Source organism: Paracoccus marinaquae (assembly GCF_018860165.1).
Classification (GTDB): Bacteria; Pseudomonadota; Alphaproteobacteria; order Rhodobacterales; family Rhodobacteraceae; genus Paracoccus; species Paracoccus marinaquae.
Genome location: NZ_JAHKNG010000001.1, coordinates 221,005 through 275,337, shown reverse-complemented (window position 1 = coordinate 275,337; position 54,333 = coordinate 221,005). Strand labels below are relative to the sequence as shown.

At 67.0% G+C, this 54,333-nt stretch carries 57 protein-coding genes and 1 tRNA gene (1 of these 58 only partly in view); 36 read left to right on the top strand and 22 right to left on the bottom strand.

Features of this window, described 5'->3' with window-relative positions; genetic code table 11:
- Nucleotides 1-135 precede the first annotated feature (135 nt).
- Both glmS and glmU read right to left on the bottom strand, forming a co-directional pair.
- Nucleotides 136-1,953, bottom strand: a complete 1,818-nt coding sequence (gene glmS, locus KNW02_RS01425) for a glutamine--fructose-6-phosphate transaminase (isomerizing) (protein WP_216031457.1) — start codon at nt 1,951-1,953, stop codon at nt 136-138.
- On the bottom strand, nt 1,953-3,296 hold the full coding sequence (gene glmU / locus KNW02_RS01420) for a bifunctional UDP-N-acetylglucosamine diphosphorylase/glucosamine-1-phosphate N-acetyltransferase GlmU (protein ID WP_216031456.1): 1,344 nt from the start codon (nt 3,294-3,296) through the stop codon (nt 1,953-1,955). Before glmU ends, glmS begins: the two co-directional genes overlap by 1 nt.
- Before the next feature lie 115 nt (nt 3,297-3,411).
- Here glmU and KNW02_RS01415 point away from each other — a divergent pair, with 115 nt between their 5' ends.
- A complete protein-coding gene (locus tag KNW02_RS01415; RefSeq protein ID WP_216031455.1) occupies nt 3,412-4,086 on the top strand; it encodes an HAD-IA family hydrolase in 675 nt (224 codons plus the stop codon).
- A gap of 184 nt (nt 4,087-4,270) precedes the next feature.
- Here KNW02_RS01415 and bfr read toward each other — a convergent pair whose 3' ends face one another.
- Complete coding sequence (gene bfr, locus KNW02_RS01410; protein WP_216031454.1) at nt 4,271-4,756, bottom strand: bacterioferritin; 486 nt, start codon at nt 4,754-4,756, stop codon at nt 4,271-4,273.
- The gene (locus tag KNW02_RS01405; RefSeq protein WP_216031453.1) at nt 4,704-4,997 is read right to left on the bottom strand and encodes a (2Fe-2S)-binding protein; all 294 of its coding nucleotides are present in this window, start codon (nt 4,995-4,997) and stop codon (nt 4,704-4,706) included. The genes bfr and KNW02_RS01405 overlap by 53 nt, the downstream gene beginning before the upstream one ends.
- Before the next feature lie 127 nt (nt 4,998-5,124).
- Between KNW02_RS01405 and queA the strand changes: the two genes are divergently transcribed.
- From queA to KNW02_RS01385, 4 genes are all read left to right on the top strand, one after another.
- Nucleotides 5,125-6,171, top strand: coding sequence for a tRNA preQ1(34) S-adenosylmethionine ribosyltransferase-isomerase QueA (gene queA / locus KNW02_RS01400; RefSeq protein WP_216031452.1), 1,047 nt, complete (start codon nt 5,125-5,127; stop codon nt 6,169-6,171).
- Between the two features lie 90 nt (nt 6,172-6,261).
- Nucleotides 6,262-7,524, top strand: a complete 1,263-nt coding sequence (locus KNW02_RS01395; protein ID WP_216031451.1) for an MFS transporter — start codon at nt 6,262-6,264, stop codon at nt 7,522-7,524.
- Nucleotides 7,525-7,605: 81 nt separating this feature from the next.
- Nucleotides 7,606-8,997 carry a dihydrolipoyl dehydrogenase gene (gene lpdA, locus KNW02_RS01390; RefSeq protein ID WP_216031450.1) on the top strand — a complete coding sequence of 464 codons (1,392 nt, stop codon included), beginning with the start codon at nt 7,606-7,608 and terminating at the stop codon, nt 8,995-8,997.
- 200 nt (nt 8,998-9,197) lie between these two features.
- Nucleotides 9,198-9,614 (top strand): site-specific integrase, encoded by a 417-nt coding sequence (locus KNW02_RS01385; protein WP_216031449.1) that lies wholly within the window; start codon nt 9,198-9,200, stop codon nt 9,612-9,614.
- Nucleotides 9,615-9,698: 84 nt separating this feature from the next.
- Here KNW02_RS01385 and KNW02_RS01380 read toward each other — a convergent pair.
- Together KNW02_RS01380 and KNW02_RS01375 are read right to left on the bottom strand one after the other, a co-directional pair.
- Nucleotides 9,699-9,773 (bottom strand) — tRNA-Glu (locus tag KNW02_RS01380).
- Between the two features lie 124 nt (nt 9,774-9,897).
- Entirely contained in the window at nt 9,898-10,845 is a 948-nt protein-coding gene (locus tag KNW02_RS01375) for an AEC family transporter (protein ID WP_216031448.1), read from the bottom strand.
- 79 nt (nt 10,846-10,924) lie between these two features.
- On the opposite strand from KNW02_RS01375, the gene gatC reads away from it, so the two are divergent.
- The 4 genes from gatC to KNW02_RS01355 are packed head-to-tail and all read left to right on the top strand — an operon-like array spanning nt 10,925 to nt 14,028.
- On the top strand, nt 10,925-11,212 hold the full coding sequence (gatC, locus tag KNW02_RS01370; protein ID WP_216031447.1) for an Asp-tRNA(Asn)/Glu-tRNA(Gln) amidotransferase subunit GatC: 288 nt from the start codon (nt 10,925-10,927) through the stop codon (nt 11,210-11,212).
- The gene (gene gatA, locus KNW02_RS01365; protein ID WP_216031446.1) at nt 11,209-12,693 is read left to right on the top strand and encodes an Asp-tRNA(Asn)/Glu-tRNA(Gln) amidotransferase subunit GatA; all 1,485 of its coding nucleotides are present in this window, start codon (nt 11,209-11,211) and stop codon (nt 12,691-12,693) included. Before gatC ends, gatA begins: the two co-directional genes overlap by 4 nt.
- Before the next feature lie 34 nt (nt 12,694-12,727).
- Nucleotides 12,728-13,354 (top strand): hypothetical protein, encoded by a 627-nt coding sequence (locus tag KNW02_RS01360; RefSeq protein WP_216031445.1) that lies wholly within the window; start codon nt 12,728-12,730, stop codon nt 13,352-13,354.
- A complete protein-coding gene (locus KNW02_RS01355) occupies nt 13,354-14,028 on the top strand; it encodes an N-acetylmuramoyl-L-alanine amidase (RefSeq protein ID WP_348524663.1) in 675 nt (224 codons plus the stop codon). The genes KNW02_RS01360 and KNW02_RS01355 overlap by 1 nt, the downstream gene beginning before the upstream one ends.
- A 37-nt stretch (nt 14,029-14,065) precedes the next feature.
- On the opposite strand, the gene KNW02_RS01350 is transcribed toward KNW02_RS01355, so the two are convergent.
- Genes KNW02_RS01350 through KNW02_RS01335 form a run of 4 tightly spaced genes read right to left on the bottom strand, consistent with a single transcriptional unit; the run spans nt 14,066 to nt 16,875 of the window.
- Complete coding sequence (locus KNW02_RS01350) at nt 14,066-14,485, bottom strand: c-type cytochrome (RefSeq protein ID WP_252733328.1); 420 nt, start codon at nt 14,483-14,485, stop codon at nt 14,066-14,068.
- 51 nt (nt 14,486-14,536) lie between these two features.
- Complete coding sequence (locus KNW02_RS01345; protein WP_216031444.1) at nt 14,537-15,208, bottom strand: ABC transporter ATP-binding protein; 672 nt, start codon at nt 15,206-15,208, stop codon at nt 14,537-14,539.
- Nucleotides 15,201-16,505: a lipoprotein-releasing ABC transporter permease subunit gene (locus KNW02_RS01340; RefSeq protein ID WP_431356726.1), complete on the bottom strand. Its 1,305-nt coding sequence runs from the start codon at nt 16,503-16,505 to the stop codon at nt 15,201-15,203. Before KNW02_RS01340 ends, KNW02_RS01345 begins: the two co-directional genes overlap by 8 nt.
- 31 nt (nt 16,506-16,536) lie before the next feature.
- Nucleotides 16,537-16,875: a Rap1a/Tai family immunity protein gene (locus KNW02_RS01335; RefSeq protein ID WP_216031442.1), complete on the bottom strand. Its 339-nt coding sequence runs from the start codon at nt 16,873-16,875 to the stop codon at nt 16,537-16,539.
- Between the two features lie 137 nt (nt 16,876-17,012).
- Here KNW02_RS01335 and radA point away from each other — a divergent pair, with 137 nt between their 5' ends.
- From radA to purF, 3 genes are all read left to right on the top strand, one after another.
- Nucleotides 17,013-18,389, top strand: coding sequence for a DNA repair protein RadA (gene radA, locus KNW02_RS01330; RefSeq protein ID WP_216031441.1), 1,377 nt, complete (start codon nt 17,013-17,015; stop codon nt 18,387-18,389).
- A gap of 40 nt (nt 18,390-18,429) precedes the next feature.
- A complete protein-coding gene (locus tag KNW02_RS01325; protein ID WP_216031440.1) occupies nt 18,430-19,026 on the top strand; it encodes a CvpA family protein in 597 nt (198 codons plus the stop codon).
- A 137-nt stretch (nt 19,027-19,163) separates the two neighbouring features.
- Entirely contained in the window at nt 19,164-20,654 is a 1,491-nt protein-coding gene (purF, locus tag KNW02_RS01320) for an amidophosphoribosyltransferase (protein ID WP_216031439.1), read from the top strand.
- Between the two features lie 76 nt (nt 20,655-20,730).
- Here the strand turns inward: purF and KNW02_RS01315 are convergent, their stop codons facing one another.
- The 5 genes from KNW02_RS01315 to KNW02_RS01295 are packed head-to-tail and all read right to left on the bottom strand — an operon-like array spanning nt 20,731 to nt 23,749.
- A complete protein-coding gene (locus KNW02_RS01315; protein WP_216031438.1) occupies nt 20,731-21,183 on the bottom strand; it encodes an NUDIX domain-containing protein in 453 nt (150 codons plus the stop codon).
- Nucleotides 21,180-22,226: a 5-(carboxyamino)imidazole ribonucleotide synthase gene (locus tag KNW02_RS01310; RefSeq protein ID WP_216031437.1), complete on the bottom strand. Its 1,047-nt coding sequence runs from the start codon at nt 22,224-22,226 to the stop codon at nt 21,180-21,182. The genes KNW02_RS01315 and KNW02_RS01310 overlap by 4 nt, the downstream gene beginning before the upstream one ends.
- On the bottom strand, nt 22,223-22,984 hold the full coding sequence (locus tag KNW02_RS01305) for an NAD(P)-binding domain-containing protein (RefSeq protein ID WP_216031436.1): 762 nt from the start codon (nt 22,982-22,984) through the stop codon (nt 22,223-22,225). Before KNW02_RS01305 ends, KNW02_RS01310 begins: the two co-directional genes overlap by 4 nt.
- A complete protein-coding gene (purE, locus tag KNW02_RS01300) occupies nt 22,981-23,472 on the bottom strand; it encodes a 5-(carboxyamino)imidazole ribonucleotide mutase (protein ID WP_216031435.1) in 492 nt (163 codons plus the stop codon). The genes KNW02_RS01305 and purE overlap by 4 nt, the downstream gene beginning before the upstream one ends.
- 58 nt (nt 23,473-23,530) lie before the next feature.
- Entirely contained in the window at nt 23,531-23,749 is a 219-nt protein-coding gene (locus KNW02_RS01295) for a YdcH family protein (protein ID WP_216031434.1), read from the bottom strand.
- A 173-nt stretch (nt 23,750-23,922) separates the two neighbouring features.
- Between KNW02_RS01295 and KNW02_RS01290 the strand changes: the two genes are divergently transcribed.
- The 3 genes from KNW02_RS01290 to KNW02_RS01280 all read left to right on the top strand — a co-directional run bounded on the left by KNW02_RS01290 (nt 23,923) and on the right by KNW02_RS01280 (nt 25,263).
- On the top strand, nt 23,923-24,501 hold the full coding sequence (locus tag KNW02_RS01290) for a hypothetical protein (protein ID WP_216031433.1): 579 nt from the start codon (nt 23,923-23,925) through the stop codon (nt 24,499-24,501).
- Between the two features lie 112 nt (nt 24,502-24,613).
- Nucleotides 24,614-25,024: an Hsp20 family protein gene (locus KNW02_RS01285; RefSeq protein ID WP_216031432.1), complete on the top strand. Its 411-nt coding sequence runs from the start codon at nt 24,614-24,616 to the stop codon at nt 25,022-25,024.
- Nucleotides 25,025-25,035: 11 nt separating this feature from the next.
- Nucleotides 25,036-25,263 (top strand): DUF1150 family protein, encoded by a 228-nt coding sequence (locus KNW02_RS01280; RefSeq protein WP_216031431.1) that lies wholly within the window; start codon nt 25,036-25,038, stop codon nt 25,261-25,263.
- Nucleotides 25,264-25,372: 109 nt separating this feature from the next.
- Here the strand turns inward: KNW02_RS01280 and KNW02_RS01275 are convergent, their stop codons facing one another.
- Together KNW02_RS01275 and trxB are read right to left on the bottom strand one after the other, a co-directional pair.
- Nucleotides 25,373-27,082 carry a bifunctional sulfate adenylyltransferase/adenylylsulfate kinase gene (locus KNW02_RS01275; protein ID WP_216031430.1) on the bottom strand — a complete coding sequence of 570 codons (1,710 nt, stop codon included), beginning with the start codon at nt 27,080-27,082 and terminating at the stop codon, nt 25,373-25,375.
- A 310-nt stretch (nt 27,083-27,392) separates the two neighbouring features.
- A complete protein-coding gene (gene trxB / locus KNW02_RS01270) occupies nt 27,393-28,382 on the bottom strand; it encodes a thioredoxin-disulfide reductase (RefSeq protein ID WP_216031429.1) in 990 nt (329 codons plus the stop codon).
- Nucleotides 28,383-28,540: 158 nt separating this feature from the next.
- On the opposite strand from trxB, the gene KNW02_RS01265 reads away from it, so the two are divergent.
- The gene (locus KNW02_RS01265; protein WP_216031428.1) at nt 28,541-29,041 is read left to right on the top strand and encodes an Lrp/AsnC family transcriptional regulator; all 501 of its coding nucleotides are present in this window, start codon (nt 28,541-28,543) and stop codon (nt 29,039-29,041) included.
- A 125-nt stretch (nt 29,042-29,166) separates the two neighbouring features.
- On the opposite strand, the gene KNW02_RS01260 is transcribed toward KNW02_RS01265, so the two are convergent.
- Nucleotides 29,167-31,293, bottom strand: a complete 2,127-nt coding sequence (locus KNW02_RS01260) for a malate synthase G (RefSeq protein ID WP_252733326.1) — start codon at nt 31,291-31,293, stop codon at nt 29,167-29,169.
- A gap of 429 nt (nt 31,294-31,722) precedes the next feature.
- Here KNW02_RS01260 and KNW02_RS01255 point away from each other — a divergent pair, with 429 nt between their 5' ends.
- The 12 genes from KNW02_RS01255 (at nt 31,723) to KNW02_RS01200 (ending at nt 41,230) form a co-directional block, all read left to right on the top strand.
- The gene (locus KNW02_RS01255; protein WP_216031426.1) at nt 31,723-32,235 is read left to right on the top strand and encodes an AmiS/UreI family transporter; all 513 of its coding nucleotides are present in this window, start codon (nt 31,723-31,725) and stop codon (nt 32,233-32,235) included.
- A gap of 125 nt (nt 32,236-32,360) precedes the next feature.
- The gene (locus KNW02_RS01250) at nt 32,361-34,331 is read left to right on the top strand and encodes a multiheme c-type cytochrome (protein WP_252733324.1); all 1,971 of its coding nucleotides are present in this window, start codon (nt 32,361-32,363) and stop codon (nt 34,329-34,331) included.
- Between the two features lie 101 nt (nt 34,332-34,432).
- Nucleotides 34,433-35,188: an SDR family NAD(P)-dependent oxidoreductase gene (locus KNW02_RS01245; RefSeq protein WP_216031425.1), complete on the top strand. Its 756-nt coding sequence runs from the start codon at nt 34,433-34,435 to the stop codon at nt 35,186-35,188.
- A 121-nt stretch (nt 35,189-35,309) separates the two neighbouring features.
- Nucleotides 35,310-36,224: a helix-turn-helix domain-containing protein gene (locus tag KNW02_RS01240; protein WP_216031424.1), complete on the top strand. Its 915-nt coding sequence runs from the start codon at nt 35,310-35,312 to the stop codon at nt 36,222-36,224.
- Between the two features lie 272 nt (nt 36,225-36,496).
- Nucleotides 36,497-37,633 (top strand): amine dehydrogenase large subunit, encoded by a 1,137-nt coding sequence (locus tag KNW02_RS01235; protein WP_216031423.1) that lies wholly within the window; start codon nt 36,497-36,499, stop codon nt 37,631-37,633.
- 1 nt (nt 37,634) lies between these two features.
- Nucleotides 37,635-38,168: a MauE/DoxX family redox-associated membrane protein gene (locus KNW02_RS01230; protein ID WP_216031422.1), complete on the top strand. Its 534-nt coding sequence runs from the start codon at nt 37,635-37,637 to the stop codon at nt 38,166-38,168.
- Between the two features lies 1 nt (nt 38,169).
- Nucleotides 38,170-38,763 (top strand): redoxin family protein, encoded by a 594-nt coding sequence (locus KNW02_RS01225; protein ID WP_216031421.1) that lies wholly within the window; start codon nt 38,170-38,172, stop codon nt 38,761-38,763.
- A 29-nt stretch (nt 38,764-38,792) separates the two neighbouring features.
- Entirely contained in the window at nt 38,793-39,317 is a 525-nt protein-coding gene (locus KNW02_RS01220; RefSeq protein WP_216031420.1) for a methylamine dehydrogenase light chain, read from the top strand.
- Complete coding sequence (locus tag KNW02_RS01215) at nt 39,314-39,751, top strand: c-type cytochrome (protein WP_216031419.1); 438 nt, start codon at nt 39,314-39,316, stop codon at nt 39,749-39,751. The genes KNW02_RS01220 and KNW02_RS01215 overlap by 4 nt, the downstream gene beginning before the upstream one ends.
- An 8-nt stretch (nt 39,752-39,759) precedes the next feature.
- A complete protein-coding gene (locus tag KNW02_RS01210) occupies nt 39,760-40,203 on the top strand; it encodes a c-type cytochrome (RefSeq protein WP_216031418.1) in 444 nt (147 codons plus the stop codon).
- The gene (locus KNW02_RS01205) at nt 40,200-40,862 is read left to right on the top strand and encodes a ferric reductase-like transmembrane domain-containing protein (RefSeq protein ID WP_216031417.1); all 663 of its coding nucleotides are present in this window, start codon (nt 40,200-40,202) and stop codon (nt 40,860-40,862) included. The genes KNW02_RS01210 and KNW02_RS01205 overlap by 4 nt, the downstream gene beginning before the upstream one ends.
- A gap of 5 nt (nt 40,863-40,867) precedes the next feature.
- Nucleotides 40,868-41,230 carry a cytochrome c3 family protein gene (locus KNW02_RS01200; protein ID WP_216031416.1) on the top strand — a complete coding sequence of 121 codons (363 nt, stop codon included), beginning with the start codon at nt 40,868-40,870 and terminating at the stop codon, nt 41,228-41,230.
- 27 nt (nt 41,231-41,257) lie between these two features.
- Here KNW02_RS01200 and KNW02_RS01195 read toward each other — a convergent pair whose 3' ends face one another.
- From KNW02_RS01195 to KNW02_RS01180, 4 genes are all read right to left on the bottom strand, one after another.
- Entirely contained in the window at nt 41,258-42,970 is a 1,713-nt protein-coding gene (locus tag KNW02_RS01195) for an AMP-binding protein (RefSeq protein ID WP_216031415.1), read from the bottom strand.
- Between the two features lie 92 nt (nt 42,971-43,062).
- The gene (locus tag KNW02_RS01190) at nt 43,063-44,466 is read right to left on the bottom strand and encodes an aldehyde dehydrogenase family protein (RefSeq protein WP_284438401.1); all 1,404 of its coding nucleotides are present in this window, start codon (nt 44,464-44,466) and stop codon (nt 43,063-43,065) included.
- A gap of 196 nt (nt 44,467-44,662) precedes the next feature.
- Nucleotides 44,663-46,957 (bottom strand): arginine/lysine/ornithine decarboxylase, encoded by a 2,295-nt coding sequence (locus KNW02_RS01185; protein ID WP_216031414.1) that lies wholly within the window; start codon nt 46,955-46,957, stop codon nt 44,663-44,665.
- A 34-nt stretch (nt 46,958-46,991) separates the two neighbouring features.
- On the bottom strand, nt 46,992-47,795 hold the full coding sequence (locus tag KNW02_RS01180; protein ID WP_216031413.1) for a CYTH domain-containing protein: 804 nt from the start codon (nt 47,793-47,795) through the stop codon (nt 46,992-46,994).
- Nucleotides 47,796-47,870: 75 nt separating this feature from the next.
- Here KNW02_RS01180 and KNW02_RS01175 point away from each other — a divergent pair, with 75 nt between their 5' ends.
- From KNW02_RS01175 to KNW02_RS01140, 8 genes are all read left to right on the top strand, one after another.
- Nucleotides 47,871-48,728 (top strand): putative selenate ABC transporter substrate-binding protein, encoded by an 858-nt coding sequence (locus tag KNW02_RS01175; protein WP_216031412.1) that lies wholly within the window; start codon nt 47,871-47,873, stop codon nt 48,726-48,728.
- Nucleotides 48,725-49,381, top strand: a complete 657-nt coding sequence (locus KNW02_RS01170) for an ATP-binding cassette domain-containing protein (RefSeq protein ID WP_216031411.1) — start codon at nt 48,725-48,727, stop codon at nt 49,379-49,381. The genes KNW02_RS01175 and KNW02_RS01170 overlap by 4 nt, the downstream gene beginning before the upstream one ends.
- Nucleotides 49,374-50,900 carry a PhnE/PtxC family ABC transporter permease gene (locus KNW02_RS01165; RefSeq protein WP_216031410.1) on the top strand — a complete coding sequence of 509 codons (1,527 nt, stop codon included), beginning with the start codon at nt 49,374-49,376 and terminating at the stop codon, nt 50,898-50,900. Before KNW02_RS01170 ends, KNW02_RS01165 begins: the two co-directional genes overlap by 8 nt.
- A 123-nt stretch (nt 50,901-51,023) precedes the next feature.
- Nucleotides 51,024-51,983, top strand: a complete 960-nt coding sequence (locus KNW02_RS01160; protein ID WP_216031409.1) for an AAA family ATPase — start codon at nt 51,024-51,026, stop codon at nt 51,981-51,983.
- On the top strand, nt 51,977-52,807 hold the full coding sequence (locus KNW02_RS01155) for a DUF58 domain-containing protein (protein ID WP_348524660.1): 831 nt from the start codon (nt 51,977-51,979) through the stop codon (nt 52,805-52,807). The genes KNW02_RS01160 and KNW02_RS01155 overlap by 7 nt, the downstream gene beginning before the upstream one ends.
- Nucleotides 52,804-53,142, top strand: coding sequence for a hypothetical protein (locus KNW02_RS01150; RefSeq protein WP_216031408.1), 339 nt, complete (start codon nt 52,804-52,806; stop codon nt 53,140-53,142). The genes KNW02_RS01155 and KNW02_RS01150 overlap by 4 nt, the downstream gene beginning before the upstream one ends.
- The gene (locus KNW02_RS01145; RefSeq protein ID WP_216031407.1) at nt 53,139-54,089 is read left to right on the top strand and encodes a VWA domain-containing protein; all 951 of its coding nucleotides are present in this window, start codon (nt 53,139-53,141) and stop codon (nt 54,087-54,089) included. Before KNW02_RS01150 ends, KNW02_RS01145 begins: the two co-directional genes overlap by 4 nt.
- Nucleotides 54,077-54,333 carry the 5' end (the start) of a VWA domain-containing protein gene (locus KNW02_RS01140; protein WP_216031406.1) on the top strand. The gene runs 646 nt beyond the window's last position, so only the first 257 of its 903 coding nucleotides appear in the window; it begins with the start codon at nt 54,077-54,079; its stop codon lies off the right edge, out of view. The genes KNW02_RS01145 and KNW02_RS01140 overlap by 13 nt, the downstream gene beginning before the upstream one ends.

Genomic DNA, 54,333 nt, shown 5'->3' with positions numbered 1-54,333 from the left:
ACCTGGAACACATGCTTCGCCAGATCGAGCCCGACCGTGATAATCTCCGACATGACCGTCCTCCCTTGTGGATAATCGCAGACCCTCCTTGGCACATCAATGCCGTCGGGGGGCGGTCACATCATCAGAGCCACCTTACTCCACCGTGACCGATTTTGCCAGGTTGCGGGGCTGGTCGACATCGGTGCCCTTCGCGACCGCTGTATGATAGGCCAGATACTGCATTGGCAAGGCGTAGAGGATCGGCTGGAACGCGCCGCCGCCCGAGGGCAGGCGCAGTGTCGCATGGGCGCCCTCGCCTGCCGCCTCGATCCCTGCGGTATCCGAGACCAGCAGGATCTGGCCGTGCCGCGCCATCACCTCCTGCATATTCGAGATGGTCTTTTCGAACAGCTGGTCATGCGGGGCCAGAACGACCACCGGCACGTCCCGGTCGATCAGCGCGATGGGGCCGTGCTTCAACTCGCCCGAGGCATAGCCCTCGGCATGGATATAGCTGAGTTCCTTCAGCTTCAGCGCCCCCTCGAGCGCCACCGGATAGAGCGCGCCGCGGCCCAGATACAGCACGTCCTGCGCCTGGCTGAGCCAGTCCGACAGCGCCCGGCAGTCATCCGACAGGTTCAGCGCCTGTTGCAGCAGCCCGGGAATGGCGCGCAGGTCGGCCAGATGCGCGGCCAGCGCGGCGTCGTCGATGCGGCCACGGTCCCGCGCGGCCTTCAGCGCCAGGATCGCCAGCACGGCCAACTGGCAGGTGAAGGCCTTGGACGAGGCGACGCTGACCTCGACTCCGGCCAGGGTCGGCAGGGCGATGTCGGCATCGCGGGCAATGGCCGAGGTGCCGACATTGACCAGACCGACCGTGCGGCTGACATGCGCCTTCGCGTAATACAGCGCGGCCAGCGTGTCGGCCGTCTCACCCGACTGGCTGATGGCGATGAACCAGCTTGCCGGCGACAAAGGCGGCTCGCGGTAGCGGAATTCCGAGGCCACGTCGATGTCGCAGGGCAGCCCGGCCAGTTGCTCGAACCAGTATTTCGCCACATGGCCGGCCAGATGCGCGGTGCCGCAGCCGACCAGTGCGATCCGATCGACGCCGGTGAAGTCCATCCCCTCGGGCAGCACGATCCGGTCGCCCTTGACGTAATGGTTCAGCACATCGCCGATCACCACCGGCTGCTCGGCGATCTCCTTGGCCATGAAATGGCGATAGCCGCCCTTGTCGATGGCCGTCGCGCCCACGTCGATGCGGGTCTGGGGACGCTGGGTCTGCCGGCCATCGGCGTCGAAGATCTGAACGCCCGAGCGGGTCAGCACCGCGTGATCGCCATCCTCGAGATAGGTGATCCGGTCGGTGAAGGGCGCCAGCGCCACCGCGTCCGAGCCGATGAACATCTCGCCCTCGCCATGGCCGATGGCCAGCGGGCTGCCCCGGCGCGCGGCGACCATCAGATCGCCCTCGCCCTCGAACAGGAAGGCCAGCGCGAAGGCGCCGCGCAGCCGGGCCAGCGCGGCGCGGGCGGCCTCGAGGGGGCTTCTGCCCTGTTCCATGAAGTCGCCGGCCAGAAGGGCGACCGTCTCGGTATCGGTCTGCGATTCCGGCTGGATGCCGCGGGCGATCAACTCGTCCCGCAATTCGCGGAAATTCTCGATGATGCCGTTATGGACGACGGCGACGCGGCGATGGCGATGGGGATGGGCATTCACCTCGGTCGCGGCGCCATGGGTGGCCCAACGGGTATGGCCGATGCCGGAATGGCCGCGCAGGGGATCGTGAACCAGCCGGTCTGACAGATTGACCAGCTTGCCGACCGCGCGGCGGCGATCCAGCCGGCCTTCGGCATCCACCGTGGCCACGCCGGCGCTGTCATAACCGCGATATTCCAGCCGGCGCAGCGCATCGACCAGTTGCGGCGAGACCTCGTGGCTGCCCAGAATCCCGATGATGCCGCACATCAGCCCTGCTCCTTCCTGAGCCGCAGGGCCTGCATCAGCCGGATCCCCAGCCCCGGCTTGTTGTCCTGCCGTGCCCGGCCGATGGCCAGCGCACCGTCCTCGACATCCCGGGTGATGACCGAGCCCGAGCCGGTGACCGCCTGCGCCCCCACCCGCACCGGCGCGACCAGCATGGTGTCGCTGCCGATGAAGGCGCGGGCGCCGATCTCGGTGCGGTGTTTCATCACGCCGTCATAGTTGCAGGTGACGGTGCCGGCGCCGATATTCGCATGTTCACCGACATGGGCATCGCCCAGATAGGTCAGGTGGCCGACCTTCACGCCCTCGTCCAGAACGGCGTTCTTGATCTCGACGAAATTGCCGACATGGACATCGCCGCCCAGTTCCGCGCCGGGACGCAGCCGGGCGAAGGGGCCGACGGTGGCCCCGGCCGAGACATGACAGCCTTCCAGATGGCAGAAGGGCAAAATCTCGGCGCCCGATTCGACCGTCACGCCGGGGCCGAAAACGACATTGGCGCCGATGATCGCGTCCCGGCCGATGAAGGTATCGAGCGAGAACCAGACCGTGCCCGGATCGGTCAGCGTGACGCCGTTTTCCAGCGCCGCGCGCCTTGCGCGAGCCTGGAAGGCGGCCTCGGCGGCGGCCAGTTCGGCGCGGGTGTTGATGCCCAGCGTTTCCTCCTCGTCGCAGGTCACGACATCGGTGCGGCAGCCCTCGGCCCGGGCCAGTTCGACCAGATCGGTCAGATAATACTCGCCCGCCGCATTCTCATTCGTCAGCCGCACGATCAACTGCCGCAGCAGCGCCGCATCCAGCGCCATGACGCCGGAATTGCACAGGGCGATACGGCGGATGGCGGCGTCGGCATCCTTGTATTCGACGATCCGCTCAAGCCCCTTGCCGCTGACCACCAGCCGGCCATAACGGCCTGGATCCTCGGCCTCGAAGCCCAGCACCACCAGATCGGCGGGGTGGCCGGACAAGGCCGACAGTGTTTCCTCGCCGATGAAGGGGGTGTCGCCATAAAGCACGATGACCTTGCCCTCGAACCCCTCGAGTCCCGGCAGGGCCTGACGGACCGCGTGGCCGGTGCCCAGTTGGTCCCGCTGCAGGACGATCCGGGCCTCGGGCTCCAGCTTGCGGACGGCCCTCTCGACGGCCTCGGCGCCGTGGCCGGCGACGACGATCACCTGTTCGGGTTCGAGGCTACGCGCGGCGGCCAGTGCATGCCCGACCAGCGGCACGCCGCCCAGCCGGTGCAGTACCTTGGGCATGTCCGACTGCATGCGGCTGCCCTGGCCGGCTGCCAGAACGACCACCGCCACCGAAGTTTCCGCCATGCCTGCCCCCATCGCCTGTTCAATTTCGTTGCGAAGCGTTCTAGTCGTGGCGGGCGGCGCTGGAAAGGCCCGGCGCGTTCACCTTTGTTTTCGGATCGTTTCGTTGGGGGCGGGCATGGCGGGCACGGTGGTCTTCGATCTGGACGGTACGCTGGCCGATACCTCGGCCGACCTGATCGCGGCGGCGAATGCCTGTTTCGAGGCGCGCGGGCTGGGCGCGCTGCTGGATCCGGTCGCAGATGCGCTGACCGCCTTTCACGGCGGCCGGGCGATGCTGCGCGCGGGCTATGCCCGGATCGGGTCCGACATCCTGCTGCCGCCGGGCGCCGAGGATCAGGATTACCCACGCCTGCTGGACCATTACGGACGGAACATCGCCCGCCATACCCGGCTTTATCCGGGCGCGGGCGCTGCACTGTCGGCCTTGTCGGCGGACGGGTTCCGGCTGGCGGTCTGCACCAACAAGCCCGAGGCCCTGGCCGAGATCCTGCTGCGCGAACTGGGCGTCCGCGACGCCTTTGCCGCGCTGGTCGGCGCCGATACCCTGCCGGTCCGCAAGCCCGACCCGCGCCCCTATCGGGCGGCGGTCGAGGCCGCAGGCGGTGAGGTGGCGGCCTCGTTCCTGCTGGGCGATACCGAGACCGATCGCAGGACGGCGACCGCCGCCGGTGTCCGGGTGGCGCTGGTCGGGTTCGGGCCTGAAGGTGAGGCGATCGCGCGGCTGGCGCCCGACGCGCTGATCGGCCATTTCGACGAACTGCCCGATCTCGCGCGGCGCTGGCTGCGATAGACGGACAGGGTCGGATTAACCGGAAAATTCGGGCTTCGCGGGCAGCGGCGTTAAGGCTTTGTTAACCGGATATGGTTAACAGGGTCCTTGCGGGGGCGATGAGGCAGCCCCTCGCCAACAAGCGGCGCGCCTTGCCGGTTTCCCAGCTGCCATCGGGAACGGGCGGGGCGCGCCGAAATGGTCATTATTCCGCTTCGCTGGCCGGTTTGGCGTTCAGCTGGCCGTATTTCTCGGCGCCGATCGCGTCATGCAGCCCGATCTGGGTTTCGAGGAAGTCGATATGACCTTCCTCATCCGAGAGCAGTTCCTCGAACAGGATCTTGCTGACGTAATCGCCGACCTTGTCGCAATGCTCGCGCGCCTCGATATAAAGCGTGCGGGCGTCCTGTTCGGCGGCCAGATCGGCCTCGAGTGTTTCCTTGAGGTTCTGTCCGATGCGCAGCGGGTCCAGCTTCTGCAGATTCGGATGACCTTCAAGAAAGATGATTCGCTGGATCAGGCGATCAGCGTGGTTCATTTCCTCGATCGATTCAGCGCGGGACTTGTCGGCGATATGGCCGTAGCCCCAGTCCTGTTGAAGCCGGTAATGCAGCCAGTATTGGCTGACGGCGGTCAGTTCAGACCGCAACGCGGCGTTGAGATACTCTATAACCTTGGCGTCGCCCTTCATCTGGATGGCCTTTCATGCTGTCTGTTTTTGCCCGCAAAATCGGCGGTGCTACTCCCAGACTAGCTGAATGGCGCATGGTGTCCAGAAAGAGCGGCATGCAGCCGCCACAATCGGCACGCTTGCCAAGCGCGTGATATATCTTGCCCGGCGTGATGATCGTGTCGGGATCGGCGGTGCGCATCCAGTCGATGGCCGCGTGAATTTCGTGATCCGAGATCTGGGTGCAGTGACAGACGATCATGCGGGACTCCTGTTGCGCGGAAACTAAGAGAATTTGTCAGAAAAGTAAAGGCGAGTTTTTCGCTTGGTCATCACCGCAGGGCGATGGCGCTTGACGGTGGGGGCGCGGGCGCGCAGAAGCCCGGCCCATGAAGCTGTCCGATTTCGATTTCGACCTGCCCGAGGCGCTGATTGCCACCCGGCCCGCGCGGCCACGCAGCTCGGCGCGCCTGCTGCTGGCCGAGGGCGGCGGGATCGCGGACCGCCGGGTCAGCGACCTGCCGGACATCCTGCGTCCGGGCGATCTGCTGGTACTGAACGACACCAGGGTCATTCCGGCGCGGCTGACCGGGACGCGGACGCGGCAGACCGCACAGGGTGCGGCGGTGGCGAAGATCGAGGTGACGCTGCTGGAGCCCGCGGCCGAAGGATGGACCGCGCTGGCCAAGCCCCTGCGCAAGCTTCGGGCGGGCGAGGTGATCCGCTTCGGCACACGCCTCTCGGCCGAGGTGGCCGAGATCGGCGATGGCGGGCTGCGGCTGGTCTTTGATGCGGCGGGCGAGGCTTTCGATACAGCACTGGCCGAGGTCGGCGCGATGCCGCTGCCGCCCTATATCGCCAGCCTGCGGGCGCCCGACGCGCGGGACCGCGAAGATTACCAGACCGTCTGGGCGAATCGGGCAGGCGCCGTCGCCGCGCCCACGGCCAGCCTGCATTTCGACGCGCCACTGCTGGCGGCGCTGGCGGCGCGCGGGGTCGCGTTCACCCATGTGACGCTGCATGTCGGTGCCGGAACCTTCCTGCCGGTAAAGGTCGAGGACGTGACCACCCACCGGATGCATGCCGAATGGGGCGAGGTAAGCCCCGAGGCCGCATACGCGATCAACCTAGCCAGGGCCGAGGGCCGGCGGGTCATCCCGGTTGGCACGACCGCGCTGCGACTGATCGAATCGGCGGCGACGCCCGACGGGGAAATGCGCCCCTTCGAGGGCACGACCGAGATTTTCATCTATCCCGGTCATCACTTCCGGGTGACCGACGGGCTGATGACCAATTTCCACCTGCCGAAATCGACCCTGCTGATGCTGGTCTCGGCCCTGATGGGCGCTGAAAAGATCAAGGAAATCTATGCCCATGCGGTCACCGAACGCTATCGCTTCTTCAGTTATGGCGACGCGTCGCTTCTGCTACCCTGAGGTCGGTTTCCGGCTGGCATCGCCGCGCGGTCGGGACTAGGGCAAGACTGCTGACCGATCGGTCAGGAACGACGATGAAAGAGGTTCGACATGGCTTCGGTGGTGCGCAGCACTTGGCCGCTGCTTCTGGGCATTCTGCTGCTGATGGTCGGCAACGGCATGCAGGGCACATTGCTGGGGATTCGCGGCGGCATCGAGGGTTTTCCGACCTTCCAGATGTCGGTCGTCATGGCCGCCTATTTCGGCGGCTTCCTGCTGGGCAGCCTGACCGTGCCGAGGATGATCCAGAGCGTGGGTCATGTCCGTGTCTTTGCCGCGCTCGGCTCGCTGATCTCGTCGGTGCTGATTCTCTATGCGGCAGCGCCTGACTGGGTGGTCTGGGCGGCGCTGCGCTTTGTCATCGGCTTTTCCTTCTGCGGCGTCTATATCACCGCCGAAAGCTGGCTGAACGCCAGTGCCACCAACGAGACCCGCGGCCGGGCGCTGTCGGCCTATATGATCGTGCAGATGCTGGGCATCATCGTGGCGCAGTTCCTGCTGAATACCGGCGATCCGGCGGGGTTCCTGCTGTTCATCATCCCCTCGGTGCTGGTGTCGCTGTCCTTCACCCCGATCCTGCTGTCGGCCCAGCCCGCCCCCGCCTTCGAGACCATCAAGCGGATGTCCTTCGGCCGGCTCTACCGCGCCTCGCCCTTGGGATGCATCGGCATCTTCCTGATGGGCGGCGTGTTCTCGGCCCTGTTCGGCATGTCCTCGGTCTGGGGGGCCGAGCGCGGGATGAGCGTCCGCGACATCTCGGTCTTCGTGGCCGCAATCTATATCGGCGGGCTGATGCTGCAATTCCCGATCGGCTGGTTGTCGGACCGGATGGACCGGCGCAAGCTGGTCCTGGCCCTGTCGGTCTTTGGCACGCTGGTCATCGTCGCCACCGTGGTGATGCAGCCGAATATCTGGTGGCTGACGGTGGTCGGCGCGCTGATCGGCGGGGTGGCGAACCCGGTCTATGGCCTGCTGCTGGCCTATACCAACGACTATCTGGACCAGTCCGACATGGCCGCGGCCTCGGCCGGGCTTCTGTTCATCAACGGACTCGGGTCAATGGCCGGCCCGCTGATCACCGGCTGGCTGATGGGGCTGATCGGGCCGGACGGGTTCTGGGTCTATATGGGCGTGCTTCTGGCCATGCTCAGCACCTATGCCGGCTGGCGGATGACGCGGCGCCGGGCACTGAGCGCGCAGGAACAGGGCAACTACGCCGTCGTGACCCCCAGTGCCACGCCGCTGGCGGTCGAGGCGGCGCTGGACGAGGCCCAGTCCGGCAGCGAAACCCCGCCCGCGCCCGCGCAAGGCTGATATGCATCGGGCGGCTTCCTGTTGCCGCCCCCCGGGAAATGGTTTAACGCTGAACTATCTTCAGCAAGCGGGGGGGGACCGATGGCCCAGAATTTCGACATGGTGGTGATCGGCGCGGGACCGGGCGGTTATGTGGCCGCGATCCGGGGCGCGCAACTGGGCCTTAAGGTGGCCTGCATCGAACGCGAGCATCTGGGCGGTATCTGCCTGAACTGGGGCTGCATCCCCACGAAGGCGCTGTTGCGCAGCGCCGAGGTGTTCCATCTGATGGAGCGGGCCAAGGATTTCGGCCTGTCGGCCGACAAGATCGGCTATGATCTGGGCAAGGTCGTCGACCGCTCGCGCGGGGTGGCCAAGCAGCTGTCGGGCGGCATCGGGCACCTGTTCAAGAAGAACAAGGTCACCGTCATCATGGGCGAGGCCAAGCTGACCGGCAAGGGCAAGATCACCGTCAAGACCGACAAGGGCAGCGAAGAGGTGACGGCCAAGAACATCGTCATCGCCACCGGCGCACGCGCCCGCGAACTGCCGGGGCTGGAGCCCGATGGCAAGCTGGTCTGGAACTACAAGCACGCGCTGAAGCCGCCGCATATGCCCAAGAAACTGCTGGTCATCGGCTCGGGCGCCATCGGCATCGAATTCGCCAGCTTCTTCAACACGCTGGGTGCCGATACGACCGTGGTCGAGGTGCTGGACCGGGTGCTTCCGGTCGAGGATGCCGAGATCTCGGCCTTCGCCAAGAAGGCCTTCGTCAAGCAGGGCATGAAGATCATGGAAAAGGCTTCGGTCAAGAAGCTGGACCGCAAGGGCGACAAGGTGACCGCCCATATCGAGGCCGGCGGCAAGACCGAGACGCAGGAATTCGACACCGTGATCTCGGCCGTCGGCATCGTCGGCAATGTCGAGGGGCTGGGTCTCGAAGAGATGGGCGTGAAGGTCGACCGCACCCATATCGTCACCGACGAATACTGCCGTACCGGCGTGGACGGGCTCTTTGCCATCGGCGACGTGGCCGGCGCACCCTGGCTTGCCCACAAGGCCAGCCATGAAGGCGTCATGGTGGCGGAACTGATCGCCGGCGGCCACCCGCATCCGGTCAAGCCGTCCTCGATCGCCGGCTGCACCTATTGCCAGCCGCAGGTCGCCTCGGTCGGCTTTACCGAGGCCAAGGCCAAGGAAGCCGGCTACGAGGTCAAGGTCGGCCGCTTCCCCTTCATCGGCAACGGCAAGGCCATCGCCCTGGGCGAGTCCGAGGGCATGATCAAGACCGTCTTCGACGCCAAGACCGGCGAATTGCTGGGGGCGCATATGGTCGGCGCGGAAGTCACCGAACTGATCCAGGGCTATATCGTCGGCCGCACGCTCGAGACGACCGAGGCGGAGCTGATGGAAACCGTCTTCCCGCACCCGACGCTTTCGGAAATGATGCACGAGGCGGTTCTGGACGCCTACGGCCGCGCGATCCATTTCTGAACAAGCAGGTCAGCAGGACATGGCAACCGGCCCCGGAAGGGCCGGTTGATTTTTTGGGGGCGCTGGCCGGGTATCGTCGAGCGGCACCCGATGCGCGGTAGGGAAACTGGAGCGCGCCAAGTCGAAAGGCTTCCCACCGCAGATACTGCGCAGATTGCCCCTGCACCGAGCACGGGGAGATCGGAACGGTTGAGCCGCTGGTGTTCGATCTGGCGCCCTGCACCGACGCGGCCCGCATCGATCGAGCACCCATCGGCAGGCACAATATTGGCTGTGCGTTGCTCACCTTCGAGAGGCAGAAAGCCGGGGTCATCTGCGACGTTCCACTGACTGCCAAACTGCGGACCGTGATCGCCCGGCCTTCGTTGAACATGCGCTGCAAGCCATACGCGCCCGAGGGCCTTGGCAGACTGTTCAGGAACGCCGCAGTCGCTGTCGGCATGAAGGCGAGGCTTCACGGGCTGCGCCAGGTCTTCTGCGCCTGCCGGGCGGAACAGGGCAAATCGGCGCATCAGGTTGCCGCATTGGCGGGGCACATGACGCTTGGAGAGGTCGAGCGACACACCCGCGCCGCAGACCATCAGCCGATCGTCGGGTTGGTCGTGAAGGGGGGCTGAATTGGGCCGCACCATACCGGTGACTGGAGCACGAACCTTCAACCGCCTGAAAGCGAACGAAAACTCTCGACGGAGATAAGGAAGTGGCAGCCCGTAGGGGAATCGAACCCCTCTTTCCAGGTTGAAAACCTGGCGTCCTAACCGATAGACGAACGGGCCACTCAATCAGCGCGGCCGGTCTGCCCGGCGGCGTGGAGCGGTGTTTAGGCAAAGCCGCTGGCGGGCGCAAGGGGAAAAATCCGGCCGCCGGCCGAAAAGATCCGGGCTTCGGGACCGGCAGCCATCAGCCGGCCAGCCATGCCGCAAGAAGCAGCCACAGAGGCAGGCTCAGCGCCGACAGCACGGTCTGCCAGGTGAAGATATCGGCGTAGAATTCGGCGTCTCCGCCCATCTGCCGGGCCAGAATATAACCGACCGAGGCGCCCGGCGCCGCCGTCGCCAGCAGACCCGAGGCAAGTTGTCCGCCGGACAGACCGAAAGGTATCGCAATGGCCAGAAACAGGGCCGGGCACAAGAGCAGCCGCATCACGACCCCGGCCCACATCGCCGGATCGCTTTGCCAGAGGCGGCGGATCTGGATGCCGGCGCCCACGCTCAGAAGTCCGATCGCCAGCGCCCCCTGCCCCAGCCAGTCCAAGGGCGCCAGCAGCCACGGAGCCAGTTCCATGCCCGAGAGGTTCAGCGCCAGCCCGGCGACGCAGCCCAGCACCAGCGGATTTCGCAGGATCTCGGCCGAGATGCGCCGCAGCGCCTGCCGACGGCTTGGCGGCAGCGCATTCGCATCCTCGGGCGGCAGCAATGTCAGCGCGATGATGGCCGAGATGTTGAAGGCCGGGATCAGGAAGGCAAAGGCCACCGCCAGATCGCTGAGCGCACGTGGCCCAAGCGCCTGTGCGGCCACGGCGAGAATCAGCAGCGAATTGAACCGCATCGCCGCCTGAAACAGCGAGGAGGTCCGCGCGTTGCCCAGCCGCAGCGGCCGTCGCATGGCCAGCGCCAGGGCTCCGGTTGCCGCGAAGGCCAGGGCCAGCGCGGCCAGATAGCGCCCCAAGGCGCCGATCGACAGTTCCGAGCGGTAGATCGACGTCAGCAGGATGGCCGGAAACAGGATCCGAAAGCCCAGCTGCTCGATCCCGGGCCAGTTCTCGGGCGCGATCAGCCGCCAGCGGCGGGCCAGATGACCAAAGGCCACAAGGGCGATGACGGGCAGGATCGACAGCAGCGGCTGCATCGGACCTCCTTGGCGGCGGCGGGCTTCTTGCAGCCTTGCCTGCGGGGTTGTAGACCCGCGCGGAACGAAAGGAAATGTCATGTCGATCACCGAAGACGAGGCCCGCAAGGTCGCCCATCTGGCACGCATCGCGGTCGATGACGCCCAGCTTCCCGCGTTGGCCCGCGAACTGAGCGGCATCCTGCATTTCATGGAACAGCTGAACGAGGTCGATATCGAGGGCGTCGAGCCGATGACCGGCGTGCAGCCGATGCGCCTGAAGCGGCGCGAGGATGTCGTGACTGCGGGCGGCATGCCCGACAAGATCCTGTCGAACGCGCCCGACGCGCGCGAGGGCTTCTTTGCGGTGCCGAAGGTGGTGGAATGAGCGATCTGAACAGACTGACCATCGCCGGGGCCCGCGACGCCCTGACCAGGGGCGAGGTGACCTCGGCCGAACTGACCGATGCCTGCCTGAGCGCCATCGAGGGCGCCTCGGCGCTGAACGCCTTTGTCCACAAGACCCCGGACATGGCGCGCGAGATGGCTGCCGCCGCCGACCGGCGCATCAGGGCGGGCGAAGCCGCGCCGATGACCGGGATCCCGGTCGGCATCAAGGACGTGTTCTGCGTCAGGGGCGTGCCCAGCCAGGCCGCCAGCCGCATCCTCGAAGGCTTCACGCCGGAATATGAATCGACCGTGACCCGGAACCTGTGGGATGCGGGCGCGGTCATGCTGGGCAAGCTGAACATGGACGAATTCGCCATGGGTTCGACCAACGAGGCCAGCTGCTATGGCCGTGCGGTCAACCCGTGGAAGGGCGCCGCCGGCGAGGAGCTGACGCCGGGCGGCTCGTCGGGCGGCTCGGCTGCGGCGGTGGCGGCCGATCTGTGCCTGGCGGCGACCGGCACGGATACCGGCGGCTCGATCCGTCAGCCCGCGGCCTTCACCGGTACGGTCGGCCTGCGTCCGACCTATGGACGGGTCAGCCGCTGGGGCGTGATCGCCTATGCCTCATCCCTGGATCAGGCCGGGCCGATGACCAAGACGGTGCGCGACGCGGCGATCATGCTGGGCGCCATGGCCTCGTGCGATCCGCAGGATTCGACCAGCGCCGACCATCCCGTGCCGGATTACGAATCGCTGCTGAGCGGCGATATCCGCGGCAAGAAGATCGGCATTCCGCGCGAATACCGCATCGACGGCCTGCCGGATGAAATCGCCGCCCTGTGGCAGATTGGCACCGACATGCTGCGCGAGGCCGGGGCCGAGATCGTCGATATCTCGCTGCCGCACACGAAATACGCGCTGCCCGCCTATTACGTCATCGCACCGGCCGAGGCCTCCTCGAACCTTGCCCGTTATGACGGGGTGCGTTACGGGCGCCGGGCGCGGCTCGGTCAGGGCGACGGCATCGTCGAGATGTATGAGAAGACCCGCGCCGAGGGCTTTGGCCCCGAGGTGCAGCGCCGGATCATGATCGGCACCTATGTGCTGTCGGCGGGCTTCTACGACGCCTATTACAACCGCGCACGCAAGGTCCGCGCCCTGATCAAGCGCGATTTCGACCGCGCCCATGCGGATGGCATCGACGCGATCCTGGCGCCGACCACGCCCTCGTCGGCCTTCCCGCTGGGGGCCATGGATCAGGCCGATCCGGTGCAGATGTATCTGCAGGATGTCTTCACGGTGACGTTGAACCTTGCCGGGCTGCCCGGGATTTCGGTTCCGGTCGGTCAGGATCGCAGCGGCCTGCCGCTGGGGCTGCAGCTGATCGGGCGGCCTTTCGAGGAGGGCGAACTGCTCAATCTGGCCTTTGTCCTTGAACGTGCTGCGGGATTTGTGGCCAAGCCGGATCACTGGTGGTAGGCTGCCGCAAAAGAGGTCTGATGACGGAGGCGGGATGCGCGGCTGGATGGTGATATCGGTGCTGGCAGTGGCCGGCTGTGGCGTGAACCAGGGAACGAACCCGAACTATCAGTTCGGTGCCGACCCTTATGGGCAATACCTCGTCGCGCGCGAGGCGGCATTGATGACCAACGCCGAGCCGCCCCGGACCGTGCCGGTCGTCCTGCCCGTCGAGGCGCCCACGCCCGGGCAGATCGCCGGTCGTGCGCCTGTGCCAGTTCCGCGGACCATGGGCGTGAATACCGGTCGTGCGGCCAAGACGGCCGCGGCCCCCGCTGCCGCGTCGACCGGTCAGGCGGCCGCTACGGGCGCCCCGATCGCCATCGTCTCCGACGACATGCTACCCAAGACCGATAGCGGTCCCTATCCGGGTTCGGTCTCGGTGCTGACGCGCTATGCCTATGCGGCCGATCACGACCCGGGAACGGCGATCTGGGGCCGTCCCAAGGCCTCTCCCGCACAGGCCGCGCGCCTCTGCGCCGGCTATCCCAACCCGGATGCGGCGCAGATCGCCTTCCTGTCGGCCGGCGGCCCGCGTCAGGATCCGCGTGGCCTCGACCCCGATGGCGATGGCTACGTCTGCGGCTGGACGCCCGAGCCCTTCCGCCAACCCGAATTGTGATCCGGCCCCATCCGAGCCCGAACCATGGTGATCGCCGCGGCCAGCGCCCGGAACTGATCGTGCTGCACTATACCGGGATGCGCGATGCCGCCTCGGCCCGTGCGCGGCTCTGCGATCCCGAAGCCGAAGTCAGCGCCCATTGGCTGATCGACGAGGACGGGACCGTCGAGGCATTGGTCCCCGAGGATCGCCGCGCCTGGCATGCCGGGGCTGGTGCGTGGCGCGGGCGCGACGACGTGAACTCGCGCAGCATCGGCATCGAACTGGTCAATCCCGGCGACCGCCCGTTCACCTGCCGCCAGATGGACGCCCTCAGCGGCCTTCTGGGCGGGATCATGGCCCGCTGGCGGATCGGCCCCGCCGATGTGATCGGGCATTCCGACATGGCGCCGGGCCGCAAGATCGATCCCGGCCCGCGCTTCGACTGGGAGCGTCTGGGCCGCGAGGGACTGGCCCTGTGGCCCTCTACCGGCACCGAGCATCCACTTGCCGAAAGCCTCGACGCCATCGGCTATCCGGCAGCCGAGCCTGACATCCGCCTCGCCGCCTTCCGCCTGCGCTTTCGCCCCTGGGGGTGCGGCCCGGAAGCCGCCGACGACCGCCGCCAGGCCGCCGCCGTTTCCGAACAGACCCGCCAGTCATTCCCTACCCCCACCGGCGCCCCGGCATCCTGAAGGAAGCGATCAGATCCCGGATCGAGAACTGACCGCACTATTCCGCCGCAGGCACCTGCAATTCCTCGACATATTCCATCAGCGCCACCAGCCGCCGGGGGGTCGGCGTCGGAATGCCATCACCCGAATCGTAAAGCACCGTCTCGCCGTCCAGCAGATCGCCGAACGAGGGCATCGGGGTTTCGCCGCGCCCCATGGTGAACCCGTCGATATGGCTCATGACCCGCGCCTTGGGAAAGACGCCGCCATTCTGCGTGGCAATCACGGTCACATCGACCGGGCGCGGGGTCAGGCCCGCGGCCAGAGGCCCGTCGCCCTTGCCCTGCGCACCATGGCAATCGACGCAAAGCGCCGCGAAATCATACTGCCCGGTCGCCGCCGGGGCCTCGGGCGCACAGGCCGCGACCAATGCCGCCATCGCCGCGCTGCCAAGACCCGCCCAAACCATCGCCCGCATGTCTGCCTCCTGCCGGATTTCTTTGCCGCGACTCTGCCCCGCCGGACAGCCTCAGGCAACCACTTCGTTCAGCCGGATCACCCGGTCCATCCGGGCCGCCAGATCGTGATTATGGGTCGCAATCAGCGCGCTCAGCCCGGTCTCGCGGACAAGCGTCATCAGCATGTCGAAGACCCGGTCCGAGGTTTCGGGGTCCAGATTGCCTGTCGGCTCATCGGCCAGCAGCAGCGCCGGCCGGTTGGCCAGCGCCCGGCAGAAGGCCACACGCTGCTGTTCGCCGCCCGACAGTTCGGCCGGGCGATGACCGGCACGCGGCGCGAGCCCGACCCGGCCCAGCAGGTCGGCGGCGCGGGCGGCGGCCTCGCGCTGCGGGACAGCATTGGCCAGTTGCGGCAGGATGATGTTCTCGGCTGCGGTGAATTCCGGCAGCAGGTGATGGAACTGATAGACAAAGCCCAGTTCGCGCCGCCGCGCCTCGGTGCGGGCGCGGTCCGACAGCCCGGCCATGTCGCGCCCCTGCAGCAGCACCCGGCCCGAATCCGGTGAATCCAGAAGCCCCGCGATATGCAGAAGCGTCGACTTGCCCGCCCCCGAGGGCGCGACCAGCGCCACCACCTCGCCGCGCGCGACCGTCAATTCGACCCCGCGCAGCACCTCGACCGGGGCCGGGCCGTCCTTCGCATAGGTCTTGGAGACGCCATCCAGCCGCAGCACCTCATTCATAGCGCAGCGCCTCCACCGGGTTCATCCGCGCGGCCCGGCGCGCGGGAAAGATGGTCACGATGAAGGACAGGGCCAGCGACAGCGCGACGGCGCGGAAGATGTCCCAGGCCCGCAACTCGGCCGGCAGGCGATAGATGCCCCGCACCTCGGGCTGCCACGCCCCGCCCCCGGTCAGTGCGTTCAGCCCGGCCATGATGCTGTCCACGTTCAGCGCCAGCAACACACCAAGGATCACGCCCGCAAGCGTGCCGATCACGCCGGTGAAGGCGCCGCAGAGGAAGAACACGCGCAGCACCGCGCCCTCGGTCAGTCCCATGGTACGCAGAATGCCGATATCGCGGCCCTTGTTCTTGACCAGCATGATCAGCCCCGAGGTGATGTTCATCGACGCGATCAGCACCAGCACCGACAGGATCACGAACATCACGTCATCCTCCATGTCCAGCGCGGCCAGAAAGCTGCCGGAACTGTCGCGCCAGTTCCAGACCTGCGCGCCCTCGCCCGCCGCCCGCAGCAGCGGCAGCGTCCAGTCATCGATCTGCTCGGGGTCGGTCACGTAGATCTCGACCTCGTCGGCGACGCCCTCGCGGTTGAAATAGCTCTGGGCCTCGGCCAGCGGCATGTAGATGCGGGTGCGGTCGATGTCATAGCGCCCGGCGCTGAAAATATAGGTGACTTCATAGGTATTGACGCGCGGCGTGGTCCCAAAGGGGGTGCGCGCCCCTTCCGGCGCGATCAGCCGCAACTTGTCGCCGATCTCGACCGCCAGTTCCCGCGCGATGCCCGAGCCGATGGCGATGCCGCGCCCGAAATCCTCGACATTGCCGGTCGAGGTCGCGGGATCGACGATCCGCGGCATCGCCTTCAGATCGGCCAGCGAGACGCCATAGACCTCGGCCACGTTCGAGCTGTCATTCGCCGTCGCCATCACCTGCCCGCGGATGATCGCGGCGGTTCGGGTGACGCCCGGCACCTCGGCCAGCCGCGCGGCCATGGCGTCATAGTCCTGAAACCGGCCCGGCACGACATAGACATCGTCGGTGAACTCGGTCTCGACCCGCTGCGGCATCATGTAGACGGTGCTGTGCGCATTGGCGCCAAGGATCGTGTCCACGAATTCCGCCCGGAACCCGGCCCGGACCGCCAGCGTGGCAATCAGCGCCATCACCCCAAGCGCGATGCCGATCAGGCTGATCCAGGTCATCACGCTGACCCCGCCCTCGGCCCGGCGGGCACGCAGATAGCGCCAGGCGATCATGAATTCGTATCGGGAAAAGGGCGCGGGGCTGGACATCAATTAGCTTTCAAAAAAATTGTACTGGGCAGTTTCATCGGCAGGGGAATGACGAAGCCATTGCCGTTCGAACAGCCTCGGCGGCGTTTCGCGCCTGCAATTGCGTTGACGATGTAATTTGTTGTTCCACAGCAGTCACGATATCTGTTCGGGTCGTATCCGAAGAGAAACAGATGTCGTCATCTACCGCTAGAGTATCGACTATCGCCTGTACGTAGCCGTTGCAGAAGCTTATCCAACTCTCGTTCAGTCGCGTACAGGCTTCCGAGAAACCTGCACCAGTCAGTTGCATCGACGCTTCTAGCGCCCGCAATGGGGATGAAAACGTCACGGCGACGATGGTGGCGATAACCATCTTTCCAACGGTGCCCATGTACTTAGTCTCCAAGTAAGAACGGTTGAAAAAGATCGCACCCACTACCGAGAATCAAGCCGACAATGGCGTGAGCGCGCCGCCACGCCAAAATACGCATGTTGCGGCACGGCGCATCAAATGCCACAAGATGTGGCATGACCAAAGCCCTGACCGCCTTCACCTGCACCGCCTGCGGAGCCGCCCACAAGAAATGGGCCGGGCGATGCGATGCCTGCGGCGCCTGGAACACCGTCATCGAGGAGGCGCCGCTGTCGCAAGGCCCGGGCCGCGGCCTCGGCGCCGCCAAGGGCCGCACGGTGCCTCTGTCCGGGCTGGCCACGGACGAGCCGCCGCCGCCGCGCAGCCGGTCCGGCATGGCCGAACTGGACCGGGTGCTGGGCGGCGGGCTGGTGCCCGGATCGGCGGTGCTGGTCGGCGGCGATCCGGGGATCGGCAAGTCCACCCTGCTGCTGCAGGGGGCGGCGGCCTTTGCCCGCAAGGGGCTGAACGCCGTCTATCTCAGCGGCGAAGAGGCCAGCGCGCAGGTGCGGATGCGGGCGCAGCGGCTGGGCCTCGCGGATGCGCCGGTACGGCTGGGGGCCGAGACCAACCTGCGCGACATCCTGACCACGCTGGATGGCGAACGTCCCGATCTGGCGGTGATCGATTCGGTCCAGACCCTGTGGTCGGACACGGTCGAGGCCGCGCCGGGCTCGGTGGCGCAGGTCCGCGCCGCCGCGCATGAACTGGTGACCTTCGCCAAGCGCCGTGGCGTCGCGGTGATCATCGTCGGTCATGTCACCAAGGAGGGTCAGATCGCCGGCCCCCGCGTCGTTGAACACATGGTCGACACCGTCCTCTATTTCGAGGGCGAGCGCGGCCACCAGTTCCGCATCCTGCGCAGCGTGAAGAACCGATTTGGCCCCGCCGACGAGATCGGCGTCTTCGAGATGACCGGTGCCGGGCTGGCCGAGGTCGCCAACCCCTCGGCCCTGTTCCTGTCGGAACGCGGCCAGCCGGTGCCCGGCAGCGCGGTCTTTGCCGGCATCGAGGGCACGCGGCCGGTGCTGACCGAGATTCAGGCGCTGGTGGCGCCCTCGACGCTGGCCAGCCCGCGCCGCACGGTGGTCGGGCTGGACAGCGGCCGGGTCAGCACCATCCTCGCCGTGCTGGAGGCCCGCTGCGCCATCCCCTTCGCCGGGCTCGACGTGTTCCTGAACGTCGCCGGGGGCATGCGGGTCAGCGAACCCGCCGCCGATCTGGCGATTGCGGGCGCATTGCTGTCGGCGCGCGAGGACAGCGCCCTGCCGCCCGAGGCCGTGCTTTTCGGCGAAATCAGCCTCTCCGGCGCTCTCCGTCCGGTTGCGCAGGCGGAAAACAGGTTGAAAGAGGCGCGGAAACTTGGTTTTTCACAGGCGATTTTGCCCGAAGGCCAGAAGGTCGAGGGCAGCAGCGGCAAAAAGGACGGCATGGACACGAGACGCGTCGCCGACCTGACAGGATTTGTGGGCGATATCTTCGGCGCCGGCTGAACCGCCTGAAACGAAACGATAAGCGGCGCAGGGACATATTATGGACGGTTTCACGATCATCGACGCGGTGGTGGCAGGCGTCATCATCCTTTCGGCGATACTGGCTTGGTCGCGCGGCTTCGTGCGCGAATCGCTGGCAATCCTCGGCTGGATCGCCGCCGCGATCCTCGCCTTCCTCTTCGCCGCGACGGTGCGCCCGATGATCGCGCAGTTGCCGGTTCTGGACCGGTTCCTGGCGGATAGCTGCGAACTGGCGACCATCGCGGGCTTCGCCGTGGTCTTCGCGCTGGCACTGGTCATCTTCTCGATCATCACGCCGCTGTTCTCCTCGGTGGTGCAGCGTTCGGCCCTTGGCGGCATCGACCAGGGCATGGGTTTCCTCTTCGGCGTGGCCCGCGGCATCCTGCTGGTTGCCGTTGCCTTCATCGTCTATGACCGGGTGATGACCAGCCAGCAGGTGGCGATGGTCGAAAACTCGCGCTCGGCCCAGGTGTTCGAGCGGATGCGCGGCCAGATGGACGAACAGATCCCCGACGACGCGCCAAGCTGGATCGTCGGCCGTTATGAGCAGATGGTGCGCGGCTGCACCGCCACCGAAACCGTGGCCCCCGAACAGACCCCGCCGGCCTCGAACTGAGCGCGGGACGCCCCCAGCGGGGCGAATGTGACCGCAGGGTGACGAAAATACGCCTCCGCGCTTGCGCGGGGGCGTGACTTTATGTTCCCCTGAGACTACATAGCGCCCGACAGCCCAACGCCATTCAGGACGCCGCGATGCAACCATTCCTGGCCCATCCGTTCGATTCGGACCGCCTGCATGAAGAATGCGGCATCTTCGGTGCCACCGGCCTGACCGATGCGGCCAATTTCGTGGCCCTGGGGCTGCATGCCCTGCAGCACCGCGGGCAGGAGGCCGGCGGCATTATCGCCCATGACCCCGAACACGGCTTCAACAGCGCCCATCGCTTTGGCTATGTGCGTGACAATTTCACCAAGACGGACGTGATGGCCACCCTGCCCGGCCCGCTGGCCATCGGCCATGTCCGCTATTCCACCGCCGGGACCAAGGCCAATACGGCGATCCGTGACGTGCAGCCCTTCTTCGGCGAGTTCTCGATGGGCGGCTGCGCCATCGCCCATAACGGCAATATCACCAATGCCGCCGCCCTGCGCCGCGAGTTGATCGAACGCGGCTCGATCTTCCAGTCGTCCTCGGACAGCGAATGCATCATCCACCTGATGGCGCGTTCGATCCAGCGCAACATCCCCGAGCGGATGAAGGACGCGCTGCGCCGGATCGAGGGCGCCTTCAGCGTCATCGCCATGACCCGGACCAAGCTGATCGGGGTGCGCGATCCGCTGGGCGTGCGACCGCTGGTCATGGGCCGCGTCGGCGATGACGGCTTCGTGCTGGCCTCGGAAACCTGCGCGCTGGACATCATCGGCGCCGAGTTCATCCGCGAGGTCGAGCCGGGCGAGATGGTGGTGATCTCGAAGGGCAAGGTCGAGACTTCGCGCCCCTTCGGCCCCTCGACCGGCCGCTTCTGCATCTTCGAGCATGTCTATTTCTCGCGCCCCGATTCGATCATCGGCGGCCGCTCGGTCTATGAGACGCGGCGCCAGATCGGGGTCGAACTGGCCCGCGAGGCGCCGATCGAGGCCGATCTGGTCTGCCCCGTCCCCGACAGCGGCACGCCGGCGGCGATCGGTTACGCGCAGGAATCGGGTATTCCCTACGGCATGGGGATCATCCGCAACCAGTATATGGGCCGCACCTTCATCGAGCCGACCGAGCAGATCCGCAACATGGGCGTGCGGCTGAAGCTGAACGTCAACCGCTCGCTGATCGCGGGCAAGCGCGTGGTGCTGGTGGACGATTCGGTGGTCCGCGGCACTACCAGCCGCAAGATCAAGGACATGATCCTCGACGCCGGCGCCGCCGAGGTGCATTTCCGCATCGCCTCGCCGCCCACGGCATGGCCCTGCTTCTACGGCGTCGACACACCCGAGCGCGAGAAACTGCTGGCCGCACAGATGTCGCCCGACGAGATGCGCGACTGGATCGGCGTCGATTCGCTGGCCTTCGTGTCGCTGGACGGGCTTTACCGCGCGGTGGGCGAGGCCAAGGGCCGGAACGCGAAATGCCCGCAATATTGCGACGCCTGTTTCTCGGGCGACTATCCGGTGGCGCCCTTCGACCAGCTGGAGCGCGGTTTCCGGATGAAGCCGGGATCGGAGACGGCGATGCACGAGGCGGCCGAGTAGCCGGCCGCGTCCCGCGATGGCCGGGGGCGCTGCCCCCGGACCCCCGAGGTATTTGGAAAGAGTGCGAGGGGCCGGCTCAGGGCACGATGATCTCGAGCGGGTCGTAGATTGCCGCCGCGTTGCCCCAGACGGCTTCGGCAAGGCCGTCGGGCTTGTGGCGGAGACCGGCGAGTTCGGCGCGCGAGACCCAGAGGAAGCGGTTCACCACCCCCTCGGGATCCATCAGGCTGACATCCCGGTCCGAGGCCAGCGCGGCGCGGAAGAACAGGTCGACCTGGTGGAAGCCGCTGTTCGGGTCGTGGAATTCGTTGATCATGATCGGCGCGCCGATCCGGATGGCGAGGCCGGTTTCCTCGGCCACCTCGCGGATCAGGTTCTCGGGCAGCGACTGGCCCGGCTCGACCCCGCCGCCCGGCAGGCACCAGAGATCGGAAAGCTGGCCCGGATAGGCATTGACGATGAGCAGCCGGTCCCGATGCAGGATCGCGGCGCGGACCGCCAGCCTTGGCCGGGCAAGCTTCATCTTCATGCGGTGATCCGGTTCACATGGCCCATCTTGCGGCCGGCACGGGCCTCGCCCTTGCCATAGAGATGGATCTGCGCGTTCGGGCTGGCCAGCAAGTCGGGCAGGCGGTCGAGATCCTCGCCGATCAGGTTTTCCATCGTGACATCGGCATAGCGCCGGCCGTCGCCAAGCGGCAGGCCGGCGACGGCGCGGATATGCTGTTCGAACTGATCGACCGCGCAGCCCGCCTGGGTCCAGTGGCCGGAATTATGGACCCGCGGCGCGATCTCGTTGACGATCAGGCCGCCGGGGGTGACGAACAGCTCGACCCCCATGACGCCGACATAATCCAGTGCCGCGGCGATCTTTGCGGCGATCAGGACGGCATCGGTGGTCACGCGCCCCGGCAGGCCGCAGGGCACGGTCGTCCTGTGCAGGATGCCGTCGCGATGGACGTTCAGCCCCGGATCGTAGGCCGCCACCTGCCCGTCGGCGCCACGCGCCACGATGACGCTGATCTCGGCGCTGAAATCGACGAAGCCCTCGAGCACCGAGGGCGCGCCGGTCCATTCGGCCGGGCCGTCGCCGATCCGGATCTGGCCCTTGCCGTCATAGCCCAGCCGCCGGGTCTTGAGGATCGAGGGGCGGCCGATCCGGTCGATGGCGCCGCCCAGATCCGCCTCGGCCGGCACATCGGCGAAGGGGGCGGTGGCCAGGCCGATCTCGTTCAGGAAGGTCTTTTCGGCCAGACGGTCCTGCGAGATGGCCAGCGCGCGGCGGTTCGGGCGGATCGGGCGCATCGATTCCAGCAGATCCAGCGACGATGTGGGCACATTCTCGAATTCATAGGTGATGACATCGACCGATTGCGCGAAGGCGCGCAGGGCCGCCTCGTCCTCATAGGGGGCGGTGGTCAGCGCATGGGCGACATCGGCGGCGGGGGCGGCGCCGGGCTCGAAGACATGGCAGCGCAGGCCGAGGCGGCTGGCCGCCACCGACAGCATCCGGCCCAGCTGACCGCCGCCCAGAATGCCGATGGTGGTGACGGGAGAAACGGGGGCGGTCATCGGGCTGCCTCCAGCCGGGCACCGATCGCCGACAGGGCCGCCAGCAGGGTTTCGTGCGCCCCGCCCTCGCGCAGGGCCGTGGTCATCTGCAGGCTCAGCGTGCCATCGGTCGCCAGCGCATCGCGTTCGGCGGCCAGCCTGCCGGCCCGGCCGCGGTCCATGGCACCAAGGAAGCCTGCCATCAACTGGCTGGTATAGAACTCGGCCGAATCCGCATCCCCGGTCTGCCGCGTCAGCCAGTCCGCGCCGCTGTTCATCAGGTCCAGAAGCCCGGGAACCATGGCGCAGATGGCGAAATGGGCGTTCAGCGCCGCCTCATGGGGCACCGGGACGACCGGGTTTTCCGGCCCGAACAGATCGGCCAGCAGCGCGGTGTTGCCGAAGGCGGCAAGCGGGCAGCCGCCGTGGCGCAGGAACCCCAGCGGGATGGTCTGAACCAGATCGCCAGCCGGCGCACAGAGCGACGAAAGCCGCGCGGCCGACACCCCGGCCATGACCGAGACGATCTTCTGGCCGGCGCGAAAGCGCAACGGCGCCAGAACCGGCTCGGCCATGTCGGGCCGCAGGCAGAGAAGCAGGATATCGGCCGCGTCGATCACCTGTTGCGGGTCGGCAATGGCGACGCCCAGTTCGGCCCGCAGCGCCGCGGCAATCCGGGCATTGCGCGCGCTGACGGTGATCCTGTGGCCCCTGGAGGCGAGGAAATGGACCATCGGCGCGGCGATATGGCCGGTTCCGATGACGCCGATGCGGCTCATGCAAGGGGCTCCTCGGGCGCCTCGGGGATGCTGTCGGACAGGGCCGCCCGCCAGGCATCCAGCCGTTCGGCAAGGGCCGGGTCCGAGACCGCCAGGATCGCCGCCGCCATCAGCCCGGCATTGGCCGCACCGGCCGCGCCGATGGCCATGGTGGCGACCGGGAAGCCCCTGGGCATCTGCACGATGGAATAGAGCGAATCGACACCCGACAGCGCCCGCGTCTGCACCGGCACGCCGATCACCGGCACCCGGGTCTTGGACGCCATCATGCCCGGCAGATGCGCAGCCCCCCCGGCCCCGGCGATGATGACCTTCAGCCCGCGCTGAACCGCGGTCCTGCCATAGTCCCACAGCCGGTCGGGGGTGCGGTGGGCGCTGACGATCCTGGCCTCGTAGCCCACGCCAAGTTCATCCAGAATGGTCGCCGCCTCGCGCATGGTCGGCCAGTCCGACTGGCTGCCCATGATGATTCCCACCGGTCTGTCCATGCGCCATTCCCTTCCTTCGCGTGGCGCAGGCCATAGCGCGCATGGCCCGCAGCCGCAATCAGGCGATGATGTCGGGGGTCAGTTCGTCCTCGAGCCGGGCAATGCGGTCCTTCAGCGCCAGCTTCTGCTTTTTCAGCCGCTGCAGGGTCAGGGACGAGGTCAGCTGCTGGCCCTGCAGCGCCGCGATTGCCTCGTCCAGATCGCGATGCTCGCAGCGCAGTGCGGTCAGCTTGGTGCGGACGATTTCCTCGTGGGACATTTCGGGGTGAATGTTCATCTTGCGATCTGCTGCTGGATGCCTGGAGGACGTTTGCCCCGCTTATAGCCCGTCAAAACGGCGCTGTTAACAGAATCATGACCCCGCGACGACCTGCCCCATCCGACAGTTGCTTTTGCGAACATCACCGATGAGCATGGACCCTGCAACATCACGGGACAGGGAGTGCAGGCATGGCTGGACGGACAGGATGGGCGGGACTACTGGGGCTGGCATTGATTTTGGGCACGGCACCCGCAAGCCCCGCCGCCGCGCAGATGAGCGAGGAAGAACTTCAGCGCTGCATCTGGCGCTGCCTCGCCGATTCGCCCGGCGCCGCCAGCAGCCAGTACGAGGCCTGTACCCGGCGGGAATGCTCGGGCGACGCCCCGGCGGCACAACCTACGGCGCGCAGCGGCTGGGGCAACACCGGCGGGACAAGTGGCGGGCAGATGGCTTCGGTCACGGTCGGCCTCAGCACGCTCAGCTATGTGTGCGAGCGCGGCAAGCCCGCCCTGCTGGCGATCAGCGGCCTGCCCGGCCCATCGAACGGCATCACCGTGCAGGTGGACAACCAGAGCTTCCAGCCGCCCTTCGCCAGCCGGGACGGCGTGCATTACACGGCCGCCAGGGCCGGATCGGCGCTGCTGAACGCCTTGCTGTCCGGCAATTCGGTGCAGATCCGCAATCCGGGCGGCAACAGCGTGTCAAGTTTCTCGCTGAAAGGTTCGGGCAAGGCGATCGGCACCGCCATGTCGCGTTGCGGTCTGTGACCCTGACCCGCGCCCTTGTTTTGCACTGACAGCATATACATATCCTGATCATGCGGGTTGCCGTTAAGGGACCCGCGCCGCGCAGTCGCTTCATCGTCAAAGGGCTGATGACATGACCAAGATATCGTTGGGGGCGCATCCCTATCTGCTGGGCTTCGACCAGTTGGAGCGCATGGCCGAGCGTGCCGCCAAGGGGGCCGATGGCTATCCTCCCTACAATATCGAGCATATCGCGCCGGACGGGTTTCGCATCACGCTGGCGGTGGCCGGTTTCGGCGAGGATGACCTGAGCGTGACCACCGAGGACCGGCAACTGGTCATTCGCGGTCGCATGGCCGAGACCGAGGATAATCGCGTGTTCCTGCATCGCGGCATCGCCGCCCGCGCCTTCCAGCGCAGCTTTGTGCTGGCCGATGGTGTCGAGGTCGAGGCGGCCGAGATCGAGAACGGCCTTCTGCATGTCAACCTGAAACGCCTGCAGCCACAACAGGTGGTACAGACCATTCCGATCAGCCGCAAGTAAAGGGGATCATCATGGATACCAAGTTCGATTTCGGCGAGGCCGAGACCCAGAAGATCGTCTATGTCCGGCGCGTCGCTACCAGCACCCTGCCGCAGGAAATCCGCGCCCAGGTGCCCGGCGTCGACGCCCTCTATGCCGTCCACGACGCCGAGGGCGAGCGTCTGGCGCTGGTGCAGGACCGCAGTCTGGCGTTTGTACTTGCCCGGCAGCACGAATTCTCGCCGGTCAGCGTCCACTGACCCGCCGCGGATGAAGGCGGCGGCGGGCTGTCTATGCCCGCCCGACGCGAAACGGAAACGGCCCCGGAAATCCGGGGCCGTTCGTCGTTTCAAGGCTGCTTGCGAGCGCTCAGTTCAGGCCGATCAGCCCCATGTTTTCCAGTGTCAGCAACACCTGATGGGCGCAGCTGTCCACGTCCACATCCTGCGTGTCGACGCGCAATTCGGGCTGCTTCGGCTCTTCGTAAGGGTCCGAGATGCCGGTGAATTCCTTGATCTTGCCCTCACGCGCCAGCTTGTAGAGGCCCTTGCGGTCGCGGCGTTCGCATTCCTCCAGCGCGGTCGCCACATGAACCTCGACGAAGGCGCCGTATTGTTCGACCATCTCGCGCACGGCGCGGCGGGTCGCGGTATAGGGCGCGATGGGCGCACAGATGGCGATGCCGCCGTTCTTGGTGATCTCGCTGGCGACATAGCCGATGCGCTTGATGTTGATGTCGCGGTGCTCCTTGCTGAAGCCCAGCTCGCTCGACAGGTGCTTGCGGACCACGTCGCCGTCAAGCAGCGTGACCGGCCGGCCGCCCATCTCCATCAGCTTGACCATCAGCGCGTTGGCAATGGTCGATTTGCCGCTGCCCGACAACCCGGTGAAGAACACCGTGAAGCCCTGCCGCGCGCGCGGCGGCGAGGTGCGGCGAAGCTGCGTCACGACTTCGGGGAAGCTGAACCATTCGGGGATCTCCAGCCCCTCGCGCAGGCGCCGGCGCAACTCGGTGCCGCTGATGTTCAGGACGGTCACACCCTCTTCGATCTCGTCGGCGGGCTCGTACTGGGCACGCTCCTGCACATAGACCATATGCTTGAAATCGACCAGTTCGACGCCGATCTCGGCCTCGTGCTTGCGGAACAGTTCCTGCGCGTCATAGGGGCCATAGAAATCCACGCCGGCGCTGTTCTTGCCGGGGCCGGCATGGTCGCGGCCGACGATGAAATGCGTGGCCCCGTGGTTCTTGCGGATCAGCCCGTGCCAGACGGCTTCGCGCGGGCCGCCCATGCGCATCGCCAGGTTCAGCAGCGACAGCGTGGTGGTGGCCGAAGGATATTTGTCCAGCACCGCCTCATAGCAGCGGACGCGGGTGAAATGGTCGACATCGCCCGGCTTGGTCATGCCGACGACCGGGTGGATCATCAGGTTGGCCTGCGCCTCGCGGGCGGCGCGGAAGGTCAGTTCCTGATGCGCGCGGTGCAGCGGGTTGCGGGTCTGGAACACCACGACGCGGGTCCAGCCCAGTTTCTTGAACTGCGCGCGCAATTCGTTCGGGGTGTTGCGGCGGCCACGGAAATCGTAATGCGTCGGTGCCTGCAGGCCCTTCACCGGACCGCCCAGATAGACCGGGCCGGCGGTGTTGTGCAGGTAGTTGACGGCCGGATGGGCCAGATCGTCGGCACCAAAGACCTTCTCGGCCTCATGCGACTTGTTCGGCACCCATTTGTCGGTGACCGACATGATCGCCAGGATCACCCCTTCGGCATCGCGCAGCGCGATATCGGTGCCCGGCTCCAGCCCTTCGGCGAATTTCTCGCTGACATCCAGCGTGATCGGCATCGGCCACAGCGCACCGGATTGCAGCCGCATCTCGTTGACGACGCCGTCATAGTCGGCTTCGGTCAGAAACCCTTTCAGCGGGTTGAAGCCGCCATTCATCAGCAGTTCCAGATCGCAAAGCTGGCGCGGGGTCAGATCCCAGCTGGGCATGTTGCCCGCCTCGTGCTTCAGCGCCGCGGCAGCGTCTTCGGAAACATAGAGTTCGGGGATCGGCGTCTGGTTGTGATGGGTCATGATCGAATGCTCGGTTGCTCAGGGAATCGGTCGGCGGCCTATGCCGGCTGGCGGCGCGTGTCGTCGGCCCGCCCATAGACCCGTGATTTGGGACATTCAACCGTGGCTCGGGGCGCAAAAGGCCGAATCCGGGGCGATCGGGCCGAAATGCCCGGCCCGGTCCGGGGAAATTATATGGCTTTCGCCGCGGCGCAGCGAACCCAGGTTCCCGCGCGGCCGGTTTTGCCCCGCCACCGTCCCGGCATTCGCCGTCCGCGCGACAATTCCAGACGTTTTTTTCATCCCGCCCCGGCGCGGCGCCACGATCCGCCTATTTGGCCGCGACCGCCTCGGCCAGATCGGCCGCCGCATCGGGCGCGGCCTCCTGTTCGGCCAGCCAGGCCTCTGCATCCAGCGCCGCCATGCAGCCCATGCCGGCGCTGGTCACCGCCTGCCGGTAGATGTGATCGGTCAGATCGCCCGCCGCGAAGACGCCCGGCACCGAGGTCCGGGTCGAGCCCGGCTCGACCTTCACATAGGCGCCGTGATGCAGTTCAAGCTGGTCCTTCACCAGTTCGCTGGCCGGCGCATGGCCGATCGCCACGAAGACGCCATCGGCGGCGATCTCGCGGGTGCTGCCATCCTTCACCGATTTCAGCACCGCCCCGGTCACGCCCAGCGGGCTGTCGGTGCCGGTCACCTGATCCAGCACATGGTTCCAGATGATCTCGACCTTGGGGTTCTTCTGCAGCCGCTGCTGCAGGATCTTCTCGGCGCGCAGGCTGTCGCGGCGATGCACCAGCGTCACCTTGGAGGCGAATTTGGTCAGGAACAGCGCCTCCTCGACGGCCGTATTCCCGCCGCCGATCACCAGCACCTCGCGGCCACGATAGAAGAAGCCGTCGCAGGTGGCACAGGCGCTGACGCCGAAACCCTTGAATTTTTCCTCCGAGGGCAGCCCCAGCCAGCGCGCCTGCGCCCCGGTCGCCAGGATGACGGCATCCGCCGTGACCCGCCGCCCGCTGTCGCATTCCGCGACAAAAGGCCGCTGCGCCAGATCAAGGCGGGTGACCGTATCAGTGACGATCTCGGTGCCCATGGCGCGGGCATGTTCTTCCATCTTCACCATCAGGTCGGGGCCCTGGATCTCGGTCTCGCCCGGCCAGTTCTCGACCTCGGTGGTGATGGTCAATTGCCCGCCCGGCTGCATCCCCTGGATCAGCATCGGCTCCAGCATCGCGCGCGCGCCATAGACCGCCGCCGTATAACCCGCCGGCCCCGAGCCGACGATCAAGAGTTTCACATGCGTCCTGTCGCTCATCCTGCGCCCCAATCCTTGCCCAATCTCCGGCTTCCGCATCAGGTAATCGCTCCGCGCGGATTCCGCAACGCGGGGCCGCGCCCAGAAACAATGTTGCGCCCCGACCGGGTGCATTGTAGTTTCCGGCAACGCCAGAACCCGTTTCAAGAAAGAGCAGCATGGCCGGCGCCAAACTCGACGACATCGACCGCAAGATCCTGGCCGAGCTTCAGGCCGACGGCCGGATGACGAATGTCGAGTTGGCGCGCCGCGTCGGCATCTCGGCCCCGCCCTGCCTGCGCCGCGTCCGCGCGCTGGAGGAACTGGGCTTCATCCGCGGCTATCACGCCGATATCGACCCGCGCGAACTGGGCTTCGAGGTGCAGGTCTTTGCCATGGTCCGTCTGGCCATGCAATCCGAGCGCGACCTGTCGGCCTTCGAGGCCCTGGTCTGCGGCTGGCCGCTGGTCCGCGAATGCCACATGCTGAACGGCGAGATCGACTTCATCCTGAAATGCGTCTCGCCCGACCTGCCCAGCTTCCAGCGCTTCCTGACCGACCAGCTGACCTCGGCGCCCAACGTCGCCAGCGTCAAGACCTCGCTGGTGATCCGCGGTGCCAAGGACGAGCCTGCAGTGCCGTTCGAGGTGGTCGAGGAAAGGGTGCGGGCGGCGGGCTGAACGCCGCATCCCGCCACAAGCGGCCTACCCTTTCCGATCCGGCAGTCTCAAGGGCCTGCCGGCCCCGTCCCACCGCCGGCAAGGGCGAGAGGGTCAGCCGGGACCGTTCGCCCCGGCCCCGCGTCTCAGCCGCGCGCCCGCGCCTTCAGTTCCAGCCGCCGGGCATGCAGCACCGGCTCGGTATAGCCCGAAGGCTGCACGCGGCCCTCGAAGACCAGATCGCAGGCGGCCTGGAAGGCGATGCCGTCAAAGCCCGGCGCCATCGGACGATACAGCGGGTCGCCCGCGTTCTGGCGGTCCACCACCTCGGCCATGCGCTGCATGATCGCCGTCACCTCGTCGCGGCCGACGACGCCGTGATGCATCCAGTTGGCGATATGCTGGGCCGAGATACGGCAGGTCGCGCGATCCTCCATCAGGCCGACATCGTTGATATCGGGCACCTTGGAACAACCGACGCCCTGGTCGATCCAGCGCACGACATAGCCAAGGATGCCCTGCGCGTTGTTTTCCACCTCGCGCCGGACCTGGGCCGGCGACCATTGCTGATAGGCGGCCAGCGGAATGTCCAGCAGCGCATCGACATAGGCCCGCCGTCCGCCCGCGGCCAGTTGCTGCTGCACGGCCAGCACATCGACCTTGTGGTAATGCAGCGCGTGCAGCGTGGCCGCGGTCGGGCTGGGCACCCAGGCGCAATTGGCACCGGCGCGGGGATGTTCGATCTTCTGTTCCAGCATCGCGGCCATGCGGTCGGGTACCGCCCACATGCCCTTGCCGATCTGCGCCTTGCCCGCCAGCCCGCATTCCAGCCCGATATCGACGTTCTGGTTCTCGTAGGCGATGATCCAGCTCTTGCGCTTGATGAAATCCTTGCGGCTGAACGCGCCGGCCTCCATCGAGGTGTGGATCTCGTCGCCGGTGCGGTCGAGGAAGCCGGTATTGATAAAGCAGACCCGGTTCCGCCCGGCGCGGATGCATTCCTTCAGGTTGACGCTGGTGCGGCGCTCCTCGTCCATGATGCCCAGCTTGACCGTGTATTGCGGCAGGCCCAGCACCTTCTCGACATGGGTGAAGATCTCGTCGGCGAAGGCGACCTCGTCGGGGCCGTGCATCTTGGGCTTGACGACATAGACCGAGCCGGTGACCGAGTTGCGGTCGCCGCCGTCCTTTCTCAGATCGTGCATGGCGATCAGCGTGGTCACCATCGCGTCCATCAGCCCCTCGAAGATCTCGTTGCCGTCGCGGTCGTGGATCGCCGGGTTGGTCATCAGATGGCCGACATTGCGCACCAGCAGAAGGGCGCGGCCCTTGACGCTGAACGGGGTGCCGTCGGGCGCGGTGAAGGCGCGGTCGCCATGCAGCGCGCGGGTGATGGTCCTGCCACCCTTCTCAAAGCGTTCGGACAGGTCGCCCTGCATCAAGCCCAGCCAGTTGCCATAGGCCAGAACCTTGTCCTCGGCATCGACGCAGGCGACCGAATCCTCGCAGTCAATGATCGCCGACATGGCCGATTCCAGCCGCACGTCGGCCAGACCCGACGAGGTCTGGCTGCCGATCGGATGGCTGCGGTCGAAGACCAGTTCGACATGCAGCCCGTGATTGCGCAGAAGGATCGAGTCGGGATTGTCGGCGGCGCCGGTGAAGCCCACGAACTTGCCCGGCTCCTTCAGGGCCGAGCCACCCACCTCCAGCGCGCCGTCGCGGACGGCATAGCGCGCAGCCTTGCCGTGGCTGGTCGCGGTCAGCGGGAAGGTCTCATCGAGGAAGACGGCCGTGCGCGACACGACGCGGGCGCCGCGGCCATTGTCGAACCCGCCCGAAGGCAGCGGCAGGCCCATGGCGTCGGTGCCATAAAGGCAATCGTAAAGGCTGCCCCAGCGGGCATTGGCGGCGTTCAGCACGAAACGCGCATTGGTCGAGGGCACGACCAGTTGCGGCCCCGGCACGCGGGCGATTTCGGGGTCGACATTGGCCGTCGCGATGGTGAAATCGCCACCTTCGGGCGCGATATAGCCGATCTCCTTCAGGAAGGCCTTGTACCCCTCGCGGTCATGCGGGCGGTTGCGATGACGGCGGTGCCAGTCGTCGATACGGTCCTGCAGATCCTGCCGCCGGGCCAGCAGCGCCCGATTGCGCGGGCCGAAGACATGGGCCAGTTCCGAGAGGCCCGACCAGAACTGCGCCGGGTCGATCCCGGTTCCGGGCAATGCCCGCTCTTCGATGAAACGGGCGAGGCCTGCATCAACCCGCATTCCTTCCCGATCACAGATGCCGCCAAATCCTGTCTCGGTCATGGTCATGTCTCCCGTCCGCCGAATCCTGATGCCTTGCCCGTTGGCATACCGCCGAACACCAGCCATTGTCCAATGATCAGGGACGGACAGAGAGTCCGATCCGGAGTCCCGGCTTTCGAGCACGTCCGGGTTGCCTCGCCACGCATCCTCCTTGTTGAGGAATGCCATTCGCCGGTCCGCGAACAGAAACGCCAGGGCGACAGCAGCATCCTGGCCATGCCCGACCTCTGCGCGCCCCTTGCAATCCCCGGCGGGATCTTCGATTGCGGGATCCGGCCGAATGCCGACGGACCGAAACATCGGTTGCCGAGGTAGGGCGACCTCGGATCGAGGCATAAGCCGCACCCGCCCCGGATCGTCGGGACGGGCACCGGGGAGAGAATGTTCATGTTGCTGGGATTTCTTCTGTTCTATGTCGGCGCGGTCCTGTTCCTGAACGGGCTGTGGCTGATGGGCCGGATCGAGGATCGCGAGATCGTGGTCATCAATGTCGTGTCCGGGCTGGTCGCGGCGGGGGTGGTCATCAACGACGCCTTCGGGTCGGGGGCGGACCCGGCCACGATCCGCGCCGCGGCCCTGACCCTGATGTTCAGCACCACCTATCTGTGGGTCGCCCATAACCGGCTGGTTGCCGTCGATGGCCGCGGGCTGGGCTGGTTCAGCCTGTTCGTGGCGATCACCACGGTTCCGGTTTTTCTGCGCGCGGTCGCCTCGGCCGGATCGGCGGCCGAGCTGTGGCTGGCCGCCAACTGGCTGGTCTGGGGGGCGCTGTGGTTCATGTATTTCCTGCTTCTGGCGCTTGGCCGCCCGATCCAGCGCCAGACCGCCTGGGTGACGCTGCTGACCGGGATACTCACCGGCTGGCTGCCCGGTTTCCTGCTGTTGGACGGCCTGATCTGAGACCGGCGCAAGACGCCCGTCCATGATCTCGGCCTTGAGGCCGGCCGCCCGAGGGGCCGGGGTTGCCAACCCGTTTCGTGAATGCAACTGTCGGGGCGCCGGAACGCGCTCCGACGAGGATGCAGATGCATGTGCTGACCTGGTTTGCGACCACGATGCTGGTCGCCCTGATCGCTGCGCCCCCGGCCGCACGGGCCCAGGACGCGCAGGATTATGTCGGCTCGGCCAGCTGCACCGCCTGCCATGCCGAGGCTGCCGAGGCCTGGTCCGGCTCGGATCACGCCCTCGCCTGGACCGAGGCAACGGCCGCGAACATCCTTGCCGATTTCAACGATACCGAATTCGTCCATGACGGCATGACCGCCCGGTTCAGTGTCGAGCCGGACGGCACCCATGTCATCACCGTCTACGAGAAGGACGGCAAGACGACGCGCTATCCGGTGCAGTCGGTGGCCGGCGTGGCGCCGCTGCAGCAATATCTGCTGGAAACCGAACCCGGCCGGCTGCAAAGCTTTGACGTGGTCTGGGATACCGAGAAGGGCGACTGGTTCCATCTCTATCCCGATCAGGACCTGCCGCCCGACGACGGGCTGCACTGGACCGGCCCCTACAAGACCTGGAACGCGCGCTGCGCCGAATGTCACGCCACCGGCTACGAAAAGAACTTCGACCCGAGGACGAAAACCTATGCCTCGACCCAGGCCGAGATCGGCGTCGGCTGCGAGGCCTGCCACGGGCCGGCGCGACAGCATCTGGACTGGGCCCGGGCCGCGACCACGCAGGACCCGCCGCCGAATTATGGTTTCCGGGTCGATTTCTCGGACCGCGAGGCCGCGATCCAGCAATGCGCGACATGCCATTCCCGGCGCGAGTCGCATCTGGACGGCAACCCGCTGCCCGGCACGCCCTACCATGACGCCTATAACCTCGCCCTGCTGCGTCCGGGCCTGTATCAGGCCGACGGCCAGATCGAGGACGAGGTCTATGTCTATGGCTCGTTCCTGCAATCGAAGATGTATGACAAGGGGGTCGGCTGCGTCGACTGCCACAACCCGCATGCGATCGAGACGCTGGCCGAGGGCAATGCGCTGTGTACCCAGTGCCACAACCCCGCCGGCAATCCCCGCTTTCCGACCCTGAAGCCCGCCGAATACGACAGCCCCGAGCATCACTTTCACGAACCCGGCAGCGAGGGCGCGCAATGCGCCAGCTGCCACATGCCGCAGCGCGTCTACATGGGCAATGACTGGCGGCGGGACCATTCCTTCCGCATCCCGCGCCCGGATCTGGCCGATCAGACCGGCGCCAGCGACGCCTGCACCGACTGCCACCGGGACCGCAAGCCGGACTGGGCCGCAGCCGCGATCGCAGAGCGGTTCCCGGACGGTTCGCAAAGCCGCCCGCATTACGGAACGGTGCTGGCCCGCGGACGGCAGGATCCGGTGGCGGCAGCCACCGATCTGGCCGCCCTGGCCGAGGACCAGGCCCAGCCGGGGATCGTGCGCGCGACTGCCCTTTGGCTGCTTCGGGCCTCCAACAGCCCCACGACCGCCACCCGCCTCGTGCCGCTGCTTGATGATCCCGACCCGGTGGTGCGCGCCGCGGCGGCCGGGCTGCAACGTCTGGCCCCGCCGGCCGAGCGGGCCGGGCGTCTGGCCCGTCTGCTGGACGATCCGATCCGCACGGTCCGGATCGAGGCGGCGCGTGAGCTGCTGATGATGCCACCGGATCAGATGCCCGCAGCGGCGCAGGCACCGATGCGGGCCGCCTTCGGCGAATGGCGCGAGGCGGTGTCGCAGAGGCTGGACTTTCCCGAGACCCATCTGCAACTGGCGGGCACGGCGCTGACCCTGCGCAACTTCCCCGCCGCCGCGGGGGCCTTCGACGAGGTCGTGCAGATGGACCCGCAGCGCGTCGATGCCTGGATCATGCTGGCGCGGCTCGCCGCGCTCTCCGGGGGGCCACGGGCCGCGCGCGCGGTGATCGACAGGGCACGGGCGGTCAATCCGGGCGATGCCAGCCTCGATGCCTTCCTGGCCGACCTGAACGGACAGGGCGGCATGGCTGCCCCCCCTCCTCCCCCGGCGGCCGATTAGGGGGCGCAGGGACGATCGCCTCCCACTGCGGGCCTTGATCCGGATCAACGCCTGTTCCCTTCGGGCGTGCCAGATATGATCGCGTCATCAAGGAGGCTTCGATGGACAGAGATTTCGACGGGAAATCCGCCCTCGTCACCGGGGGCAGTTCGGGCATCGGCGCGGCCATCGCCCGCGAACTGGCCCTGCGCGGCGCCTCGGTCCTGATCGCCGATCTGGACGAGGCCCCGGCGCGTGCGCTGGCGGCCGAGATCCGCGACACCGGCGGCACGGCCGAGGCTTTTGCGGCGGATGTCGCGCAGGCCGATCAGGTCGAGGCGATGGTCGCGCGCGCGGTCGGGGCTTTCGGCAAGCTTGATCTGGCCGTGAACAATGCCGGCATCGGCGGGCCGTCGGCGCGGGTCGGGGACTATCCGCTGGACGGCTGGCGGACGGTGATCGATGTCAACCTGAACGGGGTCTTCTACTGCATGCGCTATCAGATCCCGGCGATGCAGGCCGCCGGGGGCGGGGCCATCGTCAACATGGCCTCGATCCTCGGCAGCGTCGGCTTTGCCAATGCCGGCGCCTATGTCGCGGCCAAGCATGCGCTGCTTGGGCTGACCCGCACGGCGGCGATGGAATACGCGCCCGAGGGGATCCGCGTGAACTCGGTCGGACCGGCCTTCATCGACACGCCCTTGCTGTCGAAGAACCTCGATGCCGCGACGCTGGCGGCACTGGCCGGCCTGCATCCCGTCGGGCGGATCGGCCGGCCCGAAGAGGTTTCGGCGCTGACCTGCTTTCTGCTGTCGGACCGCGCCAGCTTCATCACCGGCAGCTATCATCTGGTCGACGGAGGCTATACCGCGCCATAGCGATCCGGCGCATCGGCGCCGATGCCGCAACCGCCGCATCGGCCACCCGGAAAGACATATTGATCGCCGTCGGGCAACCGCGCATTATGGGGAACGCAGCCTTTTTTGGGAGGGAAAGGCCATGATGTGTTTCGACGAGTGGAGCAATTGTGTCCTGGCCAATTGCGGCCATTATTACAGCCGGCCGGTCAGAACTGGCCGCGGCGGGATCGGTGACTTTCGCCTGCGCAACCGCCACGGCGTCGACATCGCCGAAATGAACTGCCAGATCGACCGGATCGAGCGGCTGCGCGCCGGCATCCGCCGCGACGACAGCGAATATCTGTTCCTGCTGCTGCAGAAAACCGGCGAGATGGGGGTGATCCACAACGGCCGCGAAGAGGTCCTGCGCCCCGGTGACGGGCTGCTGATGGATTCGACCCGCACGGCCGAGCTTCGTTTCGAGGGACGCGATGCCTCGTTCAGTTCGGTGCATCTTCCGCGCGAACTATGCCTCGAGGGGCGCGCAGACGCGCCGGCCATCGGGCGGCGGGTCAGCCCCGGCCATCCACTGCATTCCAGCCTGATGACCCTGCTGGCCGAGAACGGCGCGGACGAGACCCCGGCCGACTACCTGTTCGACTTCATCGGGCTGATGTTCCGGGCCGAGCGTTCGCCCACCAGTGCCGCAGGGTTCCGCGACCGGCACGGCCGGTTCCGCTTCATCTGCGAGACGGTCGAGCGGCACCTGCCGGACCCGGATTTCTCGGTCGAGCAACTGGCCGTGATGGTGCGCATGTCGCGCCGCCAGTTGCAGCGGGATTTCTGCGATAATGGCACCACCTTCACCCGCTTCCTGTTCGAGCGGCGGCTGAAGCTGGTGGCCAGCCACCTGCGCCGTGCGGCGCAACTGGATCAGCAGCCCTCGATCTCGGATCTGGCCTATCGGGCCGGCTTCAACGACCTGTCGCATTTCAACCGCGGCTTCCGCCAGCGTTACGACATGTCGCCCGGCGGCTATCACGCCGATCATGCCAGACGTCGCGCGAACCATTGATCATGAACATTTTTTTTGGCGCATGGAACAGCATCTCTGGCGCCGCAAGCCAAGACCGGCCCACCCCCTTGTGATGTTCTGAAACGAAGCCGGAGGAGGACCGGCATCGTGGGAGGACAGTCATGGACCCGTCAGATCCGGCACGGGCCGCGCGACCTCGCGTGGCCAGCACTGCCTTGCGGCCTCATGCCGCCTGCGTCTCGCACCGGGTGCGGGTGGCGGGCCGGCCTTCGCTTTCCTCAAACCCGTCAACACAGTCCAGCAGGTTGCCAATGAAACATCACCTCATCATCGCCCTTACTGCCATGGCCGTGCCGGGCAGTCATGCCTTCGGACAGGAAGCCGATATCCAGCCCGAGACCCTGACCGTCGAGGAACGCATTTCCGAGGGTGAACATGTCTATGTCATGGATATGGGCATTTCCGGCCCCAGTCAGGTCTCGGTGCTGAATGCCGAGGATCTCTCGATGGAGGGGAATATCGGCGCCGGCAATTTCAGCCAGATGCTGATGAGCCCGGATCGCTCGACGCTTTATACCTCGTCGGTCTATCAGCGCCGCTACACCTATGGCGAGATCGAGGCCGTGGTCCATGAATGGGACGCGGCGACGCTGAATGCGCGGCGCGAATTCACCATCTCGGACAAGCTGGCGCAAACGCTGAGCCAGAAGGGGGTGCTGAACCTGTCGGCCGACGGCGCCTATCTGGTGGTGCAGAACGCCACACCCGCGACCTCGGTCAATATCGTCGATCTGACCGCCGGGGCCGATCTGGTCGAGATCCCGACGCCGGGCTGCTGGACTGCCTATCCGACCATCGAGGGCCACGCCTTCAGCACGCTCTGCGGCGACGGGACGGTGACGAAATACGGCTATGCCCCCGATGGCAGCGCCGGCGAGCCTGCCAAGTCGGAGAAGATCTTCGATTCCGACACCAACCCGCTGTTCGGCAACGCCGTCCGTGTCGACGGCAATCTGGTCTATGTCTCTTACGCGGGCGCGTTGCATGTCGTTGACGACAGCGGCGAGGTGCCGGTTCTGGTGCGGACCGTCGATTTCGCCGAAGAGGGCTGGGCGCCCTCGGGCTATAACCTGATGGGCTATCACGAGCCTTCGAAAACGCTGTTCATTACCATGAACAGCACCCCCTTCGACGGCTCGCACAAACTGCCGGCCGAAGAAATCTGGGCCATCGACATGGAAAGCGGGAACGTCACCGGCCGGGGTGCGGCGAATGGTGAATCCAGCATCGCCGTCAGCGGCGGCGAAACTCCGGCGATCTTCGGCATCGACCATCTGGGCGGCGTGCATCGCTACGAGGTGACGCTGGGGGACAGCGTGACCATCACCAAGGCCGTCTCGCGTGAGGGTGTGGCCTTCTTCCCGACCATCGTGGCGACCGATTACTGAGATGGTGGCGCTGGCTTCCCTCGCCTCGGTCACGATCACCAGTTTTCTGGCGGTGGTGCTGGTGCGCGCCGCCTGGCACAAGGCCGAGGGCTTTCTGGAAACGGTCGGCTTCGCGCAGGGCTATGGGCTGGTGCCCGACGCCTGGGCGGCACCGATCGTGCGGGCGCTGACCGCGATCGAGGTCGCCATCGTGCTGGCGCTGCTGGTGCCATCCCTGCGCCCTCTGGGCGGGCTGGCCGCGGCGGCGCTCTTCGCCGGCTATGGCCTGCTGATGGCCACGGCGCTGATGCAGGGGCGCAGCCGGATCGAATGCGGCTGCGGCGGGGCACCGCAGATCGTGTCGGCATTCACCCTGGCCCGCAACGCCCTGCTGGCCCTGATGGGGCTGACCCTGGCCTTCCTGCCCGTCGCCACCGTCCGCCCGCTCGAGGCTGCGGCCGCCATCGCCGCGGCACTGGTCCTGGCCGCGATCCTGACCGTCACCGAGAAACTGGCCTCGCATCTGCCGCATATCCACCAGCAGGAGGAAAACTGACATGAATCTGCTGATCTTTTCCAGCATCCTGCTGTGGATCGTCGTCATCATCCAGATCGGCGTGATCTTCGCGCTGGCCCGCCAGATCGGCATCCTGTTCGAGCGCGTCTCGCCGGTGGGCGCGATGATCTCGGACAGCGGCCCGGCGCTTGGCGACAAGGTGCCGGCGCTGGTGCTGCCCGATCTGAACGGGTCCGGACTGACGCTGGGGGCCGGACACAAGGGGCGGTCGCAACTGGTCTTCTTCCTCTCGACCAGCTGCCCGATCTGCAAGGCGCTGCTGCCGGCGCTGAAATCCATCCGCGCCGACGAAGCCGGCTGGCTGGACGTGGTGCTGGCCTCGGACGGGCGCGAGGCGCTGCACCGCCGCCTGATCGAGACCGAGGCGCTGCAGGATTTCCCCTATGTGCTGTCATCGGAACTGGGCATGAGCTTCCGGGTCTCGAAACTGCCCTTCGCGGTGCTGATCGACCAGCATGGCAAGGTCCGCGCCAAGGGCCTCGTCAACAGCCGCGAGCAACTTGAAAGCCTGTTCGCCGCCTCGGAAACCGGCATCCCGTCCTATCAGGCGGCGGTCGCCGGCCTGAATTCCTGACATCTTCGACCATCAAGAAGGAAACCGACATGACCCGTATCATCGACGCATTTCTCAAGCGGCTGGATGGCCTGACCGAGGCGAATATCCGCGGCGCGGCGCGCCGGAACGGCCGCCGGTCCTTTCTGGCCCGCGGCGGCTCGGCGCTGCTGGGCGCGGCCGTCGCGGCCCCGGTCCTGCCCTTCGACCGGCGCGCCCATGCCGCCGAGGGCGGCACCGACGATCCCTGCACCTACTGGCGGCACTGCGCCATCGACGGCTTCCTCTGCGATCAGTCGGGCGGCTCGCTGACCACCTGCCCGCCGGGCTCGACCGTCTCGGCGGTGTCCTGGGTGGGGACCTGCAGCAATCCCGGCGACGGCAAGGAATATCTGGTCAGCTACAACGACTGCTGCGGCAAGCCCTTCGTGCCGACCGCCACCTTCTGCAACAACAACAAGGGCGAGCGTCCGGGCTATCGCATGGGCCTTTACAACGACGTGAACTGGTGCACTGCCAATGCCGACAAGGGCTATCACTGCACCGTCTCGGTCGTGGTCGGGCTGGCGGAATGACGCGCCGCGCGGGGCTGGTTGCGGCATTGGTCACCCTGCTGCCAGCCCTGGCGCAGGCCGATGGCGCGGCCTTGTTCGAGACCTATTGCGCCGCCTGCCACAACAGCGGCGGCATCGGTACGCCGGGGCTGGCCCCACCGCTGGACCGGCCGGATTTCTGGCAGGCCCTTGGCAGCGACGCGCCGGTCTATATTGCCGGCGTGGTGACGCGCGGGCTGAACATGCCGATCACGGTGCGCGGGGAACGCTATGCCGGGGTGCCCATGCCGCCGGTCAGCGGAGCCTCGGACGAGGAACTGGCGGCCATCGCCAGCTGGGTCACCGGCGATCTGGGCGAGACGGATCAGGCTGTCGCGGCAGGCGACATCGCGGCGGCCCGCAACGGCGGGCCGGATCAGAGCCAGTTGAAGGCCATGCGGCCGGAAACCGAATGAGGCGCAGGATGAAACGACGCCAGCTTTCCCTTTTCTGGTTGGTGGCGGCGCTCTCCGCCCTGGCCGTGACACCGGCTGCGGCGGGCTCGGCCCGGGCCGATTACATCCTGCACTGCTCGGGCTGCCACGGCATGGCCGGGCTGGGCACGATCGAGGGCGGGATCCCGCCCTTCCCCGACTCGGTCGGGCATATCGCGACGACCGAAACCGGGCGGACCTATCTTCTGCATGTGCCCGGCGTCATCAGCACCGACATGTCCGATGCGGATCTGGCCGAGGTGCTGAACTTCATCCTCGATGCCTGGGGCGGTGGCGAGGGCGCGCCCTTCACCGCCGACGAGGTCACCCGGCGGCGGGCCATGCCGATCGGCGACGTGGTGATCTATCGCCGCCAGGTCGTCGACGAACTGCGCGCGGCGGGAACCGAGATCGCCGAATATCCCTGGCCGTGAGCGGCCCCCGCGATGCCGTCGCCGACCGGGGGGCGGTGCTTGCCACGCTTGTCGCGGTGGTCTTCGCCCTGACCTTTCTGGCGCTGCCCCGGCTGGGCGGCGGCTGGTTCTGGGAAACCGGCAACGCGCTTGGCTTTCTGGCGCTGGCCGGGCTGCTGTTCCAGATGATCCCCTATCCCCGCAGCGGCGCCGCGCGCCGGCATGAGCGGCTGGGCTACTGGGTCCTGGCCACGGCCATCGCCCACGCCTTCTGGTTCCTCGCGGGCGATCCCACCCTGCGGGTCTATCTACAACCGGGCGCCCCCGCCCATATGTGGCTGGGGCTGTTCGGGCTGCTGGCGCTGGCGCTGCTCTGCGTTCTGGCCCGGATGCCCGACCGGATGCGCGTTCATCGCCGCTATCGGGTCTTTCGCACCCTGCATCGCGGGCTGGGGCTGGCGGCGCTGGCCGGGGCGGGGCTGCATGTGCTGCTGAGCGGCTTCTACCTGCCCAGCTGGCCGCAGGCAGCGCTGCTGGTGCTGATCTGTCTGGCCTGCAGCCTTGGCAGGCGCGTCTGGGCACGGCTGCAGGCGCCGCCCCGTGCGTCGGCGGGGATCTATCTGGCGACGGGTGCCGTCGCCGGGGCGCTGTTCGTGCTGATCCGGAATCTGGTGCCGTGAAATACATGCTGGCCGCACTGTTCTTCTGCGGGCTGGTGCTGGTGGTGACCGGCCCGCCCGGCGCCGATGACCGGGCCGGCCGGCGCGAGCCGCGCTTTGGCGGCACCATCCCGGTTCTGCCGATGACCTTCTCGCATGGCGATCATTTCGGCCAGACCTGCGCCAGCTGCCATCACGAATTCACCGACGGCACCGCCGGTCCGCCCTGCATGACCTGCCATGTCACCGACCGCAGCGTCGCGCCGCTGCTGGAGGACCAGTTTCACGGCCTGTGCCGGTCCTGCCATGTCACCGAACATGCCGCATCCCGCCCGTCCGGGCCGACGCGGAATTGCACCGCCTGCCACCTGCCCGACCACGATTTCTGATCGCGCCGGGCAGCCGCAGGGTCAGGATCAAGGTGCAGGATCGGCCCGCAGGATTTCCTGCATCCGGTCGCGCATGACGAATTTCTGCGGTTTGCCCGTCACCGTCATCGGCAGAGCCTCGACGATGCGGATATGGCGCGGGACCTTGAAATGCGCGATCTGCCCCCGGCAATGCTCGCGCAGCGCCTCGGCCGTCAGTTCGGCACCGGGACGGGCGACGGCCCAGGCGCAGACCTCCTCGCCGAATTTCTCGTCGGGAATGCCAAAGACCTGCACGTCGCTGACCTGCGGATGGCGGATCAGGAATTCCTCGATCTCGCGCGGATAGATGTTCTCGCCACCGCGGATGATCATGTCCTTGACCCGCCCGACGATGGTGCAGAAACCGTCCTCGTCCAGAACCGCCAGATCGCCGGTCTTCATCCATCCGTCATTGACGCTGGCGCGGGTCGCGGCCTCGTCGCCCCAATAGCCGGACATGACCGAATAGCCGCGGGTCCAGATCTCGCCCTTCTCACCCACCGGGACCGTATTGCCGTCGAAATCGGCGATCTTGACCTCCAGATGCGGATGGATCCGGCCCACCGTCTCGCAGCGCTTCTCGGTCGGGTCGTCGGTGAAGCTCTGGAAGGAAACCGGCGAGGTTTCGGTCATGCCATAGCAGATGGTGACCTCTTCCATGTGCATGTCGCGGTTGACGCGGCGCATCACCTCGATCGGGCACAGCGCGCCGGCCATGATGCCGGTGCGCAGGCTGCCAAGGTCGCGGGCGCGATTGTCCATTTCCTGCAGCATGGCGACGAACATGGTCGGGACGCCATAAAGCGCCGTGGCGCGCTCGGCCTCGATGGCGTCCAGAACCTGCACGGGATCGAAACCTTCGCCCGGAAAGACCATCCGCGCGCCCTTGCTGACCGCGCCCAGGACCCCCATCACCATGCCGAAACAGTGATAGAGCGGCACCGGGATGACCAGCCGGTCCTCCTCGGTCAGCGCGATGCGGTCGGTCACGAAGCGGGCATTGTTGACGATGTTGTAATGCGAGAGCGTCGCCCCCTTGGGCATGCCCGTGGTGCCCGAGGTGAACTGGATGTTGATCGGGTCCTGCGGGTCCAGCGTCGCGTCGATGGCGTCCAGTTCGGCCAGCCGCTCGGGGCTGGCCATCTGTTGAAGGCGCGCGAAGGGGATCATGCCGGGGCCGGGATCGTCCTGCATGAGGACGACATGGCGCAGATCGGGCACCCGCGCGGCATGCAGGCGCCCCTCGCCAATGCCACCCAGTTCCGGCACCAGCGCGCGGATCATGCCGGCATAGTCCGATGACTTGAAAGAGGATGCCGCGATCAGGACCCGGCAGCCGACCTTGTTCAGCGCATATTCCAGTTCCGACGACCGGTAGGCGGGGTTGATATTGACGAGGATCGCGCCGATCCGGGCGCTGGCAAATTGCGTGACCACCCATTCAAACCGGTTCGGCGACCAGATGCCCACGCGGTCGCCCTTTTCGACGCCCAGTTCCAGCAGCCCGGCAGCGTGGCGGTCGATCACCGCGTCGAATTCGCGATAGGTCAGGCGGATCCCGGCATCGCAGAACACCAGCGCCTCGCGGTCACCATGGGCCACCACCGCCTCGCGCAGCAATTGCGGGATGGTGACCGATTTCAGCGGCGGCCACAGCGCGCCCGTCACATGCGACAGGCCACCATGGGGCGCCGAGACTTCCCGTTTCTCGTTCGACATGCTTCTTCTCCTGACGGAATGTCGGGCCGGCGATGCGCCGGCCCGACCATGCTCCCCCTGCGGTGCATAAGGAAAGCTGTGCGCGTCGGGCCTCAGCCCCGCGCGACGTTGATCACCTGCATCTGGGTGTATTCGGCCAGCCCCTCGATCGATTGCTCGACCCCGAGGCCCGAGCCCTTGAAGCCGGCCATCGGGATATGCGGACCGATATTCAGTTGCTGGTTGACCCAGATCGTGCCCGATTCGATGCGCCCCGCAATCTCGGTCGCCTTCTCGACATCGCTGGAATGAACCGAGCCGCCCAGCCCATAATCCGAGGCATTGGCGCGGGCGATGACCTCGTCGACATCGTTGAAGCGGACGACGGGCAGGATCGGGCCAAACTGTTCCTCATCAACGATCTTGTGCCCGTCGGTCACGTCACGAACGATGGTCGGGCTGATGAAATAGCCTTTGCCGTCGCGCACCTCACCGCCGGCGATGATCTTGCCGCTGCTGCGGGCATCCTCGAGATAGCCCTTCACCTTCTCGTATTGCGCACGGTTCTGGATCGGGCCGACCGTGGTGCCCTGTTTCAGCCCGTCATCGACCACCGCCTGCGAGGCAATATCGGCCAGCGCGCCGCAGAAATCGTCATAGATCGCGTCATGGACATAGGCGCGCTTCACCGCCAGGCACACCTGACCCGCGTTCATGAAGGCGCCGCCGTAAATCTTTTCGGCGGTCTTGCGCACATCCACGTCGGGCAGCACGATGGCCGGATCATTGCCGCCCATCTCAAGGGTGACGCGCTTCATCGTGTCGGCGGCGGCGGCCATGATCCGCTTGCCGGTTGCCGAGGATCCGGTAAAGCCGACCTTCGCGATCCCCGGATGGGCGGTGATCTTCGGTCCCAGATCGTTGTCGTCGGTCAGGATGTTGACCAGCCCGGCCGGAAAGACCCGCGCGCAGATCTCGCCCAGTTTCAGCGTCGCAACCGGCGTGGTCGGGGCGGGCTTCAGAATGATCGCATTGCCGGCCATCAGCGCCGGGCCGATCTTCCAGCAGGCCAGCAGCAGCGGAAAGTTCCAGGCAACGATCGCGCCCACCACCCCCAGCGGCTTGTGCCGGGTCTCGATGCGGAACTGCTCGTCGTCCTGAATCACCCGGTCGGGCAGTTCAAGCGTCGCGGTATGCGCCAGATAGCCCTGGCTCCACTGGACCTCGCCGATCGCCTCGGGCAGGGGTTTGCCCTGTTCCAGCGTGATCGTCCGGGCCAGATCGTCGGCAGCTTCGCCGATCGCTGCCGCCAGCTCCTCGACCTTGGCGCGGCGCTCGGCCATGCTGGTGGTCGCCCAGTCCCGCTGTGCCGCCGCCGCCGCGGCCACGGCCCGATCCAGATCTTCCGCCGTGGCATGCGGCACCCGCGCGAAGACCTCTTCGGTGGCGGGGTTGATGACCTCGATCATCCGATCGCCCGATACCAACTGCCCGTTGATGAGCATCCTGTGGTCCATGACCTTCCTCCCTCTGTGCCGGCCCTCCGCCGGCAGGCTGTCTCGATCCTAGCAGCGCCCCGAAGCCGGCGTCTCGGCCACGGGCGCCAAGCATCATGGCTGCGGCGCCAAACAAATCGAGCCGTATCAAGACCTTTCATGGGGTCGGCGGGCTGTGCGCGGCGGCACACCGCGACGCAGAAGGCCCAAGGCTTCGCTAGCCGGCCACGCAGTCCGCGAAATATTCCTCGGTGCCGTCCGGGCCTGCCTCGCGCACGAGGCCGTGGATATCGGTTTCGAAGCCCGGGCATTCGCGCGCGAATTCGCGGTTGAACTTCAGGTAGTCCACGATCCTGCGGTTGAAGACCTCGCCCGGGATCAGCAGCGGGATCCCCGGCGGATAGGGGGTCACGAGGCTGGTGGTGATGCGCCCCTCAAGATCGTCGATCCGCACCCGTTCGGTCGTCCGCCGGGCGATATGGGCGAAGGCGTCCGCAGGCTTCATCGCCGGCGTCAGGTCGCTGAGATAGATCTCGGTCGACAGCACCGCCACGTCATATTTGGCATAGAGCCGATGGACATGAGCCGAGAGGTCGCGCAGGCCCATCTGCTCATAGCGCGGATGCTTGGCGCAGAATTCCGGCATGATCCGCCACATCGGCTGGTTCCGGGCGAAATCGTCCTTGAACTGCTGCAGCGCCGACAGAAGCGTGTTCCAGCGCCCCTTGGTGATGCCGATGGTGAACATGATGAAGAAGGAGTAAAGCCCCGTCTTTTCGACCACGACGCCATGTTCGGCCAGGTATTTGGTAACGATCGAGGCCGGGATGCCCCAGTCATCAAAGCGCCCGTCCAGATTGAGCCCCGGGGTGATGATCGTCGTCTTGATCGGGTCCAGCATGTTGAAGCCCGGCGCCATGTCGCCGAAGCCGTGCCAGCTGTCGCCGCCCCCGCTCTGAACGCCGTCGGCATCGGTCTTGTTCAACTCCCAGTCGCGGGTCCGGCCGATGCCGTCGCCGGTATGGTCCAGATCGCCGGGTCCCCAGACCTGGAACCACCAGTCGCCCTCGCCGTATTCCTCGTCTATCTTGCGCATGGCCCGGCGGAAATCCAGCGCCTCCATGATGCTCTCTTCGACCAGCGCCTCGCCGCCCGGCGGCTCCATCATCGCCGCGGCCACATCGCAACTGGCGATGATCGAATATTGCGGACTGGTCGAGGTGTGCATCAGGTAGGCTTCATTGAAGAGATGCCGGTCGAGCCGCGTCTCCTGACTGTCCTGCACCAGAACGTGGCTGGCCTGACTGATCCCGGCCAGCAGCTTGTGGATCGACTGCGTGGCATAGGTGACCGAATGCTTCATGCGACCGCGCTTGCGGCCCATGGCGTGATACTGGCCATAGAACGGGTGGAAGGCGGCATGGGGCAGCCAGGCCTCGTCGAAATGCAGGTTCTCGATCTGGCCGTCCAGAAGCCGCTTGATGACCTCGGTATTGTAAAGCACACCGTCATAGGTCGATTGCGTCAGCGTCATGATCCGCGGCTTGACGTTCCCCGCATCGACATCCTGCAACAGCGGATTGGCGCGGATCTTGGCGCGGATCGAATCCATCTCGAACTCGGATCGCGGGATCGGGCCGATGATGCCCCAGTGATTGCGCGTCGGCTTGAGGAAGACCGGAACCGCGCCGGTCATGATGATCGAATGCAGGATCGACTTGTGGCAGTTGCGGTCCACCACCACCACATCGCCCGGCGCGACGGTATGATGCCAGACCATCTTGTTCGAGGTCGAGGTGCCGTTGGTGACGAAAAAGCAGTGATCGGCGTTGAAGATCCGCGCGGCACTCCGTTCGGACGCGCCGATGGCGCCGTTATGGTCCAGAAGCTGGCCAAGTTCCTCGACCGCATTGCAGACATCGGCCCGCAGCATGTTCTCGCCGTAGAACTGGTGATACATCTGCCCGATCGGGCTTTTCAGGAAGGCCACGCCGCCCGAATGGCCCGGACAATGCCACGAGTAGGAACCGTCCTCGGCATAGTCCAGCAGCGCCCGGAAAAAGGGCGGCTGTATCCCTTCGAGATAGGATTTCGCCTCGCGGATGATATGCCGGGCGACGAATTCCGGCGTGTCCTCGAACATGTGGATGAAGCCGTGCAGCTCGCGCAGGATGTCGTTCGGGATATGCCGCGAGGTCTTGGTCTCGCCGTAAAGATAGATCGGCACATCGGCGTTCTTCCAGCGCACCTCCTCGATGAAGTCGCGCAGATCCTTGACTGCCGGAGACACGTCCTGTCCGGGGCTGAATTCCTCGTCGTCGATCGACAGCAGGAAGGCGCTGGCGCGGGATTGCTGCTGGGCGAATTGCGACAGATCGCCATAGCCGGTGACGCCAAGCACGTCGAAGCCCTCGGCCTCGATCGCCTGGGCCAGCGCGCGGATGCCCAGACCCGACGAGTTCTCGGAGCGGAAATCCTCGTCGATGATGACGATGGGGAAACGGAACTTCATCAGGCGACTCCCGTGGAGATAAGGAGGGGTTTGTTCACGACGCATCCCGGTCACGGGCCGGGCCGGCCTGCAGGGACAGCGGTATCTGTTCCCGTTGCTTCTGCCGTGCGGCGAGCATGTTGATCTTGCGGTATTCCTGCAGGCCGGTGACCTCGCGCCCCACCCAGGCCGGAATCTCCAGCAGATAGGCCAGGGTCGGCAGCTCGACCTCGGCGATGGTGATCCCTTCGAGGATTCCATGATAGAGATCGACGGTCCAGATCAATCCGGCCGCCGGAACATGGTATCGCGTCTTCTCGAACAGGTTGCCGGCACAGTGCTTTTCCAACATTTCCTCGGCATCGGTCGCGGGAATGGGATATTCGTATTCGTCCCGCAAGAGGCCCTGTCGCTGCCCCTTGACGGTCAGCGTGGCCCGGTCGTCCTGAAACCGCACCCGCACCTTGCGGCCGTCGGTGGCCGAAATCAGACCGTCGCGCAGACGTTCACGGCGGATGACGCCGCTTTTCCAGCCATCATTGGCCACCAGAAATTTCCGCTCGATTTCCTGTGCCAAAACGACCGCCTTCCGCCTGTGAACGCGGTCCCCTTTTAGCGGTGGCAACACCGTCCCGCCAAGAGTGGTACATTCAGACCCGATTATCGCGCCGCATGGATCACGGAACGCGCCGGAATGCCAGCCCCTTCGCGAAGCAGTCACCGCGCCCAGGGGCGACGCACCCGGCCGGGATCGGAACGGACCGGCCGGATAAACAAGACGATGCGGCAATCCGCCGTGAACCGGTTTGCCCGGATATCCTTGACACCATCCGGCGCGACCGCGCAGGATTCCGGGCATGGTTCGCCCGACCCGAGGCGAGGAAACCCCCGCCGGCCGAATCATTCCCCAGCCCGCCATAACCGGACACGTCACATGCTCAGACCTCTTTCATTCGCCGCCGCCCTGTTGTTGGCGAGCCTGTCCACCGCAGGGGCGGACACGTTCTATTTCTCGGCCATTCCGGATGAGGACGACACCGCCCTGCAGGCCCGCTTCGGCAAGATCGCCGACTACCTCGAAGGCAGGCTGGGCGTCGATGTGGAATTCGTCCCGGTCAAGAGCTATGCCGCCTCGGTCACCGCCTTTCGCAACGACCAGATCCAGCTGGCCTGGTTCGGTGGCCTGACCGGCGTTCAGGCACGGATGGTCTCGCCGGGCGCGCGCGCCATCGCGCAGGGCGCCGAGGACGTGGAATTCGTCACCTATTTCATCGCCAATGCTGGTACCGGGCTGACCGCATCCGACCAGTTCCCGCAGGAGATGCGCGGCCGCAGCTTTACCTTCGGGGCCAAGACCTCGACCTCGGGGCGCCTGATGCCGGATTTCTACATCCGCAAGGAAACCGGCGGCGCCCCGGAACAGTTTTTCGACCGCGTCGGGTTCTCGGGCGATCATTCGCAGACCCTGCGGCTGGTCGCATCGGGCGCCTATGACATCGGCGCGCTGAATTTTTCGGTCTATGACAAGGCGGTGACCGAGGGCCTGCCCGAGGTCGAGACGGCGCCGATCATCTGGAAGACACCCCCCTACCCGGATTACAACTGGACCATCCGCGGCGATGTCGACGAAAGGTTCGGCGAAGGGTTCACCGATCGCGTCCAGGCCGTTCTGATCGAGATGAGCGATCCCGACCTGCTGGCCAGCTTCCCGCGCTCGGCCTTCATCCCCGCCACGAACGAGGAATATGCCCCGATTGAGGCCGTGGCGAAGGATCTGGGCCTGCTGGAATGAAGATCCGGCTGGAAGGGGCCACGCTTGGATATGGCGAGGCGCCGGTTCTCAGCGAGGTGAATTTCAGCCAGCAGCGCGGCGAACGGGTCGTGCTGCTGGGCCCTTCCGGCGCCGGCAAATCGACCCTGCTGATGGCGATTCACGCGCAGCTGGCGGGGGCCAGCCGGGTCGCGCTGGTGCCGCAGGATGGCGGGCTGGTGCCGCAACTGTCGGTGCGCCGCAATGTCTATATGGGCCGGCTGGATGATCACGGGGCGGCCCGCAATCTGGGCGCGCTGATCTATCTGCGCCGCCCGATCCGCGACGAGATCGACGCCATCCTTGCCCGGCTGGGGCTGCAGGATCATGTCAGACGCCCGGTCGAGGCGCTGTCGGGCGGCCAGCGCCAGCGCACCGCGGTCGGCCGCGCCTTCTATCGCGGCGGCGACATCATCGTCGCGGACGAGCCTGTCTCGGCCGTGGACGGCGTTCAGGCGCGGCAGATCATCGAGATGATCCGCGACCGCTTCGACACCGCGCTTCTGGCCCTGCATGATGTCGATCTTGCCCGCGCCTTCGCCACAAGGATCGTCGGGCTGCGCGACGGCCGGATCCGCTTTGACGGGCCGGCCGAAGCGATCGACCGCCGCCAGATCGACGCCCTCTATGCCTGAGCGGCTGGCCCCGGCGACCGTGGTCGCATGTTTCACGCTGCTGGCAGCAATTCTGCTGCCCTTTGCCGATCTCGAGATCTCGGGGCATGATCCATGGGCCATGCTGGGCCGGATGCTGACGGGCTTTGCACGCCCGGATTTCGGCGCCATCGAGACATTGGCCCATTCGCTGGCGCTGACCGTCGCCTTCGCAGTCGCGGGGGTGGCCCTTGGCGCGGCGGCGGGCTTCGCCCTCGCCCCCTTCTATGACCGCCGGCTGGTGCGCATCCTGTGCATCGGGTTACGGTCGATCCACGAGATCTTCTGGGCGCTGCTGCTGATCCAGGCCATCGGGATCGGCGCCCCCGCCGGCGTCCTCGCGCTTGCCCTGCCCTATGCCGGGATTTTCGCCAAGATCTTCGCCGAACAGATCGAGGAATCCGACCCGCGCCCCCGCAACGCCCTGCCGCCCGGAACCGACGCGATCTCGCGCTTTGCCTATGCCTGCCTGCCGCTGATCCGGGCGCCGATGACGGCCTATTGCCTCTACCGGCTGGAATGCGGCATGCGCGCCAGCGCGGTGATCGGCTTCATCGGCCTGCCGACGCTTGGCTTTCAACTGGACAGCTTCTTTCGCAAGGGGGATTACGGCGCCACCTCGGCGATCCTGATCTGCTATATCGCGCTGATCGCCAGCCTGCGGCTGTGGATGCGGCCACGGCTGGCACCGCTGTGGATCGCCGGCTCGCTGGCCCTGCTGGCCGCGCTCAGGGCCCCGCCGATGGGCGAGGGTGCACTGTGGCGGTTCCTGTCCGAGGACATCATTCCTCGGCCGCTGAGATCGGGCGAAGGGCTGACCGGGCTGCTGGACTGGCTTGGCGATCTGACCCTGACCGAGATCCTGCCGGGCCTGTGGAACACGGTGATCGCGACCCAGATCGCGCTGGTCCTGACCGGGATCGTCGCCTTCCTGACCTTCGGCCTGACCGTGCCCGCGGTCACGGGCCGGTGGGGGCGGTATGCGGGGCACCTGTTCCTCGTGGTCCTGCGCAGCCTGCCCGAATACATGCTGGCCTATCTGTTCCTGCAGATCTTCGGCCCCTCGCTTCTGCCGGCGATCCTTGCCCTCGGGCTGCATAATGGCGCCATCATCGGCCATCTGGTCGGCCGCGAGGCGGATTCCCTCGTGCCCGGGCTGCGCCCCGACGCGCCGCGCGGCCTCAACCTCTGGGGCTGGGAACTGGCGCCGCGGGTTTTCGGCAGTTTCCTCGCGCTCTGCCTCTACCGGTGGGAGATCATCCTGCGCGAAAGCGCGGTGATGGGCATTCTGGGCATTGCCACGCTTGGCTTCTTCATCGACAGCGCCCTGTCGGAACTGCGCGCCGACCGCGCGGTGGTGATCCTGATCGTCATCGCCCTGCTCAGCGCGCTGATCGACACGATCTCGCTGCGGCTGCGGCAGCGGATGAAGATCGCCGGCCTGCGCGACAGCGACTGCGCGCGGACATCGGCGCTGTCTGCGGATGCCATGCGGACCTGACGCAACCCGCACCGGCCGGCAGAGGCCGAACGCGCGGACAACCCGCCCGCCATTCCAGACCAAAGTCTGAGGCGACCTTGCCGCAAACGGCGGTATCGTAGGAGCCGCATCCGGGAGGGGAGCATGAACGACATGACAGACAGCCCCCGCGCCGTTGCCCGGCTGGGGGCCGAGGTCGGCGCCGCGCTGATCGGGCACGAGGTTCTGGTCGAGCGGCTGCTGATCGCACTTCTGGCCGGCGGGCATGTGCTGATCGAAGGCCCGCCGGGCATCGCCAAGACCCGCGCGGTCAAGCAACTGGCCGCGCATCTGCCCGGCAGCCACGCCCGCATCCAGTGCACGCCCGACCTGCTGCCCTCGGATCTGACCGGCACGCAGGTCTTCCGCCCCGAGACCGGCAGCTTCGATTTCCTCGCCGGCCCGATCTTCCACAGCCTCGTGCTGGTGGACGAGATCAACCGCGCGCCCCCCAAGGTGCAGTCGGCGCTGCTGGAGGCCATGGCCGAGCGGCAGGTGACGACCGGCGGGATCTCGCGCCCGCTGCCCGACCCGTTCATGGTCGTGGCGACCCAGAACCCGATCGAGCATGAGGGCACCTTCCCCCTGCCCGAGGCGCAGCTTGACCGGTTCCTGCTGCATCTGCGGCTGGATCTGCCCGATGCCGCGGCGGAACGCGCGATCCTCGATCTGGTCGAGGCCGAGGGACTGTCAGCACCCGCGCCCGCCGGAACCGTGGTCACGCCCGAGGAACTGGCGCGGGCCCGGGCCGAGGTGGCGCGGGTGCATCTGGCGCCGGCGCTGAAGGATTTCATCGTCCGGCTGGTGATGGCGACGCGCCCCGGCGGCGCGGTCGTCGAATGGGTCGAACATCCGGTCTCGCCGCGCGGCTCGCTGGCGCTGGCGGCCGGGGTGCGGGCGCGGGCCTGGCTGCATGGCCGCGATCACGGCCTGCCCGAGGATGCCGAGGCCCTGGCCGCCGATGCGCTGTCGCACCGCATGGTGCCGGCATGGCAGGCGCTGAGCGAGGGGCGCACGGGCCGCTCGCTGGTGGCCGATGCGCTGCGCGAGGTGCGCCCGTGGTAGACGCGGCGACGCTGCCCGATGCGCCGGGGATCCGGCTGCGGGCGGCCGAACTGCTGGCCCTGCGCGACGACATCGCTGCCCCCGCCCGGCATCGCCCCGCCACCCGCCGCCCCGGTGCGGTGCCGGCCCGGCTGGCGGGCGCGGGCATGGATCTGCGCGAGATTCGCGCCTATGTGCCCGGCGACGATCCGCGGCGGCTGGATCCGTCGGCCACCGCCCGCACCGGCCAGCCGCATATCCGCAGCCTGCACGAGGACCGCGACGACACCACCCTGCTGATCGCCGATTTCCGCACGCCGATGCTGTGGGGCACCGGCGCGGCGCTGCGCTCGGTTCGCGGCGCGCGCCATCTGGCGCGGGCCGGATGGCAGGCGGTGCAGCGCGGCGGCTCGGTCGCCGGGCTGACCGTCTCGGGCGCGGGGCTGGCCGAACTGGCCGCCGGCACCGGCGACGCGCATATGGCCGAGATCGCGCGCATGCTGGCCCTGCAGCACGACCGCGCCCTGATCGATCCGGCCCTGCCGGCGCTGACCGAGGCCCTGGCCCATGCCGCACGGCTGGCGCCGCCGGGCGGACGCGTCATCCTTGCCACCGCACCGGGCGGATGGCAGATGGCCGAGGCGGCACTGGCCCGCCTGGCGCGCCGGCGGCGTCTGACCGTGGCGCTGATGCTGGACGAGGCCGAGATCGCGCCGCCCGCCGGCGTGCTGGCGATCAGCGACGGCCATGCCAGCCGGCTGGCGCGCATGGCCCTGCCCGACCTGTCGGCCGAGACCGCCCGGCTGGCGGCACTGGGCGCCACCCCGGTCGAGGTGCAACCATGACCCAGGACGAACTGCTGGCCGCGCTGGCGCCGCCGCGCCTGCCGGCCGGGGTTCTGCAACCGGATTGGCGCGAGGCTCTGGGCCTGATCGGGCTGGGTCTTCTGGCCGCGCTGCTGGTCTTTCTGCTGCTTGCGCCGCTGCTGACCCGCCGCCCCTCGCACCGGGCGCGGATTCGCGCCACCCGTGGCCTGCCGGTCGGGGAACGCCTTCTGGCCATCGCCCGCATCCTCGGCCATCTGCCCGCGGACCTGCGCGCGGCGGCCTATGGCGCCGGCCCGGCCCCCACGGATGAACGGATCGAGCACATCGCCAACCGCAGCGGACGCAGGCGATGAACCTCGCCCTGCCATGGCTGCTCGCGCTCTTGCCGTTGCCGCTGCTGCTTCGCCGCCTGCTGCCGCCCATCGCCATCCGGCGCCCGGCGCTGATCCTGCCGCCGCATCTGGCCCGCGCCGCGCAGGATACCGGGGCGGCGCGGGCGGCGCAGGGGCCGTGGCTGGCGGCGCTGGCCTGGGTGGCCCTGGTCCTGGCGCTTGCCGGGCCGCGGACCGAGGCCATCAGCGATATCGTTCCGGCCTCGGGGCGCGACATCGTGCTGGCGCTGGATCTGTCGGGCAGCATGCTGAAAGAGGATTTCCGGCTGGACGGTCAGCCCGTCACCCGGCTGGACGCGGTCAAGCGCACCGCCTCGGCCTTCGTCGCGGCCCGGCGCGGCGACCGGATCGGGCTCGTGATCTTTGGCGAACGGGCCTATTTCGCCGAGCCGCTGACCTTCGATGTCAATGCCGTCGCCCGCGTGATCGACGAGGCACAAGTGGGCATTTCCGGGCGCGGCACGGCGATATCCGACGGGCTGGGGCTGGCGACCAAGCGGTTGTCCGACAGCGATGCGCCGACGCGGGTGATCGTGCTGCTGTCGGACGGGGTCGACACCTCGGGCAGCGTGCCGGCGGTCGAGGCGGCGCGGCTGGCGGCGGATCACGGCATCCGTATCCATTCCATCGCGCTTGGCCCCGAGGATCTGGAAAGCCAGCCCGCCGCCCGCGATGCCGTGGATGTGGCGACGCTGCGCGAGATCGCGGCGGCCGCCGGCGGCGAAAGTTTCCGGGTGCGCCGGACCGAGGATCTGGACGCCATGGCCACGGCACTGGACCGGCTTGAGCCGAATCCCTCGGCCCGCCCGCCGATGCGCTATTGGCGCCCGCTGTGGCACTGGCCGGCGGCGCTGGCGCTGGCCTGTCTGGCGCTGATCGCCGCCCGGAGGCGCGGATGGGCGGGCTGATCCTGCTGCGCCCGTGGTGGCTGGCGGCGCTGCTGCCGCTGGCGTTGATGCTGCTGTGGATCGCCTGGCGGGGGCCGGATGCGGGCGGCTGGCAACGGGTGATGCCGCGCGACATGCTGCGCGCGATGCAGGGTCTGGGCGCGCTTGGCGGCAGGCCGCCCGGCTGGCAGCGTCTGCTGGCGCCGCTGGCGATGGCGGCGCTTGTCATCGGACTGGCCGGGCCGGCCCTGCCGCGCCGCGATGC

Bases quoted from the DNA above. Each gene is read 5' to 3' on its own strand.
- glmS (WP_216031457.1), bottom strand. From the start codon at position 1,953: ATGTGCGGCATCATCGGGATTCTGGGCAGCCACGAGGTCTCGCCGCAA.
- glmU (WP_216031456.1), bottom strand. From the start codon at position 3,296: ATGGCGGAAACTTCGGTGGCGGTGGTCGTTCTGGCAGCCGGCCAGGGC.
- KNW02_RS01415 (WP_216031455.1), top strand. From the start codon at position 3,412: ATGGCGGGCACGGTGGTCTTCGATCTGGACGGTACGCTGGCCGATACC.
- bfr (WP_216031454.1), bottom strand. From the start codon at position 4,756: ATGAAGGGCGACGCCAAGGTTATAGAGTATCTCAACGCCGCGTTGCGG.
- KNW02_RS01405 (WP_216031453.1), bottom strand. From the start codon at position 4,997: ATGATCGTCTGTCACTGCACCCAGATCTCGGATCACGAAATTCACGCG.
- queA (WP_216031452.1), top strand. From the start codon at position 5,125: ATGAAGCTGTCCGATTTCGATTTCGACCTGCCCGAGGCGCTGATTGCC.
- KNW02_RS01395 (WP_216031451.1), top strand. From the start codon at position 6,262: ATGGCTTCGGTGGTGCGCAGCACTTGGCCGCTGCTTCTGGGCATTCTG.
- lpdA (WP_216031450.1), top strand. From the start codon at position 7,606: ATGGCCCAGAATTTCGACATGGTGGTGATCGGCGCGGGACCGGGCGGT.
- KNW02_RS01375 (WP_216031448.1), bottom strand. From the start codon at position 10,845: ATGCAGCCGCTGCTGTCGATCCTGCCCGTCATCGCCCTTGTGGCCTTT.
- gatC (WP_216031447.1), top strand. From the start codon at position 10,925: ATGTCGATCACCGAAGACGAGGCCCGCAAGGTCGCCCATCTGGCACGC.
- gatA (WP_216031446.1), top strand. From the start codon at position 11,209: ATGAGCGATCTGAACAGACTGACCATCGCCGGGGCCCGCGACGCCCTG.
- KNW02_RS01360 (WP_216031445.1), top strand. From the start codon at position 12,728: ATGCGCGGCTGGATGGTGATATCGGTGCTGGCAGTGGCCGGCTGTGGC.
- KNW02_RS01350 (WP_252733328.1), bottom strand. From the start codon at position 14,485: ATGCGGGCGATGGTTTGGGCGGGTCTTGGCAGCGCGGCGATGGCGGCA.
- KNW02_RS01345 (WP_216031444.1), bottom strand. From the start codon at position 15,208: ATGAATGAGGTGCTGCGGCTGGATGGCGTCTCCAAGACCTATGCGAAG.
- KNW02_RS01335 (WP_216031442.1), bottom strand. From the start codon at position 16,875: ATGGGCACCGTTGGAAAGATGGTTATCGCCACCATCGTCGCCGTGACG.
- radA (WP_216031441.1), top strand. From the start codon at position 17,013: ATGACCAAAGCCCTGACCGCCTTCACCTGCACCGCCTGCGGAGCCGCC.
- KNW02_RS01325 (WP_216031440.1), top strand. From the start codon at position 18,430: ATGGACGGTTTCACGATCATCGACGCGGTGGTGGCAGGCGTCATCATC.
- purF (WP_216031439.1), top strand. From the start codon at position 19,164: ATGCAACCATTCCTGGCCCATCCGTTCGATTCGGACCGCCTGCATGAA.
- KNW02_RS01315 (WP_216031438.1), bottom strand. From the start codon at position 21,183: ATGAAGATGAAGCTTGCCCGGCCAAGGCTGGCGGTCCGCGCCGCGATC.
- KNW02_RS01310 (WP_216031437.1), bottom strand. From the start codon at position 22,226: ATGACCGCCCCCGTTTCTCCCGTCACCACCATCGGCATTCTGGGCGGC.
- KNW02_RS01305 (WP_216031436.1), bottom strand. From the start codon at position 22,984: ATGAGCCGCATCGGCGTCATCGGAACCGGCCATATCGCCGCGCCGATG.
- purE (WP_216031435.1), bottom strand. From the start codon at position 23,472: ATGGACAGACCGGTGGGAATCATCATGGGCAGCCAGTCGGACTGGCCG.
- KNW02_RS01295 (WP_216031434.1), bottom strand. From the start codon at position 23,749: ATGAACATTCACCCCGAAATGTCCCACGAGGAAATCGTCCGCACCAAG.
- KNW02_RS01290 (WP_216031433.1), top strand. From the start codon at position 23,923: ATGGCTGGACGGACAGGATGGGCGGGACTACTGGGGCTGGCATTGATT.
- KNW02_RS01285 (WP_216031432.1), top strand. From the start codon at position 24,614: ATGACCAAGATATCGTTGGGGGCGCATCCCTATCTGCTGGGCTTCGAC.
- KNW02_RS01280 (WP_216031431.1), top strand. From the start codon at position 25,036: ATGGATACCAAGTTCGATTTCGGCGAGGCCGAGACCCAGAAGATCGTC.
- KNW02_RS01275 (WP_216031430.1), bottom strand. From the start codon at position 27,082: ATGACCCATCACAACCAGACGCCGATCCCCGAACTCTATGTTTCCGAA.
- trxB (WP_216031429.1), bottom strand. From the start codon at position 28,382: ATGAGCGACAGGACGCATGTGAAACTCTTGATCGTCGGCTCGGGGCCG.
- KNW02_RS01265 (WP_216031428.1), top strand. From the start codon at position 28,541: ATGGCCGGCGCCAAACTCGACGACATCGACCGCAAGATCCTGGCCGAG.
- KNW02_RS01260 (WP_252733326.1), bottom strand. From the start codon at position 31,293: ATGCGGGTTGATGCAGGCCTCGCCCGTTTCATCGAAGAGCGGGCATTG.
- KNW02_RS01255 (WP_216031426.1), top strand. From the start codon at position 31,723: ATGTTGCTGGGATTTCTTCTGTTCTATGTCGGCGCGGTCCTGTTCCTG.
- KNW02_RS01250 (WP_252733324.1), top strand. From the start codon at position 32,361: ATGCATGTGCTGACCTGGTTTGCGACCACGATGCTGGTCGCCCTGATC.
- KNW02_RS01245 (WP_216031425.1), top strand. From the start codon at position 34,433: ATGGACAGAGATTTCGACGGGAAATCCGCCCTCGTCACCGGGGGCAGT.
- KNW02_RS01240 (WP_216031424.1), top strand. From the start codon at position 35,310: ATGATGTGTTTCGACGAGTGGAGCAATTGTGTCCTGGCCAATTGCGGC.
- KNW02_RS01235 (WP_216031423.1), top strand. From the start codon at position 36,497: ATGAAACATCACCTCATCATCGCCCTTACTGCCATGGCCGTGCCGGGC.
- KNW02_RS01230 (WP_216031422.1), top strand. From the start codon at position 37,635: ATGGTGGCGCTGGCTTCCCTCGCCTCGGTCACGATCACCAGTTTTCTG.
- KNW02_RS01225 (WP_216031421.1), top strand. From the start codon at position 38,170: ATGAATCTGCTGATCTTTTCCAGCATCCTGCTGTGGATCGTCGTCATC.
- KNW02_RS01220 (WP_216031420.1), top strand. From the start codon at position 38,793: ATGACCCGTATCATCGACGCATTTCTCAAGCGGCTGGATGGCCTGACC.
- KNW02_RS01215 (WP_216031419.1), top strand. From the start codon at position 39,314: ATGACGCGCCGCGCGGGGCTGGTTGCGGCATTGGTCACCCTGCTGCCA.
- KNW02_RS01210 (WP_216031418.1), top strand. From the start codon at position 39,760: ATGAAACGACGCCAGCTTTCCCTTTTCTGGTTGGTGGCGGCGCTCTCC.
- KNW02_RS01200 (WP_216031416.1), top strand. From the start codon at position 40,868: ATGCTGGCCGCACTGTTCTTCTGCGGGCTGGTGCTGGTGGTGACCGGC.
- KNW02_RS01195 (WP_216031415.1), bottom strand. From the start codon at position 42,970: ATGTCGAACGAGAAACGGGAAGTCTCGGCGCCCCATGGTGGCCTGTCG.
- KNW02_RS01190 (WP_284438401.1), bottom strand. From the start codon at position 44,466: ATGGACCACAGGATGCTCATCAACGGGCAGTTGGTATCGGGCGATCGG.
- KNW02_RS01185 (WP_216031414.1), bottom strand. From the start codon at position 46,957: ATGAAGTTCCGTTTCCCCATCGTCATCATCGACGAGGATTTCCGCTCC.
- KNW02_RS01180 (WP_216031413.1), bottom strand. From the start codon at position 47,795: ATGCCCGGAATCCTGCGCGGTCGCGCCGGATGGTGTCAAGGATATCCG.
- KNW02_RS01175 (WP_216031412.1), top strand. From the start codon at position 47,871: ATGCTCAGACCTCTTTCATTCGCCGCCGCCCTGTTGTTGGCGAGCCTG.
- KNW02_RS01170 (WP_216031411.1), top strand. From the start codon at position 48,725: ATGAAGATCCGGCTGGAAGGGGCCACGCTTGGATATGGCGAGGCGCCG.
- KNW02_RS01165 (WP_216031410.1), top strand. From the start codon at position 49,374: ATGCCTGAGCGGCTGGCCCCGGCGACCGTGGTCGCATGTTTCACGCTG.
- KNW02_RS01160 (WP_216031409.1), top strand. From the start codon at position 51,024: ATGAACGACATGACAGACAGCCCCCGCGCCGTTGCCCGGCTGGGGGCC.
- KNW02_RS01150 (WP_216031408.1), top strand. From the start codon at position 52,804: ATGACCCAGGACGAACTGCTGGCCGCGCTGGCGCCGCCGCGCCTGCCG.
- KNW02_RS01145 (WP_216031407.1), top strand. From the start codon at position 53,139: ATGAACCTCGCCCTGCCATGGCTGCTCGCGCTCTTGCCGTTGCCGCTG.